We start from the raw sequence: 46267 nt of genomic DNA, 5'->3' as shown, positions 1-46267 counted from the left end.
AGAAGGGTGAGAAACCCTTCCGCCGGATGACCAAGGGTTCCAGGGCCAGGCTAATCCGCCCTGGGTGAGTCGGGACCTAAGGCGAGGCCGAGAGGCGTAGTCGATGGACAACGGGTTGATATTCCCGTACCCGCGAAAGAGCGACCCTGACGAACCTCGTTGTGCTAACCACCCAAACCGGCCAAGACCTTCGGGTTGAGGTTGGGGAGCGTGGGAACCTGGCGGGTAGTAGTCAAGCGATGGGGTGACGCAGGAAGGTAGCTGAGCCCGGCCGGTGGTTGTGCCGGGGTAAGCGTGTAGGCCGTGTCGTAGGCAAATCCGCGACACATGGGGCTGAGACGTGATGCCGAGCCGATTCAGGTGAAGTCAGTGATCCTATGCTGCCGAGAAAAGCCTCTAGCGAGTTCTTAGCGGCCCGTACCCCAAACCGACACAGGTGGTCAGGTAGAGAATACCGAGGCGATCGGGCGAACTGTGGTTAAGGAACTCGGCAAATTGCCCCCGTAACTTAGGGAGAAGGGGGGCCGGAGACGTGAAGCCCCGCGCGGGTGGAGCGTTGTATGGCCGCAGAGAGCAGGGGGAAGCGACTGTTTACTAAAAACACAGGTCCATGCGAAGAAGTAATTCGATGTATATGGACTGACGCCTGCCCGGTGCTGGAACGTTAAGGGGACCTGTTAGCTCTTCGGGGCGAAGCGGAGAACTTAAGCGCCAGTAAACGGCGGTGGTAACTATAACCATCCTAAGGTAGCGAAATTCCTTGTCGGGTAAGTTCCGACCTGCACGAATGGCGTAACGACTTCCCCACTGTCTCAACCACAGGCCCGGCGAAATTGCAGTACGAGTAAAGATGCTCGTTACGCGCGGCAGGACGGAAAGACCCCGGGACCTTTACTATAGCTTGACATTGGTATCTGAATTAGCTTGTGTAGGATAGGTGGGAGCCGGTGAAGCCTATACGCCAGTATGGGTGGAGGCAATCTTGAAATACCACTCTGGTTGATTTGGGTATCTAACTTCGGACCGTTATCCGGTTCAGGGACAGTGTCTGGTGGGTAGTTTAACTGGGGCGGTTGCCTCCTAAAGGGTAACGGAGGCGCCCAAAGGTTCCCTCAGCCTGGTTGGCAATCAGGTGTTGAGTGCAAGTGCACAAGGGAGCTTGACTGTGAGACTGACAGGTCGAGCAGGGACGAAAGTCGGGACTAGTGATCCGGCACTGGCATGTGGAAGCGGTGTCGCTCAACGGATAAAAGGTACCCCGGGGATAACAGGCTGATCTTCCCCAAGAGTCCATATCGACGGGATGGTTTGGCACCTCGATGTCGGCTCGTCGCATCCTGGGGCTGTAGCAGGTCCCAAGGGTTGGGCTGTTCGCCCATTAAAGCGGTACGCGAGCTGGGTTTAGAACGTCGTGAGACAGTTCGGTCCCTATCCGCCGTGCGCGTAGGATACTTGAGAAGGGCTGTCCCTAGTACGAGAGGACCGGGACGGACGAACCTCTGGTGTGCCAGTTGTCCCGCCAGGGGCACGGCTGGTTAGCTACGTTCGGAAGGGATAACCGCTGAAAGCATCTAAGCGGGAAGCTCGCTTCAAGATGAGGTATCCCACCCACTTTGTGGGGTAAGGCCCCCAGCTAGACGACTGGGTTGATAGGCCGGAAATGTAAGCCCGGTAACGGGTTCAGTTGACCGGTACTAATAGGCCGAGGACTTGACTACCAAGCTGCTACGCGTCCACTGTGCAACTCTGAACAAACGATCACCCGCAGGGTTGGTTGATATGTTCATAGAGTTACGGCGGTCATGGCGGAGGGGAAACGCCCGGTAACATTCCGAACCCGGAAGCTAAGCCCTCCAGCGCCGATGGTACTGCACTCGGGAGGGTGTGGGAGAGTAGGACACCGCCGGACAAACATTCGATTTCAGGGCCACCCTCTCAGGGGGTGGCCCTGAAACGCGTCCACCCCGAAAACCGGTCCTCATGCCGGCGCGTGAACGGTGGACCACCCACCACTTCCCCGAACCGCCGAACCGGCCACCACTACGCCGTAATGGCGATCCGGGGGGCCGTTACGCCGAGGTGGCGGCAACGGCGTGCCGGGAATGCAGCCACCTCCCCGTAATGGCGAACCGGGCGGCCGTTGCGGGGAGCGGTCACCAGGGCGGGGACAGGCACCCGTCACCACGGCGACGTGACGGGGCGGGTGCCTGTCCCCTCGCCGCACTGGCGTGGACGAGTGCCCGCCGAGGTCGCGGTCAGCGCGTCTGGACGGACTCTCGGATGTCCCGGAACAGGGCTGCGGCGGCGTCGACCGTCCGGCCCGGGAACATGCCCATCACCACGCTGCCGTGGTCGGCCCACCCGCAGACCGCGAAGTCACCGCCGTCGCCGCTCGTCGTACCGCACTTCATCACGCCACCCAAACGGCCGGCGTCCACCTCGCGCAGGCCCGCGACCCGGCCGGTCTCGTCGGCCATCAGCCCGAACAGGGTGTCCAGGTCGCGTTCGGGCTGCCAGAGCAGCGTGGTGCCGCCGAACAGCAGCACCGAGCGCTTGGCGTCGCCGCGGTCGGAGTAGACGGCACCGTAGCCGCGGTCCAGCTCGATGTCGGCGGCGAGCCCGTCGCGCAGGTAGTCGGCGGTGCTGCGGGCCCGCTCGCTGTCGTCGCGTACCAGCCCGGCGACCTCGGTGGGCTGGCCGAGAGTGGTGTCCTTCTGCTGGAGCACCCGCCATCCACCGAGGCCGAGCACGCCGGCGCCGGCCAGGCCGGCCGCCAGCAGGGCGGCGAGGACGATCTTCCGGCGCCGGGAGACGGGCCGGCGTTCGGGCTCCTGCGCGGGGTCGCGGCGGCTCAGCTCGATCGGCTCTTCGGTCAGCTCGACCGGATCGGAACCCCCGTCGACCGGGCGCTCGGTGAGATGCGCGTCGGACATGACCGCCACCGTACGCGAATCACCGGTGGCGCACGTCAGGTCCTCGAAAGCGCTCCGTAGACTTTCAGGGTGACCGAGAGACTGGATGCCCGACGCCCCGACGCCCCGACCCTCGCCGGCCAGTACCAGCCCGGCGAGGTAGAGCAGCGACGGTACGAGCAGTGGGTAGCCGGCGGACACTTCCGGGCGTCGGCGGACAGCGAGAAGCCACCGTTCACCATCGTCATCCCGCCGCCCAACGTCACCGGCTCGCTGCACATGGGCCACGCGTTCGAGCACACGCTCATGGACGCGCTCACCCGGCGCAAGAAGATGCAGGGGTACGAGGCGCTGTGGCTGCCGGGCATGGACCACGCCGGCATCGCCACCCAGAACCTGGTCGAGCGGCAGCTCGCCGGTGAGGGGCTGTCCCGCCACGACCTCGGCCGGGAGAAGTTCGTCGAGCGGGTCTGGCAGTGGAAGGCCGAGTCCGGCGGCGCGATCCTGGGCCAGATGCGCCGGCTCGGCGACGCCGTCGACTGGGACCGCGAGCGTTTCACCATGGACGAGGGCCTGTCCCGGGCCGTGCAGACCATGTTCAAGAAGCTCTTCGACGACGGGCTCATCTACCGGGCCAACCGGATCATCAACTGGTGCCCGCGTTGCCTCACCGCGCTGTCCGACATCGAGGTGGAGCACACCGACGACGAGGGCGAGCTGGTCTCGATCCGCTACGGCGACGAGGTGGTGGTGGCGACCACCCGTGCCGAGACGATGCTCGGTGACACCGCGGTGGCGGTGCACCCGGACGACGAGCGGTACCGGCACCTGATCGGCACCGAGGTGGAGCTTCCGCTCACCGACCGGCGGATCCCGATCGTCGCCGACGAGCACGTCGACCCGAGCTTCGGCACCGGCATGGTCAAGGTGACCCCGGCGCACGACCCGAACGACTTCGAGATCGGCCAGCGGCACGACCTGCCCTCGCTGACGATCATGGACGAGCGCGGGATCATCACCGCGCCCGGCCCGTTCGAGGGCCTGGACCGGTACGAGGCCCGCCCGGCGATCGTCGCGGCGCTGCGTGAGCAGGGCCGGATCGTGGCCGAGAAGCGGCCGTACCTGCACGCGGTGGGGCACTGCTCGCGCTGCAAGACGACTGTCGAGCCGCGGCTGTCGCTGCAGTGGTTCGTCAACACCGGGCCGCTCGCGAAGGCCGCCGGCGACGCGGTGCGCGACGGCCGGGTGGCGATCGAGCCGGCCGAGCTGGCCAAGCGCTACTTCGCCTGGGTCGACAACATGCACGACTGGTGCATCTCCCGCCAGCTGTGGTGGGGTCACCGCATCCCCGTCTGGTACGGCCCGGACGGCGAGATCGTCTGCGTCGGCCCGGACGAGGAACCGCCGTCCGGCGAGGGCTGGCGGCAGGACGAGGACGTGCTGGACACCTGGTTCTCCAGCGGCCTGTGGCCGTTCTCCACGCTCGGCTGGCCCGAGCGCACCCCGGACCTGGCGAAGTTCTACCCGACCAGCGTGCTGGTCACCGGCTACGACATCCTGTTCTTCTGGGTCGCCCGGATGATGATGTTCGGCCTGTACGCGATGGACGGCGTGCAGCCGTTCGACGTGGTGGCGCTGCACGGCATGGTCCGCGACGAGCACGGCAAGAAGATGTCGAAGTCGTTCGGCAACGTGGTGGACCCGCTGGACTGGATCGACCGGTTCGGCGCCGACGCCACCCGGTTCACGCTGGCCCGGGGCGCGAACCCCGGTCAGGACGTGCCGGTCAGCGAGGAGTGGTGCCAGGGCTCCCGCAACTTCTGCAACAAGCTCTGGAACGCCACCCGGTTCGCGCTGCTCAACGGCGCGCACACCGGCGGCCCGCTGCCGGACGCCGCCGACCTCTCCACCGTCGACAGGTGGATCCTGTCCCGGCTGGCGCACGTCACCGCCGAGGTCGACGAGCAGTTCGAGGCGTACGAGTTCGCGAAGGTCTGCGACCTGCTCTACCACTTCGCGTGGGACGACGTCTGCGACTGGTACGTGGAGCTGAGCAAGCCGGTGCTCGCCGAGGGCGGCCCCGCCGCCGACGCCACCCGGCGGGTGCTCGGGCACGTGCTGGACCAGCTCCTGCGGCTGCTGCACCCGGTCATCCCGTTCGTCACCGACGAGCTGTGGTCCGCGCTGAGCGGCGGCGAGACCGTGCTGACGGCGTCCTGGCCGGTCGCCGACCGTACCCTCGTCGACGACGCCGCGGAAGGCGAAGTCGCCACCCTCCAGCGGGTGGTGACCGAGGTCCGGCGGTTCCGGTCGGACCAGGGGCTGCGGCCGACCCAGCGGGTCGCCGCGCGGCTCGACGGCCTGACCGGCGCGGGCATCGCGGCGCACGAGCCGCTGGTGCGCTCGCTGGCCCGGCTCGACGCGCCCGGCGACGACTTCCAGGCCAGCGCCACGCTGGCCATGCCCGGCGCGGTCAGCGTCGCGCTGGACACCCGCGGCTCGATCGACGTGGCCGCCGAGCGCGCCCGGCTCACCAAGGACCGGGCGGCGGCCGAGAAGGAGGCCACCCAGGCGCGGGCGAAGCTGGACAATCCGGCGTTCGTCGGCAAGGCGCCCGAGCCGGTGGTGGCGAAGATCCGCGAACGGCTGGCGGTGGCCGAGGCGGACCTGGTCCGGATCGACGCCGCCCTGGAGGCGCTGCCCTCGTGAGCGACCGCACCGACCGCACCGACCGCAGCGCGTTCGCCGAGGTGGAGGCCGCGCTCAACGCGCGCGGCTTCACCCGGATGCACTTCGAGCTGGAGAAGATCGAAACCCTGCTCGACCTGCTGGGCAGCCCGCAGCGGGCGTACCCGTCGATTCACCTGACCGGCACCAACGGCAAGACCTCGACGGCCCGGATGATCGACTCGCTGCTGCGGGCGTTCGGGCTGCACACCGGCCGCTACACCAGCCCGCACCTGGAGACCGTCCGGGAGCGGATCAGCCTGGACGGCGAGGCGGTGAGCGAGGAGCGGTTCGTGTCCACGTACCGGGAGATCGCGCCGCTGGCCGAGCTGGTCGACCAGCGGTTCGCCGAGCCGCTGACGTACTTCGACATGACCACGGCGCTGGCGTTCGCCACGTTCGCCGACGCCCCGGTCGACGTGGCCGTGGTGGAGGTCGGGCTCGGCGGCGCGGAGGACGCGACGAACGTCATCCAGGCCGGCGTCGCCGTGATCACCCCGATCGGGCTGGACCACACCGAGTGGCTCGGCGACACGATCGAGGACATCGCGCTGCACAAGGCCGGCATCATCCACCCCGGCGCCACGGTGATCGCGGCGGCGCAGGAGGAGGAGGCGGCCCGCCCGATCCTGGAACGCTGCGCCGAGGTCAACGCCACAGTCGCCCGGGAGGGCGCCGAGTTCGGCGTGCTGCGCCGCGCGGTCGCCGTCGGCGGCCAGGTGCTGACCATCCAGGGCCTGGGCGGCGTGTACGAGGAGATCTTCATCCCGCTGCACGGCGCGCACCAGGCGCAGAACGCGGCGGTGGCGCTGGCCGCGGTGGAGGCGTTCCTCGGCGCCGGGGCCCGGCGGCAGCTCGACATCGAGGCGGTCCGGGAGGGCTTCGCCGCGACCAGCTCGCCGGGCCGGCTGGAGCGGGTACGGACCGCGCCGACGGTGCTGCTCGACGGCGCGCACAACCCGCACGGCATGGCCGCCACGGTGGCCGCGCTGCAGGAGGAGTTCGCGTTCAGCAAGCTGGTCGGCGTGCTGGCGGTGCTCGGCGACAAGGACGCGGCGAGCCTGCTGGAACTGCTCGAACCGGTGCTCGACTCGATCGTGGTGGCGGAGAACAGCTCGCCCCGGGCGATGCCGGTGGACGAGCTGGCCGCGCTGGCGCGGGAGATCTTCGGGCCGGAGCGCGTGCAGGTGACCCGAGAGATGCCCGACGCGATCGAGGCGGCGGTGGCGGAGGCCGAGTCGGACGTGCCGGGTGAGCTGGCCGGGGTGGGCGTGCTGGTCACCGGATCGGTGGTGACAGTGGCCGACGCCCGCCGGCTGCTGAAGCGATGACCGGCCCGCAGCAGGGTCCGGGCCCTGAACCGGCGGCCGGCGACACGCCGGAGGACCAGGCCGGTCCGGAGCAGGCGGGCGGCGAGCGGCGGTCCGGGCTCCGGAACCCGGACAAGGCGGTACGTGGACTGGGCGCCGGCACGATGGCGCTGGAGGCGCTGGTGCTGCTGCTGGCCATCCAGCCGATCCGGGTGGTCGGCGGTGACCTGAGCGGCGCGGCGATCGGCGCGATCGTGGCGCTGGCGGTCGCCTGCGTGGTGCTGGCCGGCCTGATGCGCCAACCGTGGGCGTGGCACGCCGGCACCGTGCTTCAGGGTCTGCTGCTGCTCTCCGGGCTGCTGCACTGGTCGCTGTTCGCGCTCGGGGTGATGTTCGCGCTGGTGTGGGCGTACGCGCTGCACGTGCGGCGGGTCATCCTCGGCTGAGCGCCGTCGCGCGCGGCGCGGTGCCGCGCGGTGTTGTGTTAAGAAGGGCCCCTTCCTCTACCTGAGGCGTTAAGAAGGGGCCCTTCCTTACACCTCGGCGAGGGTGCGCCACTGGGTCAGGGCGACGCCGTGACCGTCGGGGTCGCGGAAGGCCGCCGCCCACACCTCCAGCTTGGTGCCCCGGTTGACCACGCGCGGCGCGTACGTGAACCGGACGCCCGATTCGCGCAGCCGCTCGTACGCGCCCTGGATGTCGTCCACCTCGAGGTTGACGTGCACCAGCCGGCGGCTGATCGGGGCGGCGCCGGTGACCCGGCGCAGCACCAGCCGGGTCGGCCCGGAGGCGAGCACGGCGTTGCCCTCGCCCCGGTCCAGCTCGTCGAAGCCCAGCTCGCGGTAGAAGTCGAGGGACCGGTCCAGGTCGGTGACGAGCAGGGTGATGCCGACGCCGCTGATCGGGCTGCCCAGCCCGTCCGGCTCGGCCGCGTCCGCCGGGCCGGACGAGCCGGACGGGCCGAAGATGGCCTCGTCCAGCTCCTCGGCGGTGGGCGGGGTGTCGGAGCGCCGGGGCGCGTCCGCCGGGTCGTCCAGCGGCACGTCGATCGGGTCGGGCACGGTCTCGACGGGAATGGTGTCGGCCGCCTCGGCGCGCGTGCTGTCGGGTGCCGGGGCGCCGATCGGCTCCTCGGCCGGGACGCGGGGCGCCGGGGCGCGGCGGGGGAGCGGGCCGGCGGCTGCCGGTTCGACGAGCTGCCCCTCCAGCACCATCCGGCCGCTGGGGCTCTGGTGCAGCACCACCGGCTCGCGCTCCTCGGCCCGGGGCGGCACGTCGTCCAGGTACTCCTCCGGCGCGGGCGGGTAGTCGTCGCGGAAGTCGTCCTCGGGCGCGCGCCCGGCCCACGGCGGCGCCTCCTGCGCGATCAGCGGCTCGTCCAGCGGGTCCGGGGTGTCGTACTCGGGCGGCAGGTCGGCCACCGCGGCGGCGGTCTCCGCGTGGGTGGGCACCTCGTCCCAGAGGACGCGCACGTGCCGCTGGTCGTCCAGCGCCACCCGGACCGGCAGCGCCTGGCCGAGTGAGGGCCACTTGGCGACCGGCACCCGCGGCTCGATGATCTTCTTGGACCGGGGCGGCAATCCGGGCGCGTCGATCACCAGTTGCAGCTCGCAGCGGCCGAACGCGTACTGGGTGGGTGGTTCGGAGGCGCTGTGCACGTGCCCCAGCCCGATCACCCAGGTGCGACCGCCGCCGCGTACCGTGGCCAGCGCGATCGCCAGCACCAGCAGCGCGACGCCGAGCGCCACGATGGCCCAGCTGGTCATGCCCAGCCCGAACACCGTCACGAAGGTGGCGACGGTGCCCAGCACCGTGCCGATCAGTTTGCGTACCGGCGCGATCGTGCGGTTCCCGCCATTCGCCACAGTGGACCTCCCAGGGGTTCCAGGGCCAGGCTAGGCCGCCACGGCGGGCCAGGGAAGACGCAGCCGCCGCGCCGGCGCCGGGACCGGGTCGCTACGCTGACCGTACCCAGCCGACCCCGTTTGAGTGCGCAGGAGGAAACCAGCGTGTCCAGCAGCAGCCCGGACGAGCGGACGCTCGTACTGATCAAGCCCGACGCGGTGCGCCGCGGTCTGGTGGGCGAGATCCTGTCCCGTTTCGAGCGCAAGGGCCTGCGGATCGACGCGATGGTGACCCGGACCATGGACGGCGACTTCGCCGACCAGCACTACGCCGAGCACGTCGACAAGCCCTTCTACCCGCCGCTGAAGACGTTCATGACCAGCGGCCCGCTCGTGGCGCTGGTGCTCTCCGGCGACCAGGTGATCGAGGTGGTGCGCGCCATGATCGGCAGCACCGACGGCCGCAAGGCCGCCGCCGGCACGATCCGGGGCGACCTGTCGCTGTCGAACCGGGAGAACCTGGTGCACGCCTCCGACTCGGCGGACAGCGCCAAGCGCGAGATCGCGCTCTGGTTCCCCGAGCTGGCCTGACCGACGCGCCGACGGCCCCGGCCCGCTCCTGGCGGGACCGGGGCCGTCGTGTGTCAGCGATCAGACCTGCGCCGGCGGCTGCGTCCGGCAGGTCACCGCGACCCGGTTCCACACGTTGATGGTGGCGATCGCCACCACCAGGTCGGCCAGTTCCTTCTCCGACCACACCTTCGCCGCGCCGTCCCAGACGTCGTCCGGCACGCCGTGCTCGCCGAGCCGGGTCACCGCGTCGGTGAGGGCCAGCGCGGCCCGCTCCCGCTCGTCGAAGAACGGCGCCTCCCGCCACGCCGCGACCGCGAACAGCCGGCGGCTGTCCTCCCCGGCCCCCAGCGCCTCCCGGCTGTGCATGTCCACGCAGAACGCACAGCCGTTGAGCATCGACGCCCGCAGCTTCACCAGCTCCAGCACGGTGTGGTCCACGTTCGTCCGGACGTACTTCTCCAGGCCCAGCACGGCCTGGTACGCCTCCGGCGCCACCGCCGCCATGTCCATCCGGCTCATCGCCGCCTCCTCGTTGGTTGGGGTACGCGCACAGGACGGGGCACGGCGGGCGCGGCGTGACGCGCCTGCGGTGTGACGGTGGTCATGGCCGGGCCGACAACAGTCGTTGACGTTCCGGTCACCTCGACCGGAGTTCCCGGCCACCTGCGGCCGGTAGACCGGACTGGCGACACTGCCGAGACCGGGAGAACCCATGACGCACATCGATCGACGTACCCTGCTCCGCGCCGGCCTGGTCGCCGGCGCCGGAGTCGCCGGCGGCGCGCTGCTCGGCGCGCCCGGCGCGCCCGCCGCACCCGGCCTGCGGCCCGGCGGCCGGCCGCTGCTCACCCACGGCGTGCAGAGCGGCGACGTGACCGCCGACTCGGCGCTGGTCTGGACCCGCGCGGACCGGCCCGGCCGGATGCTGGTCGAGGTGAGCCGCCGGCCCGACCTGCGCGGCGCCCGCCTGGTGCGCGGCCCGGTGGTCGACCCCACCGGCGACCTCACCGGCAAGGTCCGCCTGCGCGGCCTGCCCGCGGGCCAGCGGCTGCACTACCGGGTACGGGTGGAGAGCCTGGACCGGCACGGCCTGTGCAGCGAGCCGCTGACCGGCTCGTTCGCCACCGCCCCCGGCCGGCAGCAGCGGCGTGACGTGCGGTTCGTGTGGACCGGCGACATCGTCGGGCAGGGCTGGGGGATCAGCCCCGACTTCGACGGGCTGGCGATCTTCCGGGCCATGCGGGAGCGCCGCCCGGACTTCTTCCTGTGCAGCGGCGACACCGTGTACGCCGACGGCCCGCTGACCGAGAGCGTGGTGTTGCCGGACGGGCGCACCTGGCGCAACCTGGTGACGCCGGAGAAGAGCAAGGTGGCCGAGACACTCGCCGAGTACCGGGGGCAGTTCGCGTACAACCTGCTCGACGAGCACCTGCGGGCGTTCGCCGCCGAGGTGCCGCAGATCAACCAGTGGGACGACCACGAGGTGGTGAACAACTGGTACCCGGGGGAGATCCTGACCGACGAGCGGTACGGCGAGAAGCGGGTGGACGTGCTCGCCGCCCGGGCCCGGCAGGCGTTCCACGAGTGGCTGCCGGTGCCGGCCGGCGGGCCGATGTACCGCAAGCTGTCGTACGGGCCGCTGCTGGACGTGTTCGTGCTGGACATGCGCACCTACAAGGACCCGAACGACGGCAACACGTACGCCGACCGCAACCGGGGGCTGCTCGGCAGGGCGCAGCGGGAGTGGCTGATCCGGGAGCTGCGCGCGTCCCGGGCCACCTGGAAGGTGATCGCCAACGACCTGCCGATCGGCGTGGTGGTGCCGGACGGGGCAGACGCCCAGGAGGGCGTGGCGCAGGGCGACCACGGCGCGCCGGCCGGCCGGGAGCTGGAGTTCGCCGAGGTGCTGCGCGCCTCGCACCGGGCCGGGGTGACCGGGCTGGTGTTCCTCACCGCCGACGTGCACTACACCGCCGCCCACCACTACGACCCGGCCCGTGCGGCGGTGCGGGACTTCAGCCCGTTCTGGGAGTTTGTCTCCGGCCCGGCGCACGCGGGCGCATTCGGCCCGAACGCGCTGGACGGCACGTTCGGCCCGAAGGCGGTGTTCGTGCACGCCCCGCCGCGCGCCAACACCTCCCCGGCCGAGGGCTTCCAGCACTTCGGCGAGGTCACGATCGACGGCCCGTCGGCGGCTCTGACGGTCCACCTGCGGGACCGCTCCGGCGCCTCGCTCTGGACCACCACCCTCCCGGCCCCGTGGCGCCGCTGACACCTCGCCGGGCAGTGGAATACCCGGCGGCGCGGCACGGCGGGCAGGGGGTCGAGTACGCTTGAACGCACAGGCGACGACCCGGCCATCACCGGTGAGCCTCCGGAGGAACAGCCGGGTGACCGGCCCAGTAGAACCGGACGGGACGGCCCGTCACAGCCGGCCAACGAGCGGGCGGTCGCACCTCGGCCGCCAAGCGGGGTGGTACCGCGGGCCACGCCCGGGACGCCGGTCACGGCGTACCGGATCCGGCTCGTCCTCGCAGAGCACAGACGAGTGAGCTGCTGAGGAGCGACAGGCGATGGCCTATCCGTTGCACGACCCGTCCGGCGCCGGTGTCCCGGCGAGCCCGGACCTGCCCGCGGTCGAGCGCCGGGTCCTGGAGCACTGGACGGCCGACAAGACCTTCGAGGCGTCCGTCGAGGCCCGCGACGCCGGCCGCGACGGCGAGAACGAGTACGTCTTCTACGACGGCCCCCCGTTCGCCAACGGCCTGCCGCACTACGGCCACCTGTTCACCGGCTACGTCAAGGACGTGGTGCCGCGCTACCAGACCATGCGCGGCCGGCGCGTCGAGCGCCGGTTCGGCTGGGACTGCCACGGCCTGCCCGCCGAGGTGGTGGCCGAGAAGCAGCTCGGCATCACCACCAAGGCGGAGATCCTCGACCTCGGCGTGGCCCGGTTCAACGACGCCTGCCGCACCTCCGTGCTGGAGTTCACGCACGACTGGGAGCGGTACGTCACCCGGCAGGCCCGCTGGGTCGACTTCGCCAACGACTACAAGACGCTCGACCTGGACTACATGGAAAGCGTCATGTGGGCCTTCAAGACCCTGCACGACAAGGGCCTGGTCTACGAGGGCTTCCGGGTGCTGGCGTACTGCTGGCGGTGCGAGACCCCGCTGTCGAACACCGAGACCCGGATGGACGACGTCTACCGGGACCGGCACGACCCGACGCTGACGGTGTGGTTCGAGCTGGCCGCCGACGACGCCGCCCCCGAGCTGCTGCGCGGGCCGGTGAAGCTGGGCGTGTGGACCACCACGCCGTGGACGCTGCCGTCGAACCTGGCGCTCGCCGTCGGCCCCGACATCGAGTACGCGGTGCTGGAGCACCGGGGTTCCCCCGACAGCGAGCGCAGTGGTGAGCGCTACGTCGTCGGCGCCGCGCGCCTCGGCGCGTACGCCAAGGAGCTGGAGGGGTACGAGCAGGTCGGCACGGTGTACGGCCGGGACCTGGTCGGGCGTCGCTACACGCCGCTGTTCGACTTCCTGGTCGAGCCGGCCGGGGAGAACGCCTACCAGGTGCTCGCCGCGGACTTCGTCACCACCGAGGACGGCACCGGGATCGTCCACCTCGCCCCCGCGTTCGGTGAGGACGACCAGAACGTCTGCAACGCCGCCGGCATCCCCACCGTCGTGACCGTGGACGACCACACCCGGTTCACCGCGCTGGTGCCGCCGTACCAGGGCGAGCAGGTCTTCGACGTGAACAAGCCGGTGATCCGGGAACTCAAGGAGCGGGGGGTGGTGCTGCGGCAGGACACCTACACCCACTCCTACCCACACTGCTGGCGCTGCGACACCCCGCTGGTCTACAAGGCGGTGTCGTCCTGGTTCGTCGCGGTGACGAAGTTCAAGGACCGGATGGTCGAGCTGAACCAGCAGATCAACTGGACGCCCGGGCACATCAAGGACGGCTCGTTCGGCAAGTGGCTGGCCAACGCCCGCGACTGGTCGATCAGCCGGAACCGGTTCTGGGGCTCGCCGATCCCGGTGTGGCGCTCCGACGACCCGAACTACCCGCGGGTGGACGTGTACGGGTCGCTGGCCGACATCGAGCGTGACTTCGGCGTACGCCTGACCGACCTGCACCGGCCGGCGGTGGACGACCTGGTCCGTCCCAACCCGGACGACCCGACGGGCAAGTCGATGATGCGCCGGGTGCCGGAGGTGCTGGACTGCTGGTTCGAGTCCGGCTCGATGCCGTTCGCCCAGGTGCACTACCCGTTCTCCAACCGCGAGTGGTTCGAGCACCACTACCCGGGTGACTTCATCGTCGAGTACATCGGGCAGACCCGCGGCTGGTTCTACACCATGCACGTGCTGGCCACCGCGCTGTTCGACAGGCCTGCGTTCCGCAACTGCATCAGCCACGGCATCCTGCTCGGCTCGGACGGCCGCAAGATGTCCAAGAGCCTGCGCAACTACCCGGACGTCTACCACGTGTTCGACTCCTACGGGTCGGACGCGATGCGGTGGATGCTGATGTCCTCGCCGGTGCTGCGCGGCGGCGACATGGCGGTCACCGAGTCGCTGATCCGGGACGCGGTGCGCCAGGTGCTGCTGCCGCTGTGGAACGTCTGGTACTTCTTCTCGCTCTACGCCAACGCCGACGGCTACACCGCGCGTCGCCGTACCGACTCCACGCACGTGCTCGACCGGTACGTGCTGGCGAAGACGAACGAGCTGGTGGCGACCGTCGGCGCGCAGATGGACGCGTACGACATCTCCGGCGCGTGCGCCACCGTGCGGTCCTACCTGGACGCGCTGACCAACTGGTACGTGCGCCGGTCCCGGGACCGGTTCTGGGCCGGCGACGCTGACGCGTTCGACACGCTCTCGACGGTGCTGGAGACGCTGTGCCGGGTGGTGGCGCCGCTGGCGCCGCTGACCGCCGAGGAGATCTGGCGCGGGCTGACCGGCGAGCGGTCGGTGCACCTGACCGACTGGCCGCGGGCGGACGAGTTCCCGGCCGACCACGAGCTGGTCTCCGCGATGGACAACGTGCGGTCGGTCGCCTCGGCGGCGCTGTCCCTGCGCAAGGCCAAGGGCCTGCGGGTACGGCTGCCGCTGGCGAAGCTGACAGTGGCCTCGCCCGTCGCCGCCCAGCTGCGGCCCTTCGCCGACCTGGTCGCCGACGAGGTCAACGTGAAGGAGGTAGTGCTCACCGACGAGGTGTCCGCGTACTGCCAGCAGGTCCTCACCGTGGTGCCGCGGGCGCTCGGCCCGCGCGTCGGCAAGGCCGTCCAGCAGGTGATCAAGGCGGTCAAGGCGGGGGAGTGGGAGCTGCGCGACGGCGCCCCGGTCGCCGCCGGGGTTACGCTCGCCGAGGGCGAGTACGAGCTGCGCCTGGTCGCCGCCGACGCCGAGCACTCCGCGCCGCTACCAGGCGGTGAGGGCGTGGTCGTGCTGGACACCGAGGTCACGCCGGAGCTGGCCGCCGAAGGGCTGGCCCGGGACGTGGTCCGGGTCGTGCAGCAGGCACGCCGCGACGCCGACCTGGACGTGTCGGACCGGATCACGGTGGCCGTCTCCGCCTCCGAGGAGGTACGCGCGGCGGTCGCCGCGTACACCGAGTTCGTGGCCCGGGAGGTGCTGGCCGACAGCATCGACTTCGCCGAGGGGCTCGACGGCTTCGCCGGCGAGGCCGGCGACGGCGAGCGGGTCACAGTGACGGTCCGGAAGGTCTGAGCCGGACCGGGTGCCCTCCCCCGCCCCCGTGGTGGGGGAGGGCCCAGCCCCAGCGAGTGGACTGCGGGCCACCCGCTCGGTGACGGACGGCCGCGTCGGCTACCGTGACAGCGCCTGTTTCACGTACGACCGCCGGAGGACCCGTGCCCCTGCTCTACACCATCGGCAAGCTCACCGTGGCGCCCGCGCTCCGGTTGGCCTTCCGTCCGCACGTGGAGGGTTTGGAGCACATCCCGGCGACCGGCGGCGCGATCTTCGCCAGCAACCACCTCTCCGTCGCCGACGAGCTGCTGCTCGGCACCGTGGTGCCCCGCCACCTGGCGTTCTGGGCAAAGTCGGAGTACTTCAAGGGCACCGGCCTCAAGGGCGGCTTCTCCAAGTTCGTGCTCACCGGGCTGGGCGCGATCCCGGTCGAGCGGGCCGGCGGGCGGGCCGCGCTCACCGCGTTCGACGCGGCGATCCCGGTGCTCAAGGCCGGTGACCTGGTCGCCGTCTACCCGGAGGGCACCCGCTCGCCGGACGGGCGGCTCTACCGCGGGCGTACCGGCACGGTCCGGCTGGCCATCGCCGCCGGCGTGCCGATCATCCCGGTCGGCGTGACCGGCACCGACAAGGCCCAGCCGATCGGTACGCGGATCCCGCGACCGGGCCGGGCCAAGATCACCATCAAGTTCGGCAAGCCGCTGGACTTCACCGGCCGTCCCGACGACCGCACGTCGCTGCGCGCGATGACCGACGAGATGATGGCCGAGATCCAGAAGCTCAGCGGCCAGGAGTACGTCCCGCGCTACGCGCCGAAGCGCACCGACCAGGCCGCCGGTGAGCAGACCGCCTGAGCGGTCAGGACTTCGGCACCACCACGCGCTGACGCAGATCGTTCAGTAGCCGCCCGCTGTCGTCCACGGACAACCGGGTGAACACGCCTGTGGTCAGACTGCCGTGGTCGGCCGAGGCGCAGACCACCACCGAGTCGCCGTCCGCCCGGCCGACCGCGCAGCGCGCGTACCGGCCCCGGACGCCGGTCTCCACGTTCACCGACTCCTTCAGGCCGTACTCCCCGGCGAGGCGGTCGATCTCCGCCTTGGCGTCCGACTCCGGGCTGAACCGCAGGCCGGTGCTGCCGAACAACGTCACCCGCTTGCCGTCGCTCGTCGTGTAGATACCGGCGAACGTGTCCTCGGCGAGCAGGTTCGACTCGCGTACCCGGCTCTTCAGCTCCTCGGCGGCGGCCTGGCTGCGCTCGTCCTGGCGCAGCCGCATCGAGTCGATCTGGTCCGGGAGGCTGGCGCGGGCCGGGTACTGGCTGGAGATCGGCTGGAACCACCACAGCGGCAGGCCGCAGCAGCACGCGACGCTGAGCAGCAGCACCCAGGGCCAGCGACGCCGTCGGCGGGTCCGCTTGGGCGGCTGCTGCCAGCCCGGCGGCGGCGCTACCGGCGGCCCGGCCTTGCCCCGGCGCTGCTTCGGCGGCCGCGCCGGCTTGGCCGGGGCGGGAGCCGCCGGTGGTGGCAGGGGACGGGCGGCCGGCGCGGCGGGGTACTGCGGCGCGTGCGGCGGCGGCGACACCGGCCGGGCCGGGTGATGCGACGGCGGTGAGAACGGCCGGGCGGCCGGTGCGGCGGGGTGTGCCGGGTGGTGCGGCGGCGTGGAGACCGGCCGGGCGGCGGGCGGCTGCGGGTGGGGTGGCTGCGGCGGCGCCGGGTGGGCCGGGTGGGGGTTCGGCGTCGACCAGGGCGCGGTGTACGGCAGCGTCGGCGTCAGGGGCGGCAGCTCCGGCGCGTGCAGCTCCCAGCCGGTGGTGTCCACCCCCTCCCACGGGTCGACCGGCGTGGCGTGCTCGGGCGAGTCCAGCGGCGGCACCGGCGTGGGCTCGGCGGACGCGCCCCAGCGGGGTCGGCTCGGCGGCGGTGGCGGGACGGCGGCGGAGCCGCTCCAGCGGGGCGCCTCAACGCGGGTGGCGTTCGGTGCGTTCCCAGTCGGGTTCGGGGCGTTGTCCACCCGGGTGGGGTCCGGCGTGGTGGCCGAGGGTGGCTGCGGCGCGGCGTCGATCCGGGTCGGGTCCGGCGTGGTGGTGGCCGCCGGCGGCTGCGGGGCCGCGTCGATCCGGGTCGGGTCCGGCTGGCGGCCCGTGCGGGGAGTGGGGGCGGGTGTGGTCCGGCCCGGCACCGGGGCCGACCCGCGGGCCCGTGGGACCGGCACCTGCGGGACGGTGTCGGTCCCGCCGGCGGCTGTCGCGGTGTTGTCGGCCGGTGTTCCGGCGGTCTCGGCGGGTGTTTCGGCGTCGGTTGCCGGGGCGTCAGCGCTGTCGGCGGGCGTCTCGGTGCCGGCGGCGAGGGCCTCAGCGCTGTCCGTGGCCGTCTCGGTCGCGGCGGACTGGACCTTGTCGGTGGGTGTCTCGGTTCCGGTGGGCTGGACCTTGTCGGTGGGTGTCTCGGTTCCGGTGGGCTGGACCTTCTCGGTGGGCTTCTCGGTTCCGGTGGGCTCGACCCTGTCCGTGGGCGTCTCGGGCGCGGTGGCGTCGACCTCGTTCGTGGGCGTCTCGGCCTCGGTGGTCCCCGGCTGCGGGGCCGCGTCGTGCGAAGGCGCGGCGGTGTCCGGCGTGGTGGACGGCCGGCCCTCGGGTGCGGCGGCTCCCGGCGCGGCGGACGGCGACGCCGGAGCGGAGGCGCCGGTGGCGTCCTCGGTGTCGACGGCGGTGGCCGGCTCGATGACGGTCGGCTCCTCGGCCCCGTCGGCCGGCCGGCCCGCCCCCGGCTGCGGCTGCGGCTGCGGCATCGCGGCTATCTCCTCTCGCGCCCGTTGCGAGGTTAGTACCGCCCCGCCACCCAGGACTAATCCCGCCCGCTCACCGGCCCCACTCCGGTGATCAAGGAGTTCGTGTCCGGTGGGAGCGCGGGACAGCCCGCAAACTCCTTGATCAACGCGGCGGACACGGGCGCGGGTGTGGCGGCTGGGGACGGCGGGGCGGGGGCACCGCGTACGCTTGGGCATCATGAGTGCCCCGTCCACCACCCCGCGTCCCGCCGCCGCCAACTCGGTCTGGCCTCGGCTGGAGCCGTTGCTGCCGCAGGTGACCAAGCCCATCCAGTACGTGGGTGGAGAGCTGGGCGCGGTGGTCAAGGACTGGGACGCCGCCACCGTCCGGTGGGCGCTGATGTATCCGGACGCGTACGAGGTGGGCCTGCCCAACCAGGGCGTGCAGATCCTGTACGAGGTGCTCAACGAGCTGCCCGACGTGCTGGCCGAGCGGACGTACGCGGTCTGGCCGGACCTGGAGAAGCTGATGCGCGCCCACGGCGTGCCGCAGTTCACCGTCGACGCCCACCGCCCGGTGCGTGACTTCGACGTGTTCGGCGTCTCGTTCTCCACCGAGCTGGGCTACACCAACCTGCTCACCGCGATCGACCTGGCCGGCATCCCGCTGCTCGCGGCCGACCGCACCGACGCCGACCCGGTGATCGTGGCCGGCGGGCACGCCGCGTTCAACCCGGAGCCGATCGCCGACTTCGTCGACGCCGCGGTGCTCGGCGACGGCGAGGAGGCGGTGCTGGAGATCACCGCCATCGTGCGGGAGTGGAAGGCCGAGGGCTCCCCGGGCGGCCGGGACGAGCTGCTGCTGCGGCTGGCCCGGACCGAGAGCGTCTACGTGCCGCGCTTCTACGACGTCGACTACCTGCCCGACGGCCGCATCCAGCGGGTCGTGCCGAACCGCCCGGACGTGCCGTTCCGGGTGCACAAGCGCACGACGATGGACCTGGACGCCTGGCCGTACCCGAAGAAGCCCCTGGTCCCGCTCGCCGAGACGGTCCACGAGCGGTACGCGGTGGAGATCTTCCGGGGCTGCACCCGGGGCTGCCGGTTCTGCCAGGCCGGCATGATCACCCGTCCGGTGCGGGAGCGCTCGATCACCACCGTCGGCCAGATGGTCAAGGAAGGGCTGGAGTTCTCCGGCTTCCACGAGGTCGGCCTGCTGTCGCTGTCGTCGGCCGACCACTCGGAGATCGGCGACATGTGTTCCGGCCTGGCCGAGCAGTACGCCGGCACGAACGTCTCGCTGTCGCTGCCCTCGACCCGGGTGGACGCGTTCAACATCGACCTGGCCCAGGAACTGTCCCGCAACGGGCGGCGGACCGGTCTGACGTTCGCCCCGGAGGGCGGGTCGGAGCGGATCCGCAAGGTGATCAACAAAATGGTGTCGAAGGAAGACCTCATCCGCACCGTGGTCACCGCGTACTCCAACGGCTGGCGGCAGGTGAAGCTCTACTTCATGTGCGGCCTGCCCACCGAGACCGACGAGGACGTCCTGGAGATCGCCGACATGGCGCACGAGGTGATCCGGGCCGGCCGCGCGGCCACCGGGTCCAAGGACATCCGCTGCACGGTCTCCATCGGCGGTTTCGTGCCCAAGCCGCACACCCCGTTCCAGTGGGCCTCGATGGAGCGGCCGGAGGTCATCGACGGCCGGCTCAAGCTGCTCAAGCAGGCGATCAACAGCGACCGGTCGCTGGGCCGGGCGATCGGCTTCCGCTACCACGACGGCGAGCCGTCGCTGATCGAGGGCCTGCTGTCCCGGGGCGACCGCCGGGTCGGCGCGGTGATCCGCAAGGTCTGGGAGAACGGCGGCCGGTTCGACGGCTGGAGCGAGCACTTCTCGTACCAGCGCTGGGTGGACGCCGCCGCCGAGGTGCTGCCGGCGTACGGCGTGGACCTCGACTGGTACACCACCCGCGAGCGCGAGGAGCTGGAGGTCCTGCCCTGGGACCACCTCGACTCCGGCCTGGACAAGGACTGGCTCTGGCAGGACTGGCAGGACTCGCTGTCGGAGTACGAGCAGGACGACTGCCGCTGGACGCCCTGCTTCGACTGCGGCGTGTGCCCGTCCATGGACACCGAGATCCAGATCGGCCCGACCGGCCGCAAGCTGCTGCCGCTCACCCCGGTCAATGGACTGAAGCTGCCCGCCGCCGCCCAGGGCTGAGGCGCGGACCGTACCGGAGCGCGGGAACCCGACCGGGTTCCCGCGCTCCGTCGTCCTTCCGGGCGACCGCGCGCGTGCGCGGGGTGGGGCTGCCCCGACTGGTGCATCCTCGATACGCTGCGTCCGTAATGGACCGGCCAGGGCCGGTAGCGGGGAGGACAGCAGACATGGGCATCAATCCGCCGGATACCGGCGATCTGCACGTCAGCGTCGAGGACCTGGACGCCGCGGCGGAGTACGTCGAGCGCCTCAAGCAGTACGTCGACGACACCATCGGCTACGAGATGGAACGCATCAAGGAGCGGATGAAGGGCGACAGCGGCAACGCGCAGACGGTGCCCAACGGCACCCCGTTCGGCGCGTACGAGGACGCCCGGATGCAGTGGGCGGCGCTGACCAGGTCCACGGCCAGCATGGAGGCCCACCTCAAGGCCATCTCCATGAAGCTGGCCGGCCTGAAGCAGGGCACGCAGGACATCGCCAAGGCGTTCCGCGACGCCGAGGCCCGCAACGCCGCGAACGGCAAGGACATCGAGCGGCTGCTGGAGACCGCGGCCCCGCCGCCGGACGCCGGGCAGCAGCCCACCTACCCGTACACGGCCTGAGGGGGAGACGGTCATGGCAGGAGGCACCTGGGAGCGCTGCGTCCGTGAGGTGACGCTCTCGGCGGATCCGGAGACCGTGGGCTCGGTCGGCGCGGGCTGGCGCAACCTGTCCACCGCGCTCGGCCATCTGCGTGACTCGCTGGTCGGCCGCTCGTTCGTCGGCCCGATCGCGCCCGGCCAGGAGCGCCCGCACACCGGCGGTCTCCCCGGGCTGCTCGCCGGCTGGCAGGGCAGCGGCGGCGACGCGTACCGCGAGCACCTGGGCGAGATCGGCAAGGAGATCGAGGAGCTCATCACGCACGCCAGCAACGTCAGTGGCGCGCTGTCGCGGATCGAGGGCGACATCCGTACGGCGGTGGCGAGCATCCCGATCCCGCTGATGGACAACTTCGGCTGGAACGAGTGGAGCCTGCCCGGCGGCACCGAGCTGGACGACGCGCGCGACGGCGAGAGCCAGTCCGGCTTCCTCGCCGCCCTGCGCAGCGACTACCAGTCCAACCAGGCGCTCTACGCCGACGGCGCGTTCCGCGACAAGGCCGACGATCTCGAAGCCACCATGAAGATCGACGGCAACGCCAACGACCAGAAGCGCGGCGGCTGGTGGGACACCAAGTCCCACCTGGACAACTGGTACCGCGACAACCAGCAGGCGGCCAACAAGGCGATGTCGCCGCTGCCGGCCGCGGTCGAGGCCGAGCGTCCCAAGCTGGTCGTACCCCAGCCCGACGGCCGGCTCGACGACGGCTACCGCCCGGACACCCGCGTACCCCCGTCCGGAGTGCCCGGTGGTGGGCTGCCCGGCGGCGGTGGTGGCGGTGCCGGCGGTGGTGGCGGGATGCCCTCGCTGGGCAGCACCGGCATCGGCGGCGGCGGTGGCGGTGTCGGCGGTGGCGGCTCGTTCACGCCCCCGCCGACCACCGGCGTGCCCGAGTTCGGTGGCGGCGGCTCGTACACCCCGCCCGGCACCGGCCTGCCCGGCGCCGGCGCCCCGGGTTCCGGCAGTCCCGACTACGGCACCGGCCTGGCCGGCGCGGGTGGGCCGGGCACGATCACCCCGGGCGGTCCGGGCAGCACCCTCGGCGGTGGCGGCGCCGGACTGAGCACCGGCGCCGGCTTCGGTGGCGGTGGCGGTGGTGCCGGGCTGGGTTCGGCGGGCGGCATCGGCGGCGGTGGCCTCGGCGCGGCCGGTGGCATGGGCGTGGGCGCGCTGCCCGGCATGGTCGGCGGCGGCAACGGCAAGGTGCCCCCGCTGACCAGCGCGGCCGGCGCGCTGCGGGCGGCGGCGGGCGCGGGGCCGGGAGGCGCGGGCGCGGGCGCGGCGGGCGCGCGTGGTGGCCTGGCCGGCGCGGGCATGATGGGCGGCGGGATGATGGGCGGCCACGGCGGCGCCGGGCATGGCGGCGGCGGTGGCGACCACTCGTCGTGGTTGACTGAGGACGACGATCCGTGGGGCGCCGGTGACGGTGCGTCCCCGGGCATCCTGCGATGAGGACGGACGGATGACGGTGCACGTCGGCGCGTTCCGGCCGGTGGTGGCCGCGCTGGCGGCCGGGCTGATGGTGCTGGGGGCCGCGCAGCCCGCCGTCGGCGCTCCCCGCCGGGCCGAGCAGTGGTACCTCGACGAGCTGCGGATCGACCGGGCACACCAGATCTCCACCGGGCGTGGTGTCGTGGTCGGAGTGGTCGACAGCGGCGCCGACGCCGACCACCCGGACCTGCGCGGCCGGCTCCTGGCCGGGCGCAGCACGTTCGACTCCGGCGACGGCCGGCGCGACCCGGACGGCCACGGCACCCACATGGCCGGGATCATCGCGGCGAACGGGACCGGGGTGGTCGGCGTCGCGCCGGACGCCCGGATCCTGCCCATCCGCACTCCGTCCGGCGACAAGGGCGCCGACGCGGGCAACTCCGCGACCGGCATCCGGATGGCGGTGGACGGCGGCGCGAAGGTGCTCAACCTGTCCTACGGGCACGCCGGGGCCGTCGACGAGGGCGAAGAGGCGGCGATCCGGTACGCGCTGGAACGCGACGTGGTCGTGGTGGCCGCCGCCGGCAACGTCCGCAAGCTCGGCCCGGACATCGCCTCACCCGCGAAGATCCCCGGCGTGATCGCGGTGACCGGCACGACCCGGGGCGGCGGCTTCTGGCCCGGCTCGGCCCAGGGCCCGGAGGCGGTGGTCGCCGCTCCGGGGGACGAGGTCTACAACATCGGACCCGACCGGGGGTACGGCTGGGGCGACGGCACGTCCGACTCCACGGCCATCGTCGCCGGTGTGGCGGCGCTGATCAGGTCGAAGTTCCCCCGGCTCTCCGCACCCGACGTGATCAACCGGATCATCCGTACCGCCCGGGACGCCGGCCCGCCCGGCCGCGACCCGCAGTTCGGCTTCGGCCGGATCGACCCGGTGGCGGCGCTCACCGCCGACGTGCCGTCGGTGTCGGCGAACCCGCTGCTCGGCGCCGCTCCGGCCAGCGCGTCCGCGCCACCGGCCGCGGCCGAGGACGAAGACTTCGACGTGACCGACTACGGCGACCGGGGCGGCCCCACCGACCAGCAGGTCATGGTGATCGGCATCGGCATCGCCGTGGCGCTGGTGGTGCTGTTGGCGCTCGTGGTGTTCCTGATCTGGAACCGCCGCCGGCACCGGCGCGAGCTGGCGCGCGCCGCCGACATCCCGGACGAGGCGCTCGACCGGATGACCGAGCAGGGCCCGCCGGTCCCGGCCGGCCACCCCGCCGGCTACGGCCCGCCGCCCGGCTACGGCCCGCCGCCCGGCTACGGCCCACCCGGCGGCCCTTCGTCGCCCGGCGCCTACGCCCGCCCGGGCACCTCACCGCACCCTGGCGCCCCGTCCCAGCCGGACGGATACCCGCCCAAGGGCACCCACCCCCAGCCCGACCCCGGCGCCTACCCACCCCCGGCCCAGCCCACCCCGCCCCACGACAACCGCTCCTGACCCCGCCCAACCTCTCCCGGCCCTCCGGCCCACCCCGTCGATCATGAGGTTGGCGGCGATGTCGATCTCCAATTCCGCCGCCAACTTCATGATCGTCGGCCCTTGTCGGCCCGGCCCGGCAGGCCGGGTGGGGTGATCAAGGGGTTGGGGTCTCGGGGGCGTGGGAGCTGGACGTGAACTCCTTGATCACGGCGGGAGCGGGCGGGGGTTTGGGGCGGTTTGGGGTGGGTGGGGTGGCCCCGGGTGTGGGGCACCGTGGGTGCTGCGCCAGGATGGGACCGATACGCAGGCACAGCCGAGGAGCTCACGATCGCCAGAAAGCCTCAACCCGAGGGCGGCCAGGCCCCCGTCGTCCAGCGGGTCCGTATCCGGTACGCCAAGCGGGGACCGCTGCGTTTCACCTCGCACCGGGACTTCGCCCGGGCCTTCGAGCGCGCGCTGCGCCGGGCCGGCGTGCCGATCGCCTTCTCCCAGGGCTTCACCCCACACCCCAAGATCTCGTACGCCTCGGCGGCGCCCACAGGTGTGGCCAGCGAGGCGGAGTACCTGGAGATCGGGCTGCGTGAGCCGGTCGACCCGGCGCGGCTGCGCGAGGCCCTCGACGCCGCGCTCTCGCCCGGACTCGACGTGCTCGACGCGGTGGAGGCCACCGGCGGCAGCCTCGCCGACCGGATCGAGGCGTCGTACTGGCGGATCGAGCTGCCCGAGGTCGACCCGAATGTGCTGGCGGGGGCCGTGGCGGCCTTCACCGCCGCCGAGGAGGTCCTGGTCGAGCGGATGACCAAGCAGGGGCGGCGTACGTTCGACGCCCGTGCGGCAGTGGTGTCCATCGATGTGGTGTCTCCGTCTGAGACGCCTTCCGAAGCGGCGGCCGTACCGTGTGCGATACTCGAACTGGTCGTGCGGCAGGTCACCCCGTCCGTTCGGCCCGATGACGTCCTGTCCGGCCTCCGTGCGGTGGCCGCCCTGGAGCCGCCGGTCACCCCGAAGGTGATTCGGCTGGCGCAGGGCACGCTGACCGCGCAGGGCGAGATCGTCGATCCGTTGGAAGCGGATCGCGACGGGGCAACCATCGGAGAGCGCTGACCGTCGGTCAACGCTCTGGCAGGCAGACTTCGGCGGTCGCGCGTTTGCGCGCCCGGCGGAAACACCTTTGCGGCAACCCTGCGTGGCAGCGCTCACCCGCGCCCGGGGCAGCCAGAACTGGAGAACGTCCATGCTCGAGAACGAGCCCGAGGGCGGCGAACGGACCGGCGCAGAGCCGACCGGGACGCCCGCCGACAACGCCGCCACCGCCTCTGGCAGCGCCGCGAGCGCGGCCTCCGCCAGCGCCCAGGGTGCCGCCTCCGGCAGCGCCGACGACGGCACCGCCCAGGGCGTCACCAGTGCGGAAGGCGCCACCGCTGAAGGCGTCGCCGCCCTGGAGGGCGTCGCCGAGACCAAGCCGCCGGCCCGTAAGCGGGCCAGCCGTCGCAAGGCCGCCCCGCTGAACCAGGCGGAGCAGACCGACGCGCCGGTCGAGGCGTCCACCGCGGCGACCGGCAGCGGCGAGTCGCCGCAGGCCGAGGTGCTCGCACCGATCGCCGGAGAGCTGGACACCGCGCCCAAGACCACCCGGCGGCGTCGTAAGGCGACCCCGGCGAAGGCGGTCGAGGAACCGGTGGCCGCGGCGGGTGTGGAGGCCGCCTCGGAGGAGGTCGTGCCGCCGGTCAAGGTGACCCGGACCCGTCGTCGCAAGGCCACGCCGCCGGCTGCCGAGACCGTCGCGCCGGACGAGACCGCCACCGGCGGGCAGACGGCCACGGACGGGGTGATCGACGGGCCGGTCTCCGCGCCCGGGGGCGATCTGATCGCCGAGGGCCGCGCCGACATCGACGGTGCCGAGGCCACCGCGCCGGGCCAGGCCGGCGTCGCGGAGAGCACGGGTACCGCCGGGCGGTCCCGCACCCGCCGCCGCGCCGCCACCGCCGACAAGGCCGCCTCCGGGGACACGGCCACCGCCACCGGCGACAAGGCCGCCACCGGCGACAAGGCCGCCACCGGGGATGCTGCCACCACCGGCGGGAGCGGGGCCACCGCCGGTGACAAGGCGATCGCCGGCCTCGGCGAGGACGTCGAGGACGAGGACGCCGAGGCCGGGACCGTCGAGGACGCGAGCGCCGCGGGTGCGCGTACCCACGAGGTCGACCTGGCCCGCAGCGGCGGCCCGGCGGACGCGACGGGCGTCGTGTCGACGGGCGCCGCCGTGCCGCGCGTGGACGAGGAGCCGGCCGAGCCGACGCCGCCCACCACCCGGCGGCGTCGTGCCGCGCTCTCCGCGCCGACCGTCCTGTTCATGGCGCCGCAGCCCGACGAGGCGCCCGCCGTCCAGGTCACGTACCCGGCGGCGGAGGAGCCGATCGAGGAAGCGGTCGAGACCGGCCGGCGCCGCCGTCGCGCCCGCCGTGAGGTCGAGCCGGTCGAGGCCGAGGCCGAGCCGGAGGTCGTCGAGGAGGAGCCGGCCGCCGAGGCCGAGGAGTCCGCCGAGATCGACGAGGACGACGAGACGGCCGCCGGCCGGCGGCGGCGTCGCCGGGGTCGCCGGGGCCGGGGCCGGGGCAAGGGTGGCGCCGACGAGGCCGACGACGAGGACGTCGAGGAGCCCGCCGCGGCCGAGACCGCCGAGGACGAGACCGAGGAGTCCGCCGAGGACGAGGAGCCCGACGGCGAGGGGATGACCCGCCGCCGTCGCCGCCGTCGCCGCCGCGGCGCGGGGGAGGCGGACACCGCCGCCGAGGACGGCGTGCCCACCGTCGTCAAGATCCGTGAGCCGCGCAAGCCGGTCGACGAGGTGCAGGGCGTCTCCGGCTCGACCCGGCTGGAGGCCAAGCGGCAGCGCCGCCGGGACGGCCGCGAGCAGCGGCGTACCCGGCCGCCGATCCTGAGCGAGTCGGAGTTCCTGGCCCGCCGTGAGGCGGTCGACCGGGTGATGGTGGTCCGCCAGCGCGGCGACCGCACCCAGATCGCCGTGCTCGAGGACGGCGTGCTGGTCGAGCACTACGTGACCCGCAACTCGTCCGCCACCATGGCCGGCAACGTCTACCTGGGCAAGGTCCAGAACGTGCTGCCGAGCATGGAGGCCGCCTTCGTCGACATCGGGCGCGGGCGCAACGCGGTGCTGTACGCCGGCGAGGTCAACTGGGACGCCACCGGCCTGGAGGGCCGGGCGCGCTCGATCGAGCAGGCGCTGCGCTCCGGCGACTCGGTGCTCGTGCAGGTGACCAAGGACCCGATCGGGCACAAGGGCGCGCGGCTGACCAGTCACATCGCGCTCTCCGGCCGGCACCTGGTCTACGTGCCGAACGGCAACGCCTCCGGCATCAGCCGCAAGCTGCCCGACACCGAGCGTAAGCGGCTGCGGGACGCGCTGAAGAAGCTGGTGCCGGACGGCGCCGGGGTGATCGTCCGGACCGCGGCCGAGGGCGCCAGCGAGGACGAGCTGGCGCGTGACGTCAAGCGGCTGCAGGCGCAGTGGGAGGACATCCAGGCCAAGGCGACCGAGGGCGGCGCCCCGGTGCTGCTCTACGAGGAGCCGGACCTGGTCATCCGCGTGGTCCGGGACCTCTTCAACGAGGACTTCCGCGAGCTGGTCATCGAGGGCGAGTCCGCGTACGACCTGGTCGAGTCGTACCTGTCGCACGTCTCGCCGGACCTGGTGGCGCGGCTGCGCCGGCACGCCGGGGTGGCGGACGTGTTCGCCGAGTACCGGATCGACGAGCAGATCCTCAAGGGGCTGGACCGGAAGGTCTTCCTCCCCTCCGGCGGCTCGCTGGTGATCGACCGCACCGAGGCGATGACCGTCATCGACGTCAACACCGGCAAGTACACCGGCTCCGGCGGCAACCTGGAGGAGACGGTCACCCGCAACAACCTGGAGGCGGCCGAGGAGATCGTGCGTCAGCTGCGGCTGCGCGACCTCGGCGGCATCGTGGTGATCGACTTCATCGACATGGTGCTGGAGTCGAACCGGGAGCTGGTGCTGCGCCGGCTCACCGAGTGCCTGGGCCGGGACCGCACCAAGCACCAGGTCACCGAGATCACCTCGCTCGGCCTGGTGCAGATGACCCGTAAGCGCATCGGCGCGGGCCTGCTGGAGGCGTTCAGCGAGACCTGCGAGTGCTGCAAGGGCCGGGGCGTGATCATTCACACCGAGCCGGTGCCGGAGAAGCCGCGCGGCGGCGCGGGCGAGAAGGTCAAGGCGGTCGCCTCGGCGGTCGCCGCGCCGGCCGAGGAGAAGAGCGGCCGACGCCGGGGCCGCAAGGCCGCCGCGGAGAAGCCGGCCGTGGAGGCCGTACCGGAGCAACCGGCCGCGCAGCCGCAGGCCGCCACCGAGCCGCCCGCTGCGGTCGCGCCGCCGGAGCGGACCGTCGCCGAGGTGGTCGAGACCGACGACGACTACTACGACACCCAGGGCTACGACCTGTCCCGGTTCGAGACGGACACGCCCGCCGCCCCGGCGGTCGCGGACAGCCAGGAGGGCGACTCGGCCCGGCTGGCCGCCGCCGACGACCCGGACGCGATCGGTGACGGCGACAGCGACGACGACAGCGGCGCCCCGCGCCGGCGGACCCGCCGTGGCGGCGCCCGGCGGCGTACCCGGCCGTAGGGCACTGACCTGCGCGAACAGGGCCCCCGATCCACGCCTGGCGTGTGGCGCGGGGGCCCTGTCGTGCCGGTGGGCCGCGCGGAAGAGCCGCCTACCGGCAGCCCGGTTTGGGGAGCGGGCCGGGTATGGCGTAGGCTTGCCTGCGGCGCACTTTGGTGTGCCGAGTTCCCGCGTGCCCGCGCCGCCGGTGTCACGGCTCCCGGCGAGACGCCGTGGGAACGACCGCCGACGGTGTGACAACCGGCAGCGGTGGAACAGACGCCAGCAGCCTCAACGACAGGGAGTCCGCCTCCGATGTACGCGATCGTCAAGACCGGCGGCAAGCAGTACAAGGTCGCCGAGGGCGACGTGATCGAGGTCGAGAAGCTCGCCGGTGCCCCCGGCGACGCGGTGAAGCTCACCGCGGTGCTCCTCGTCGACGGTGACGACCTGGTGACCGACGCGGCGAAGCTCGCCAAGGTCGCGGTGTCCGGCGAGATCGCCGCGCACACCAAGGGCCCGAAGATCCGGATCCACAAGTTCAAGAACAAGACCGGCTACCACAAGCGCCAGGGTCACCGCCAGCCGCTGACCCAGGTCAAGGTGACCGGCATCTCCAGCGGGAAGTAGGTCGTCCTCCAATGGCTCACAAAAAGGGTGCGTCCAGCTCGCGTAACGGCCGTGACTCCGCGGCCCAGCGGCTCGGCGTGAAGCGCTTCGGTGGTCAGGTCGTCAGCGCGGGTGAGATCCTCATCCGTCAGCGTGGCACCAAGTTCCACCCCGGTGACCTGGTCGGCCGTGGCGGCGACGACACGCTGTTCGCGCTGGCCGCCGGCTCGGTTCAGTTCGGCACCAAGCGCGGTCGCAAGACCGTCAGCATCGTGCCGCAGCAGTAGTTTTCTGGCCAAGCGGGCCGCGGACCTCTGGTCCCGGCCCGCTTCGCCTTTTCACGCGCGGGGCGGACCCCGCTGGAAGGATTGGCGTCGTGACGACGTTCGTTGACCGGGTCGTCCTGCACATGCAGGCCGGCGACGGCGGGCACGGCTGTGTCTCGATCCACCGGGAGAAGTTCAAGCCGTTCGGCGGGCCGGACGGCGGCAACGGCGGCCACGGCGGCAGCGTGTCCCTGGTGGTCGACGCGCAGGTCACCACGCTGCTCGACTTCCACTTCCGGCCCCACCTGAAGGCCGAGAACGGCAAGGGCGGGGCCGGCTCGAACCGGGACGGCGCGAACGGCCGCGACCTGGTCATCAAGGTGCCCAACGGCACCGTGGTGCAGAGCCTCGACGGCGAGGTCCTGGCCGACATGGTCGGCGTGGGCACCACGTTCGAGGCGGCCCGGGGCGGCCGGGGCGGGCGCGGCAACGCCTCGCTGGCGAACGCCCGCCGCAAGGCGCCCGGCTTCGCCGAGCTGGGTGAGCCCGGCGACCGGCTGGACGTGGTGCTGGAGCTGAAGAGCGTCGCCGACGTGGGCCTGGTCGGCTTCCCGTCGGCCGGCAAGTCGTCGCTGATCTCGGTGATCTCCGCGGCCAAGCCGAAGATCGCCGACTACCCGTTCACCACGCTGGTGCCGAACCTGGGCGTGGTCCGGGTGGACAACCACACCTTCACCGTCGCCGACGTGCCGGGCCTGATCCCGGGCGCGGCCAGCGGCAAGGGCCTGGGCCTGGAGTTCCTCCGCCACGTCGAGCGCTGCGCCGTGCTGGTGCACGTGGTCGACACCGCGACGCTGGAGCCCGGCCGCGACCCGCTCGCCGACATCGACGCCATCGAGTCGGAGCTGTCCCAGTACGGCGGGCTCGCCGACCGGCCCCGGCTGGTCGCGCTCAACAAGGTCGACGTGCCCGACGGCAAGGACCTCGCCGACATCGTCCGCCCCGACCTGGAGGCCCGTGGCCTGCGCGTCTTCGACGTCTCCACCGCCACCCGCGAGGGCCTGCGCGAGCTGACGTACGCGATGGCGGAGCTGGTCGAGCAGGGCCGCCGGGCCGCCCCGCCGGCCGAGCCGACCCGGATCGTGATCCGCCCGAAGGCGGTCGACGACGCCGGCTTCACCATCGAGGCCGAGCCGGACGGCTCGTACACGGTGCGCGGCAGCCGGCCGGAGCGCTGGGTCAAGCAGACCAACTTCGACAACGACGAGGCGGTGGGTTACCTGGCCGACCGGCTGGCCCGCCTCGGCGTCGAGGAGAAGCTCGCCAAGGCCGGCGCGCAGGCCGGTGACCTGGTGCGCATCGGCGAACGGGAGTTCGACTGGCAACCGACGCTCTACGCCGGTGTCGACTTCGTACCCGGTAACCGGGGCACCGACGTGCGGCTGGAGGAGAAGTCGAACCGTCCGTCGGCGTCCGACCGGCTGGCGGCCCGCAAGGCCCGCCGGGTCCGCCCGGAGGACGAGATCGAGGCCGCGGCCGCGGCGGAAGCGGACGTCGAGTAGCCGTCTGCGGGACGGTGGCGGGAAACCTGCGCGAAATCCGGCGGATCTAGCGTACGGGCATGTTGATCGAGTCCCGTCCCGCCACCGACCCGGAGATCGCCGCGCTCGTCGTCGCCCAGCAGCGTGAGCTGCGCGACGCGGACGGCGGGCTGGACGGGCAGGTGACGGTCGTGCACACCGACATCCACTACCTGGCCGCCGTGGTGGGCGGCCGGGCGGTCGGCTGCGGTGGGCTCCAGGCGCTCGACGCCGACACCGGTGAGCTGAAGCGGATGTACGTGCGACCGGCGTTCCGGGGGCGGGGCATCGCCCGGCAGTTGCTCGTCGCGCTGGAGGAGCTGGCGTTCCGGGCGGGGCACCGGACAGTGTGCCTGGAGACGGGCACCTACCTGCCGGCCGCGATCTCGCTCTACCGGTCCAGCGGCTACGAGCCGATCCCGGTGTACGGCGAGTACGTGGACAACCCGTACAGCGTCTGCTTCGCCAAGCGGCTGCCGGTGGCGGCCTGATCGGCCGGCCTGACGCTCAGGCGCTGGTCTGGGCGTGCGGCGCGGTGACCGGCTTCGACTCCGGGCTGGCGTGCTGGCGCAGCACGATGCTGAGCAGGATCAGCACGCCGACGGCGAGGAACTCGCTCTGCCAGTTCTGCATCGACTGGAACCAGAAGTCGCTGGTGCCGAGGAACTGCCAGGCGCTGATCGGGGCGGCACCGCTCTCCAGCGCCTGCTCCTGGTTGTAGGCGGCCACGCCGCCGAACAGATGCCCCAGGAACGAGCCGCCGAAGATCATCAGAAGCGCGATGGCGAGGCTGTTCCGGTAGACCACGAGCGGCAGCCCGCCGACCCGTACCGGCCAGGGCGAGTCGGGGCGGGCGTGGTCCCGGTTGTCCTCCGGCCGGTCCGTCTGGTCCTCCGGCTTCGACTCGGCCGAGCCCTTCTGCACCAGGTACGCGGTGAGCAGCACGTAGCCGCCCATCTGGAGGAACTCCGACTCCCAGTTCTCGAACACCGCCTCGGCGAAGTGCCCGGTGCCGAGATAGGCCCACCAGCTCAGCGGCTCGATGCCGTACCGGCTCAGCTCCTCGTTGTGCACCTGCCAGCCGAAGACGCTCTGCAGCAGCAGGAAGACCAGGAACGCGCCGAGCATGGCGACCGAGAGCATGTTGTCGCGCAACCACCGTGGCATCGCCGGACCTCCTCGACCCGCTCGCGCCTGCCCTCCTGCCCGGCATCGGGTCGGGACAAACGCCGCACCGGCGTGTCGCGCCTGGTCAGGGACGGTCGAACGGGGCCTCCACCCGGGTGCCGGTGCCGAGGTTGTTGTTGAGCAGCAGGCCGGCCGCGAGCATGCCGAAACCGAGGAACAGGTGCAGCCAGTTGTCGGCGTCGTTCACCGGCACGAAGTTCGCCGAGGCATCCCGGTCGATGGCGAAGCCGTACAGCCACAGCACCAGGTAGAGCGCGCCGCCGCCGGCCAGGAACACGCGCGCCCCGGCCAGCCGCCGCGCCATGACCAGACCGACCAGGCCGAACAGCAGGTGCACCAGGTTGTGCAGCACCGACACCTGGAACACCCCGAGCAGCTTCGCCTCGGAGTGGTGCCCGGCGAACGTCATCTCGCCGTAGTGCGTGGTGATGCCGGGTACGAAACCGAGCACGCCGATCAGCGCGAAGACGGCTGCCGCCGCGAGGGCGACCTTCTGCACCGTAGGCCGGGCGGGCGCGTGTTCGCGCACGTCACGTGCCATCCCTGTCACCCCCGTGGACTCGCCGCCGCCCGGGCGGGCAGGCATTCCATTCTCTGACCGGAGCGGGTCGCTCCCGCAGAGAAATCACGAATCAGGCATGGACCGGTCGACCGGGGGTAGGGCGATTGTCATGCGGAAACAAATCCGCGTACCCCCCGAGAACACCCGCTGGGAAACACACGAGCGGAAGGGACATCATGACTCAGGATCTTTCCCCGACTTCTGCCACGTACCAGTCGACGAACGGCGGCGGCGTGCGTGACCAGGCCCGCCAGGTGGGCTCCGACGCCGCGAGCGCCGGTGGCGCCGTGGCGCAGACCGCCAAGGAGCAGGGTCGGGAGGTGGTGGGCGAGGCCAAGCGACAGGCCCGCGACCTTTACGGCGAGACCCGCAGCCAGGTCACCGCCCAGGCCGGACAGCAGCAGCAGCGCGCCGCCAGCGGCCTGCGGTCGCTCGCCGACGAGATGCGCACCATGGCGCAGCAGGGTGGCGGCTCCGGCCCGGTCACCGAGCTGGCCCACCAGGCGGCCGAGCGGGTGCACGGCGTGGCCGGCTGGCTGGAGCAGCGCGAGCCGGGCGACCTGCTCAACGAGGTGAAGAACTATGCCCGCCGCAACCCCGGCACGTTCCTCGTCGGCGCCGCGCTGCTCGGCGTGGTCGCCGGGCGGCTCACCCGCAACATCACCGCGCTCGGCGACGACAACAGCGGCGCGCGGCCGGCGTACGACCCGGACCGCACGGCCGTCATCCCGACCGCGCGTGAGGTGCCGGACCAGGTGCCGCCGGGCGGCTACCTCGACCCGACGCCGGGCAGCTACGCCGAGCCGGACCCGGGCTACTCCGCGCCGGGCGCGACCTACCCGACCGGCGGCGCCCCGAACACCTGGGCCGACCCGGCGGGTGGCACCGGTCAGCCGCTGCCGCCGCCGGAGCGCACCGACCCGCTGCCGGGCGTCCCGTCCACCGGCGCTCCCCGCCCGTGACCGGCCGTACCGGCAGAAGGGAGGCGACGGCATGACCGTACCCACGCAGGACCCCGGCTATCAGGCGGCGGGCGCCCCGCCCCACGCCGACGAGGTGCGCGGCAGCTCGCTCGGCGACCTGATGCGCCAGGTCACCACTGACCTGTCCACGCTGATGCGGCAGGAGGTCGAACTGGCGAAGGCGGAGATCCGCCAGGAGGGCAAGAAGGCGGGCAAGGCCGCCGGACTGTTCGGCGGCGCCGGCTTCGGCGGCTACATGGTGGCGCTCTTCGTCTCGATCGCGATCTGGCAGTTCCTCGACAACGTCATGGACTCCGGGCTGGCCGCGCTGATCGTGGCCGTCATCTGGGCCGTTGTCGCGGCGGTCCTGTACTCGATGGGCAAGAAGAACGCCGAGCGGATCCGCGGCCTGAAGCAGACGAACGACAGCGTGCAGCGCATCCCCGACGCGCTCAAGCCGCACCCGGAGGGAGTCATCCGATGAGCACCGATCCCGAGCAGATCCGCCGCGAGATCGAAGCCACCCGCAACAACCTCAGCTCGGACGTGGACGCCCTGGCGTACAAGGTCAGCCCGGGCCGCATCGTCGACGACCGCAAGCAGCGCGTGCGTAGCGCGCTGACGAACGTGAAGGACAAGGTGATGGGAACCGCATCGGACCTCGGCCACGGCACCGGCCACGCCGCCCACTCGGTGGGCGACCACGCCTCCTCGATGGCGTCCACGGTGGGCGACAAGGCGCACTCGGCCGCCGCCACGGTGAGCGACGCCGCCCACCGGGCGCCGCAGGTGGTGCGGCGCAAGTCCGAGGGCAACCCGATCGCCGCCGGCGTGATCGCCTTCGGCGTCGGCATGCTGGTCTCCTCGCTGATCCCCGCCACCCGCCGCGAGCAGCAGGTCGCCGCGCAGGTCAAGGAGAAGGCCGCCGAGCACGGCGGCGTGGTCAAGGAGAAGCTGGGCGAGGTCGCCGGTGAGCTGAAGGAGGAGCTGCGCGAGCCCGCGCAGCACGCCGCCGAGTCGGTGAAGGCCACCGCGCAGGACGCCGCGTACGCGGTCAAGGACGACGGCCGCGCCGCCGCGCAGGACGTGCGGCACAGCGCCGAGCAGGCGCAGTCCTCCTGAAGGCCCGCGCTCTCGGTTAGGAAGGGCCCCTTCTTATCGCCTCGCGATAAGAAGGGGCCCTTCCTTTCACATCAGCGGGCATCGACCCGGTCTGCACCCAGAGCACCAGCTCGTCCGGGCGGTGCCGGGTCGTCCGCCGCCGCAGCGCACGTGTGGAGTTGGCCGCCACCCGCAGCCGGGCGCCCGCGTAGGGCACCCCGCCGCGCAGCCGCCGGCCCACCGCCAGCCACGCGCACAGCCCGCGTTCCAGCGCCCAGAGCGGCGCGGCCAGGCTGGTGTGCGCCGGGAACACGGTCGCGCCGCCGGCCCGTCGCCGGCCCAGCTCCGCCACCGCGACAGTCGCCAGCCCGGCCCGCAGCAGCAGCCCGGGCCGGCGGGTGGCGAGCGCAGCCGCCGTCGCGGGCAGCACCACCAGCGCGGCGAGCAGCCACGCCGGCCGGGCCGTCTCGTCGTACGCCTGGCGGACGCGCTGCCCGAGGAAGTGCGCCGCGGAGGGCGGGAGCCGCCGCACGTACAGCCACGCCGGGGTGGCGGTGCTGCCGCCGTACGCGCGCACGGTCCGGACCAGCTCCAGGTTCTCGAAGAGCACGTCCGGGTCGTAGCCGCCCATCGCCAGGAACGTGCCCCGCCGCACCCCGAGCGTGCCGGGCCAGTCCCCGCCGAACGCGCGGGCGAGCAGCGTCCGGCCGGTGTCCCACCAGGCGTGCCACGGCAGCGGGTCGAAGTGGTTCTGCGGGCGGACCAGGTCGACCCCGTCCAGCAGCTGGTGCACGGCGCGCAGGGCCGGCAGGTCGTACCGGATGTCGTCGTCGGCGATCACCACGTGCTCGTGCCGGGCCAGCGCGACGCCGGTGAGCACGCCGAGCACCTTGCCGTTGCGTCCGCGCAGCGCCGGGTCCGGCGGCACGTGCCGTACCAGCCCGTCCCATGCGGCGGCGTGCCGGGCGAACAGCTGCGGCGGCGAGGCGTCGACCACCACCACGTCGACCCAGCGGCTCAGCTCCCGCAGGTACGCGGTCAGCTCGTCCAGGCCGCCGTCGTCGTGGGCGCGCAGCGGCAGGACGTACGCCATCGGGAGCCGGACCGGCGCGGACGCGGCGGTCTCCTCGCCCGGGCGCGCGGCGATCGGTCGGGTCACGTCGTCTCCCCTCGTGTCGGGTCACGCGACTTGCCCGGAATGCGGCTGCTGAAACCGTTTCGGGCGGGCTGTGTCGGGTAGCGCACCCGGATACGGGACGGTCCGAGTCGGGAGGAGACGTGATGCCCAGCAACGCGACGAGATGGGCGCTGGCCGGCGCCGCCGCGGTGACCGCGCTCGGAGTCACCCGGACGGTCGCCGGGCGACGGCACCGGCACCAGCCCGACCGCGAGGACGGCTGGTACGTGGTGCGCCGCGGCATCACCGTGGACCGGCCGGTCGACGCGGTGATCGGGTTCTGGACCGACCGGGAACGGCTCGATCGAGGGCTGGCCGAGTGGGCCACGCTGGAGCAGCTCGACGCGAACCGGTGGCGCTGCGTGGCGGCCGACCCGGCCGGCGGCGGCACCGAGTGGCGGGCCGAGATCACCGTCGACGGCCCGGGCCGGTTGAGCTGGCGGGTCACCGACGGGCCGGTGGCCCAGCGCGGCCGGGTCGAGCTGGTGACCGCGCCGCAGAATCGGGGCACCGAGATCCGGGCCGAGCTGCGCTGGCGCTCCGGGCCGATCCGGCGCGCGGTCGGGCTGGTCGGTGGCACCGACCCGGACCTGGGGCTGCGCACCGCGCTGCGCCGGATCAAGTCGTTGATCGAGACCGGGCACGTGCTGGACACCCGGCACGACCCGTCCGGGCGCAGCCCGCGTCAGGAGCGGGCGACGGACAAGGTACGCGAGAAGCTGATGGTGGGAGGACGGCCGTGAGGGCGTTGTGCTGGGAGGGCGTAGGGAAGCTGGCCGTACGGGACGTGCCGGAGCCGACCATCAGGTCCGGCGGCGACATCATCGTCAAGGTGCGCGCGAGCAGCGTCTGCGGCTCCGACCTGCATCTGATCAACGGCTACCTGCCGGCGATGCGCGAGGGGGACATCCTCGGCCACGAGTTCATGGGTGAGGTGGTCGAGACCGGCCCCGACGTGCGGCGCATCTCCGTCGGTGACCGGGTGGTGGTCGGCTCGGTGGTGGCCTGCGGCTCGTGCTGGTACTGCCGCACCGAGCAGTTCTCGCTCTGCGACAACTCCAACCCGCAGCCGGTCTTCACCGAGAAGCTGTGGGGCCACTCGCCGGCCGGCATCCTCGGCTACTCGCACGCGGCCGGCGGCTACTCCGGCAGCCACGCCGAGTACATCCGGGTGCCGTTCGGCGACGTCGGCGCGTTCACCGTGCCGGACGGGGTGCCGGACGACTCGGTCGTGTTCGCCTCCGACGCCATGCCGACCGGCTGGATGGCCGCCGACTTCTGCAACCTCAAGGGCGGCGAGGTGGTGGCCGTCTGGGGCGCCGGCGGCGTCGGCCAGATGGCGGCCCGGTCCGCGCAGATCCTCGGCGCCGAGCGGGTGGTGGTCATCGACCGGCTGCCGGAACGGCTCGCCACCGCGTCGCAGCGCCTCGGCGTCGAGACGATCAACTACGCCGAGACCGACGTGCTGGAGGCGCTGCGGGAGATGACCGCCGGGCGCGGCCCGGACGCCTGCATCGAGGCCGTCGGCATGGAGTCGCACGACGTCGGCCCGGCGTACGCGTACGACAAGGCCAAGCAGACGGTACGCGCGCAGACCGACCGCCCCACCTCGGTCCGGCAGGCGATCATGGCGGCTCGCAAGGGCGGCACGGTGAGCATCGTCGGCGTGTACGGCGGCCTGGTGGACAAGTTCCCGCTCGGCGCGGCCATGAACAAGGCCCTGGTGCTGCGGATGGGGCAGATGCACGCCCAGCGCTACATCCCGATGCTGCTGGACCGGGTCGCGGCCGGCGAGATCGACCCCGGCTACCTGGCCACCCACCCGATGTCGCTGGAGCAGGGCGCCCGGGGTTACGAGATCTTCGAGAAGAAGGAGGACGGCTGCCTGCGTACCGTGCTGCACCCGCAGGCCGCCTGACCGCCCGACGAGGGGGCGCCCGTTCAGCGCAGCGGGCGCACCCCGCCGGCCCGATGTGCCCCGTCGACCGGGCGTACGCCGTCGAGCACCAGCCCGCTGGGCGGCAACGCCGGCATGGCGCCCAGGTCGAGCGCCAGGTCCTGCGGCGGTACGCGGTAGTCCATCGCGCCGGTCAGGTTCGTCACGGCCCGCTTCATCAGCTCGATGGTGATCCACTCGCCGGCGCAGCGGTGGCCGGTGAAGTGGTCGCCGCCGCCCTGCGGGACCAGGCCGAACGGGTCGTCGCGCCAGCCGGTGAAGCGCTCGGGGCGGAACTGCTCCGGCTCCGGCCAGATGCCGGGGTGGTGATTGGTGCCGTACAGGTCGAGCAGCACCCGCCGGCCCTGCGGGAACGTGTACCCCCGCCACTGGAACGAGCGGCGCACCCGGGCCGCGGTGACCGGGAAGAACGGGTAGTAGCGGCGTACCTCCTGCACGAACCGCTCGGTCGCGGCGTCGTCGCCGGGCAGCCGGTCCCGCCAGTGCGGGTGGTCGTGCAGCGCCAGCGCGGCGAAGACCACGTACCGGTCCACCGCGACGGTGGGGCGCAGCACGTTGAGCAGTTCCACGGCGGCGATCCGGCGGGGCAGCGGCAGTCCCCGCTCGTCCCGGTGCCCGGCCACGACCGCCAGCGCGCTGCCCTCCGGGGCGGGCACCGCGCCCGCGCGTACCCGTTCGATCAGGTCGCCGGCCCATCGTTGCGCGCGGTAGCGGCCGAGCCGGCCGCGCCAGTGCCGGGGGCCCAGCGCGGCCGGCGCCTCGATCATCGCGTGCATCTCGGCGGTGCGGCGCGGCACGTCGGCCTCGGCCAGCGGCACCCCGGCCCAGGCCCAGACCGTACGGGTCAGGATCTCGCCCACCTCGTCGTAGAGCACCACCGGGCCGTTGCGGGCCCAGACCGGGATCCGGGCCTGCCACTGTTCGTCGAAGATCTCCCCGAGGCGGCGGATCGCGGCCGACGTCATGATCGACATGAACATCGCCTTGCGGACCCGGTGCGCCTGCCCGTCCAGGCCCTGCACGCCGCCGACACCGGTGAGCGTGCGCTGCCCGCGCATCGGCATGGCGCCCCGCCGCACGAACCGCTCCTCGTCGTAGAACAGCTCGGCGGCCTCCCGGCCGCGCAGGCAGATCGTCGGCTCCAGCAGCAGCCGGGTCTGGAACACGTCGGTGCCGAGGCGGTCGCAGCGGGAGCCGACGAAACGGTAGCCCTCCCGGATGAAGGCGAGCGTGCTGTCCGGGCTCCGGTCGCTCGGCATGGTGCTCATGTCGGCTGCTCCTGACGCGGTTCGGCGGCGCTGCCTACCTACCCCGGGCGACGCCGCCGAACCCTTCATCTCAGCAGCTCGGGCCGCACGCGGGAGGGGCCAGCCGGTCGGGCGGACGCTGGCCCCTCCCCGGCGGCGGAAAAGCTGGTTCCCTCGAGGCACGCGGACCGGCGGCTACCGGTCCGGCGCCCGCCGGCGTGGTGTCCGGCGGCGGTCACCGGCGACGGGGGAGGGCACTGATGCGTGACGACAGCGCGGCACGGCGGCACCGCGAGGCGTGGGCCGGGCTGCGCGGGGACGGCCGCGACGGTCCGCTGATCGGCGGGCCCCGGCGCGCCGGGGCCCGCCCACCGCGGTACTTCACCGTGCACCTGGGCTTCGCCGCCACCGATCCCGCCGTCGCGCGGGAGCAGGCGGTGGCGTACGCCGAAGCGCTCGGCCTGCTCCGCCCGGAGCTGGCGCTCGGCGCGGCGGCCCTGTCCCCGGCGGACGCCTGGCACCGGGCCGAGCGGCTGTTCTGCGACGCGGTCGGGCCCGACGGCGAGCGCTGCGCCGACGTGTCCGGGCACCCGGGCTTCCACCACGCGCCCGGTCCGGGCGGCCTCGGCTGGGGCGACGGTGACTGAGGTGCGCTCAGTCCAGGTCGAACTCGCCGTCCTGGGCGCCGGCGACGAACGCGTCCCACTCGGCCTGGGTGAAGACCAGCACGGGCCCGTCCGGCTCGGCGGAGTTGCGCATACCGATCAGGTCGTCGACGAATGCCACCTCGACCGCTCCCTCGGAGGTGTCGCCCTCTGCCCGCTGCCAAACCGCCCGGGAGAGGTCGAAATCGCCCTTGGGGTGCTGACCCATCGCTGCTCCTCCATCGCCATGCGTAACGAGGCGGCCCGAGCGGACCACATCGGGCAGGATAAGCGGATGCCGAGCCTCACCCGTGCAGAGGCGACCGCGCGCCGCGCGTCGATCACCGTCGAGTCCTACGATGTGGACCTCGACCTGACCGGCGACGCCGAGCGGTTCCGCTCCGCCGTCACCATCCGGTTCCGGGCCACCCCCGGCGCCGAGACCTTCGTCGACGTCAAGCCGCGCCGACTCCTCGCCGCCCGCCTCAACGACAGCGACCTCGACCCGGCCCTGCTGGCGGACGGCCGGCTGCCGCTGACCGGCCTGGCCGCCGACAACACGCTCACCGTCGAGGCCGAGATGGCCTACTCCAACACCGGCGAAGGGCTGCACCGGTTCGTCGACCCGGCCGACGGCGAGACCTACCTGTATGCGATGTCCTTCCTGGACGACGGGCCGCGGATCTTCGCCGCGTTCGACCAGCCCGACCTGAAGGCGCCGGTGACGCTGACCGTCACCGCGCCACCGGAGTGGACGGTGGCCGCCAACGGGCCGCTCGCCGACCGGCCCGCACCCGGCCGCTGGGAGTTCGCCACCACCGAGCCGCTCGCGACCTACTTCGTCTCGCTGATCGCCGGGCCGTGGCACGTGCTGCGCGCCGAGCACGACGGCATCCCGCTCGGCCTCTACTGCCGGCGCTCGCTCGCCGAGCACCTGGATGCCGACGCCGACGAGATCTTCACAGTCACCCGCCAGTGCCTCGACCGCTTCCACGAGCTGTTCGCCGAACGCTATCCGTTCGGCAAGTACGACCAGGCGTTCGTGCCCGAGTTCAACGCCGGCGCGATGGAGAACCCGGGCCTGGTCACGATCCGCGACGACTACGTCTTCCGCTCGGCGGTGACCGACACCCAGCGGGAGCTGCGCGCCACCACGATCGCCCACGAGATGGCACACATGTGGTTCGGCGACCTGGTCACCATGAGCTGGTGGGACGACCTGTGGCTCAACGAGTCCTTCGCCGAATACCTGGGCACCCGGGTCACCGCCGAGGCGACCCGGTTCGACCGGGCGTGGACCACGTTCGCGAGCCGTCGCAAGGCCTGGGGCTACACCGCCGACCAGCGCCCCTCCACCCACCCGGTGGCGCCGGAGGAGGTGGCAGACGCCGCCCAGGCGCTGCTGAACTTCGACGGCATCTCGTACGCCAAGGGCGCCAGCGTGCTGCGCCAGCTCGTCGCCTGGCTCGGTGACGAGGCGTTCCTGGCCGGGCTGAACGCGCACTTCGCCGCGCACCGCTTCGGCAACGCGACACTCGCCGACCTGCTGGCCGCCCTGGGTACGGCGAGCGGCCGCGACCTGGCCGGCTGGGCGGAACGCTGGCTGCGCCGCGCGCAGGTGAACACGCTGCGGGTCGACACCGCCGTGGACGCCGACGGGCGGTGGACCGACGTGGCGATCGTGCAGACCGCCCCGGCGAGCCACCCGGTGCTGCGGCCGCACCGTATCGGCGTGGCCCACCACACCGCCGACGGCCCGGCGTACCGGTTCGACGTCGACCTCGACCCCGACGCCGACGGCGGCCGGACGCCGCTGCCCGAGCTGGTCGGACGGCCCGCCACCGGGCTCGTGCTGCCGAACGCCGGTGACCTGACGTTCGCCAAGATCCGCCTCGACCCGGCCTCGGCGGACGCGGTGCCGCTGCTGCTGCCGGGGCTCGACGATCCGCTGGCCCGGGCGCTGCTCTGGGGCGAGGCGCTGGACGCGGTCACCGACGGGGAACGGCCGGCCGGCGCGCTGGCCGCGCTGATCGCGGCGGCGCTGCCCGCCGAGACCGAGGTGACGATCGTCGAGGACGTGCTGCTGCTCAGTCGCCGGCTGATCGACCGCTACCTCGACCCGCTCGGCCGGGACGCGGCGCTGCTGCGGGTGGCGACCGCCTGCGCGGCGTTGCTCGACTCGGCCCCCGCGGGCGGTTCCCTGCAACTGGCGGCGGCGCGAGGCCTGATCGCCGCCACCACCGACACCGCGATGCTCGCCGGCTGGCTGGCCGGTAAGGACGTGCCGTCGGGGCTGGCCGTGGACACCGACCTGCGCTGGGCGGTGCTGCGCCGGCTGGTGGTGCTCGGCGCGGCCGGTACGCCGCAGATCGACGCCGAGGCCGACGCCGACCGCAGCGCCACCGGCGCCGAGCAGGCCGCCGCGTGCCGGGCCGCGCTGCCCGACGCCGACGCGAAGCGGGCCGCCTGGGAGATCGTCACCCGCAGCACCGAGCTGTCCAACCGCCTGGTCGAGGCGACCGCCGAGGGCTTCTGGCAGCCCGAGCAGGCCGAGCTGACCGCCGGGTACGTGCAGCGCTACTTCACCGACATGCCGGCGGCGGCGCGTCTGCGTACCGCGTGGGTGGCCGACGCGGTCACGGTGGCCGCCTACCCCCGCTACGCCGTGGCGCAGCCCACCCGGGAGATGGCCGCGGCGCTGCTGGCCCGCGACGACCTGACGCCGGGCCTGCGGCGGTGGGTGACCGACCTGGACGACGACATGCGCCGGGCGCTCGTGGCCCGGACGGCGGTGGCCGCCGCGTCGGCCTGAGCTGGGAGCGCGCCGGGTGGGGGACCGCCCGGCGCGCTCGACGGCGGACCCCGCCCGGGGCCGTCGGGCGGGCGGCCTACGATCGCTGGGTGGAGGAAGACATCCGGCGGGTCGGCATCATGGGCGGCACGTTCGACCCGATCCACCACGGGCACCTGGTGGCGGCGAGCGAGGTGGCCGACCGGTTCGGTCTGGACGAGGTGGTCTTCGTGCCCACCGGACAGCCGTGGCAGAAGGCGGAGGAAGCGGTCACCCCGGCCGAGGACCGTTATCTGATGACGGTGATCGCCACCGCCTCCAACCCGCGCTTCCAGGTGAGCCGGGTCGACATCGACCGCGGCGGCCCCACCTACACCGTCGACACGCTGCGCGACCTGCACGCCGAGTACGGCGCGAAGGCGCAGCTGTTCTTCATCACCGGCGCGGACGCGCTGGAGCGCATCCTCTCCTGGAAGGATCTGGACGAGGCGCTCGAACTGGCCCACTTCATCGGCGTGACCCGGCCCGGCTTCGAACTGACCGACAAGCACCTGCCGGCCGACTCGGTGAGCCTCGTGCAGGTGCCCGCGATGGCGATCTCCTCGACCGACTGCCGCGCGCGGGTCGCCCGGGGCGAACCGGTGTGGTACCTGGTGCCCGACGGTGTGGTGCAGTACATCGCGAAACGGCGTCTCTATCAGCGGTGATTCCGCGCTTTATGTCCCCGTTTGTGCCTGAAATCGACCAGAACTGACAAGTCGCCGCACCGCCGGGTGTGAGAGGCTTGGAGGGTCGCACGGTTGATCGAAGGAGAACGGTGACAGTTTCCGAGCGCGCGCACGAGCTGGCGATGGCCGCCGCCCAGGCCGCGGCCGACAAGAAGGCACAGGACATCGTCATCATCGACGTGGGCGACCAGCTCGCGATCACCGACGCGTTCCTGCTGGCCGCCGCTCCGAACGAGCGTCAGGTGCTCGCCATCGTCGACGCCATCGAGGAGCGCCTGCTGGAGCTGCCGGAGAAGGCCAAGCCGGTGCGCCGCGAAGGCGAGCGCGGCGGCCGCTGGGTGCTGCTCGACTACGTCGACATCGTGGTCCACGTCCAGCACACCGAGGAGCGCGAGTTCTACGCGCTCGACCGGCTCTGGAAGGACTGCCCGCAGATCCCGTTCACCGATCGCGACCTGGCCGACTCGGCCGCCGGCAGCGCCACCGCCGAATGACCCGCCTGATCATCTGGCGGCACGGCAACACCGACTGGAACGCCGCGAGCCGCGTCCAGGGCCAGACCGACGTGCCCCTCAACGACCTCGGCCGCGAGCAGGCCCACGCCGCCGCCCCGGTACTCGCCGCGCTGCGCCCCGACGCGATCGTCGCCAGCGACCTGCGCCGGGCCGCCGACACCGCCGCCGCGCTCGCGGCGCTGACCGGGCTGCCGGTCCGCACCGACGCGCGGCTGCGGGAACGGCACTTCGGCCAGTGGCAGGGCCTCACCCTGACCGAGGTGGCCGAACGGTTCCCCGACGAGTACGCCCGCTGGCGGGCCGGCGACCCGGACCCGGGCGCCGGCCTCGAACCCCTGGGTGACCTGGGCGCCCGGCTCGGCGCCGGGTTCCAGGACGCGGCCGACCTCGCCGTCGGCGGCACGGTCGTGGTGACCACCCACGGCGGCGGCGCCCGGCAGGGCGTCGGGCACCTGCTCGGCTGGGACCACACGGTGCTGCGCAGCCTCGGCTCGCTGGCGAACTGCCACTGGACCGAACTGCGCCACAACGACATCCGGGGCTGGCACCTGCGGGCACACAACGTCGGTCTGGTCACCCGGGCGGCGCTCACCGACGCGGTCTGACACCTCCGGCCCCGGCGCGTCACAGCGCCATCGGCTAGCGTGCCGGTCATGCCCGTCGCGGTCGTCACCGACTCCACCGCCTACCTGCCCTCCGACCTGGCCCGCGCACGCGGGCTCACCGTCGTCCCGCTCACAGTCGTGCTCAACGGCGCGGAAGGGCTGGAGGGCGTCGAGACCTCCCCGGCCGACGCCACCCGCGCGCTGAGCGGCCGGCGGGTCTCGGTGAGCACGTCCCGGCCCGCGCCCGAACAGTTCGCGCAGGTCTACCGCACGCTGCTCGCCGAGGGCGCCGACGGCGTGGTGTCGGTGCACCTGTCCGCCGAGCTGTCCGGCACCGTCGAGGCCGCCCGGCTCGCCGCCGCCGAGGTCGGCGACGACCGCGTCACCGTCGTCGACAGCCGATCCACAGGCATGGGCCTCGGCTTCCCGGCGCTCGCCGCCGCCGCGGCCGCCGCGGCGGGCGCCGACCTGACCGGGGTACGCGACGCGGCGCTGGACGCGGTCGCCCGCACCACCATCTACTTCTACGTCGACACGCTGGAGTTCCTGCGCCGGGGCGGCCGGATCAACGCGGCCGAGGCGCTGCTCGGCACCGCGCTCTCGGTAAAGCCGATCATGCACATGCCGGATGGCGCGATCGTGGTGAAGGACAAGGTCCGTACCGCCAGCCGGGGAGTCGCGCGGCTGGTCGACCTCGCCGTCGAGGCGGCAGACGACGCCCAGGTCGACGTCGCGGTGCACCACCTCGCCGCGCCACAGCGGGCCGAGCAGTTGCTGACGGCGCTGACCAAGCGGCTGGGCGACCGGCTGCACGACACGTACGTCACCGAGGCCGGAGCGGTGGTCGCCGCCCACGCCGGGCCGGGGCTGGCGTGCGTGGTGGTCCACCGCCGTACACCCTAGGGTGGCCGGATGAGCCCACTGTCGTATGTCGTCACCGGCGGCGGGCGCGGCGTCGGACGCGCCATCGTCGAACGGCTGGCCACCGACGGCGGCATCGTGGTCGTGGTCGAACGGGACACGAGCGCACTGGACTGGCTGGCCCGGCATTCGCTCGCCGACCGGCTGCACGCCGTGACCGGGGACGCCGGCGACGAGGCGGTCACCGGCCGGGCCGCCGACCGCGCCGAGGCGTACGCGCCGCTGGCCGGCTGGGTCAACAACGCCGCTGTCTTCCGCGACGCCGACCTGCACCGCGCGCCCGCGAGCGAGGTGGTCGACCTGATCACGCTCAACCTGCGGCCCGCCGTGGCCGGGGCCGGCACCGCCGTACGCCGGTTCCTGGCCGCCCGGACCGGCGGCGCGATCGTCAACGTCTCGTCCCACCAGGCCCGCCGGGCGGTGCCGGGCGCGCTGCCGTACGCCACCGCCAAGGCCGCGCTGGAAGGGCTGACCCGGGCGCTCGCCGTCGACTACGGCCGCCACGGGATCCGCGCCAACGCGGTGGCGCTCGGCTCCGTCCACACCGAACGGCACGCCGCCTACCTGGCCGGACTCGACCCGGCCGAGGTCGCGCACGTCGACGCGGAGATGGCCCGGCTGCACCCGCTCGGCCGAATCGGGCGTACCGACGAGGTGGCCGAGGTGGTCGCGTTCCTGCTCTCCGACCGCGCCTCGTTCGTCAACGGCGCGGTCGTGCCGGTCGACGGGGGACGGGCCGCGCTCGGCCTGGACCCGGAGGCGCGCTGACCGTAGTTTTCGGCCACCTAGCACGGCCAGGGCTTGATCGGGTGTGTGTCCACAGTCCCTTGGTTGTCCACAGGTGAGCGTTCATCGGCCGATGCGGGACGAGCTGTCTCCGTAGCGTCCCGAGCCGTGCCAGACGACGAGGAGACGACGGTACGGCGGCGGCTCGCCCGGCTGTTCGGGCCTGGGCCCGGCGAGGCCGAGCCGGGTCTCGGGCTGCGTCCCGGCTTCCCGGAGCGCGACGGCGGGCGGGAACCCTCGTCCGGGGCGAACCCCTGGTCCGCCGAGCCGGACGCCGACGAAGGCCCGTCCCACGATGCTCCGGTGGCCGCGCGCGGCCTGGCGTCCCGGCTGCCCGGACCCGGGGCGTTCGAT

Annotated in this window: 39 protein-coding genes and 2 rRNA genes (2 of these 41 only partly in view); 32 read left to right on the top strand and 9 right to left on the bottom strand. The window is 72.8% G+C overall.

Annotated features, from left to right (window positions below):
- Together PVK74_RS14800 and rrf are read left to right on the top strand one after the other, a co-directional pair.
- A 23S ribosomal RNA gene (locus PVK74_RS14800) occupies positions 1-1718 on the top strand; it begins 1391 nt to the left of the window's first position.
- 74 nt (positions 1719-1792) lie between these two features.
- Positions 1793-1909: ribosomal RNA gene (gene rrf, locus PVK74_RS14795) — 5S ribosomal RNA — on the top strand.
- Positions 1910-2255: 346 nt separating this feature from the next.
- Here rrf and PVK74_RS14790 read toward each other — a convergent pair.
- The gene (locus tag PVK74_RS14790; RefSeq protein WP_043331013.1) at positions 2256-2933 is read right to left on the bottom strand and encodes a hypothetical protein; all 678 of its coding nucleotides are present in this window, start codon (positions 2931-2933) and stop codon (positions 2256-2258) included.
- A gap of 69 nt (positions 2934-3002) precedes the next feature.
- Here PVK74_RS14790 and PVK74_RS14785 point away from each other — a divergent pair, with 69 nt between their 5' ends.
- The 3 genes from PVK74_RS14785 (at position 3003) to PVK74_RS14775 (ending at position 7395) form a co-directional block, all read left to right on the top strand.
- Complete coding sequence (locus PVK74_RS14785; protein ID WP_113972704.1) at positions 3003-5621, top strand: valine--tRNA ligase; 2619 nt, start codon at positions 3003-3005, stop codon at positions 5619-5621.
- A gap of 77 nt (positions 5622-5698) precedes the next feature.
- Entirely contained in the window at positions 5699-6970 is a 1272-nt protein-coding gene (locus tag PVK74_RS14780) for a bifunctional folylpolyglutamate synthase/dihydrofolate synthase (RefSeq protein ID WP_222949356.1), read from the top strand.
- On the top strand, positions 6967-7395 hold the full coding sequence (locus PVK74_RS14775; RefSeq protein ID WP_274479233.1) for a DUF4233 domain-containing protein: 429 nt from the start codon (positions 6967-6969) through the stop codon (positions 7393-7395). The genes PVK74_RS14780 and PVK74_RS14775 overlap by 4 nt, the downstream gene beginning before the upstream one ends.
- 87 nt (positions 7396-7482) lie before the next feature.
- On the opposite strand, the gene PVK74_RS14770 is transcribed toward PVK74_RS14775, so the two are convergent.
- Positions 7483-8814 carry a glyoxalase/bleomycin resistance/dioxygenase family protein gene (locus PVK74_RS14770; RefSeq protein ID WP_274479232.1) on the bottom strand — a complete coding sequence of 444 codons (1332 nt, stop codon included), beginning with the start codon at positions 8812-8814 and terminating at the stop codon, positions 7483-7485.
- A 144-nt stretch (positions 8815-8958) separates the two neighbouring features.
- On the opposite strand from PVK74_RS14770, the gene ndk reads away from it, so the two are divergent.
- The gene (gene ndk, locus PVK74_RS14765; protein ID WP_069087997.1) at positions 8959-9384 is read left to right on the top strand and encodes a nucleoside-diphosphate kinase; all 426 of its coding nucleotides are present in this window, start codon (positions 8959-8961) and stop codon (positions 9382-9384) included.
- A gap of 60 nt (positions 9385-9444) precedes the next feature.
- On the opposite strand, the gene PVK74_RS14760 is transcribed toward ndk, so the two are convergent.
- Positions 9445-9885: a carboxymuconolactone decarboxylase family protein gene (locus PVK74_RS14760; protein ID WP_043328964.1), complete on the bottom strand. Its 441-nt coding sequence runs from the start codon at positions 9883-9885 to the stop codon at positions 9445-9447.
- A gap of 193 nt (positions 9886-10078) precedes the next feature.
- Here PVK74_RS14760 and PVK74_RS14755 point away from each other — a divergent pair, with 193 nt between their 5' ends.
- From PVK74_RS14755 to PVK74_RS14745, 3 genes are all read left to right on the top strand, one after another.
- Positions 10079-11638: an alkaline phosphatase D family protein gene (locus PVK74_RS14755; protein ID WP_209962933.1), complete on the top strand. Its 1560-nt coding sequence runs from the start codon at positions 10079-10081 to the stop codon at positions 11636-11638.
- 301 nt (positions 11639-11939) lie between these two features.
- Positions 11940-15110, top strand: coding sequence for an isoleucine--tRNA ligase (ileS, locus tag PVK74_RS14750; protein ID WP_274479231.1), 3171 nt, complete (start codon positions 11940-11942; stop codon positions 15108-15110).
- A gap of 143 nt (positions 15111-15253) precedes the next feature.
- Positions 15254-15946 carry a lysophospholipid acyltransferase family protein gene (locus PVK74_RS14745; protein ID WP_043328967.1) on the top strand — a complete coding sequence of 231 codons (693 nt, stop codon included), beginning with the start codon at positions 15254-15256 and terminating at the stop codon, positions 15944-15946.
- Positions 15947-15950: 4 nt separating this feature from the next.
- Here PVK74_RS14745 and PVK74_RS14740 read toward each other — a convergent pair whose 3' ends face one another.
- Positions 15951-17885 carry a hypothetical protein gene (locus PVK74_RS14740; protein ID WP_274479230.1) on the bottom strand — a complete coding sequence of 645 codons (1935 nt, stop codon included), beginning with the start codon at positions 17883-17885 and terminating at the stop codon, positions 15951-15953.
- Between the two features lie 217 nt (positions 17886-18102).
- Here PVK74_RS14740 and PVK74_RS14735 point away from each other — a divergent pair, with 217 nt between their 5' ends.
- The 10 genes from PVK74_RS14735 to PVK74_RS14690 all read left to right on the top strand — a co-directional run bounded on the left by PVK74_RS14735 (position 18103) and on the right by PVK74_RS14690 (position 31220).
- Complete coding sequence (locus PVK74_RS14735) at positions 18103-20088, top strand: TIGR03960 family B12-binding radical SAM protein (protein WP_043328969.1); 1986 nt, start codon at positions 18103-18105, stop codon at positions 20086-20088.
- Between the two features lie 167 nt (positions 20089-20255).
- Complete coding sequence (locus PVK74_RS14730) at positions 20256-20693, top strand: hypothetical protein (RefSeq protein WP_030503083.1); 438 nt, start codon at positions 20256-20258, stop codon at positions 20691-20693.
- Positions 20694-20706: 13 nt separating this feature from the next.
- Positions 20707-22182, top strand: coding sequence for a hypothetical protein (locus tag PVK74_RS14725; RefSeq protein ID WP_274479229.1), 1476 nt, complete (start codon positions 20707-20709; stop codon positions 22180-22182).
- A gap of 10 nt (positions 22183-22192) precedes the next feature.
- The gene (gene mycP, locus PVK74_RS14720; RefSeq protein WP_274479228.1) at positions 22193-23650 is read left to right on the top strand and encodes a type VII secretion-associated serine protease mycosin; all 1458 of its coding nucleotides are present in this window, start codon (positions 22193-22195) and stop codon (positions 23648-23650) included.
- A gap of 390 nt (positions 23651-24040) precedes the next feature.
- Entirely contained in the window at positions 24041-24736 is a 696-nt protein-coding gene (locus PVK74_RS14715; RefSeq protein WP_274479280.1) for a TIGR03936 family radical SAM-associated protein, read from the top strand.
- Between the two features lie 130 nt (positions 24737-24866).
- Positions 24867-28295, top strand: a complete 3429-nt coding sequence (locus PVK74_RS14710) for a ribonuclease E/G (RefSeq protein WP_274479227.1) — start codon at positions 24867-24869, stop codon at positions 28293-28295.
- 294 nt (positions 28296-28589) lie between these two features.
- Complete coding sequence (rplU, locus tag PVK74_RS14705) at positions 28590-28904, top strand: 50S ribosomal protein L21 (protein ID WP_018787289.1); 315 nt, start codon at positions 28590-28592, stop codon at positions 28902-28904.
- 11 nt (positions 28905-28915) lie between these two features.
- A complete protein-coding gene (rpmA, locus tag PVK74_RS14700) occupies positions 28916-29170 on the top strand; it encodes a 50S ribosomal protein L27 (RefSeq protein WP_013288010.1) in 255 nt (84 codons plus the stop codon).
- An 89-nt stretch (positions 29171-29259) separates the two neighbouring features.
- A complete protein-coding gene (gene obgE / locus PVK74_RS14695; RefSeq protein WP_043328970.1) occupies positions 29260-30711 on the top strand; it encodes a GTPase ObgE in 1452 nt (483 codons plus the stop codon).
- A gap of 59 nt (positions 30712-30770) precedes the next feature.
- A complete protein-coding gene (locus tag PVK74_RS14690; protein WP_064448720.1) occupies positions 30771-31220 on the top strand; it encodes a GNAT family N-acetyltransferase in 450 nt (149 codons plus the stop codon).
- A gap of 16 nt (positions 31221-31236) precedes the next feature.
- Here PVK74_RS14690 and PVK74_RS14685 read toward each other — a convergent pair whose 3' ends face one another.
- A complete protein-coding gene (locus PVK74_RS14685; RefSeq protein WP_043328972.1) occupies positions 31237-31896 on the bottom strand; it encodes a DUF6766 family protein in 660 nt (219 codons plus the stop codon).
- A gap of 85 nt (positions 31897-31981) precedes the next feature.
- A complete protein-coding gene (locus PVK74_RS14680; RefSeq protein ID WP_197494991.1) occupies positions 31982-32446 on the bottom strand; it encodes a DUF4383 domain-containing protein in 465 nt (154 codons plus the stop codon).
- Positions 32447-32655: 209 nt separating this feature from the next.
- Between PVK74_RS14680 and PVK74_RS14675 the strand changes: the two genes are divergently transcribed.
- The 3 genes from PVK74_RS14675 to PVK74_RS14665 are packed head-to-tail and all read left to right on the top strand — an operon-like array spanning position 32656 to position 34563.
- Positions 32656-33441, top strand: coding sequence for a hypothetical protein (locus tag PVK74_RS14675; RefSeq protein ID WP_064448719.1), 786 nt, complete (start codon positions 32656-32658; stop codon positions 33439-33441).
- A 31-nt stretch (positions 33442-33472) separates the two neighbouring features.
- Positions 33473-33925, top strand: coding sequence for a phage holin family protein (locus PVK74_RS14670; protein WP_051611588.1), 453 nt, complete (start codon positions 33473-33475; stop codon positions 33923-33925).
- Positions 33922-34563 (top strand): DUF3618 domain-containing protein, encoded by a 642-nt coding sequence (locus PVK74_RS14665; protein WP_274479226.1) that lies wholly within the window; start codon positions 33922-33924, stop codon positions 34561-34563. Before PVK74_RS14670 ends, PVK74_RS14665 begins: the two co-directional genes overlap by 4 nt.
- A 16-nt stretch (positions 34564-34579) precedes the next feature.
- Here PVK74_RS14665 and PVK74_RS14660 read toward each other — a convergent pair whose 3' ends face one another.
- On the bottom strand, positions 34580-35701 hold the full coding sequence (locus tag PVK74_RS14660) for a glycosyltransferase family 2 protein (protein WP_274479225.1): 1122 nt from the start codon (positions 35699-35701) through the stop codon (positions 34580-34582).
- A gap of 122 nt (positions 35702-35823) precedes the next feature.
- Between PVK74_RS14660 and PVK74_RS14655 the strand changes: the two genes are divergently transcribed.
- Positions 35824-36462: an SRPBCC family protein gene (locus tag PVK74_RS14655; protein ID WP_210887433.1), complete on the top strand. Its 639-nt coding sequence runs from the start codon at positions 35824-35826 to the stop codon at positions 36460-36462.
- A complete protein-coding gene (locus PVK74_RS14650) occupies positions 36459-37637 on the top strand; it encodes a zinc-dependent alcohol dehydrogenase (protein WP_069087988.1) in 1179 nt (392 codons plus the stop codon). The genes PVK74_RS14655 and PVK74_RS14650 overlap by 4 nt, the downstream gene beginning before the upstream one ends.
- A gap of 23 nt (positions 37638-37660) precedes the next feature.
- Here PVK74_RS14650 and PVK74_RS14645 read toward each other — a convergent pair whose 3' ends face one another.
- Positions 37661-38944: a cytochrome P450 gene (locus PVK74_RS14645; RefSeq protein WP_274479224.1), complete on the bottom strand. Its 1284-nt coding sequence runs from the start codon at positions 38942-38944 to the stop codon at positions 37661-37663.
- A 239-nt stretch (positions 38945-39183) separates the two neighbouring features.
- Between PVK74_RS14645 and PVK74_RS14640 the strand changes: the two genes are divergently transcribed.
- The gene (locus tag PVK74_RS14640) at positions 39184-39570 is read left to right on the top strand and encodes a hypothetical protein (RefSeq protein WP_113972690.1); all 387 of its coding nucleotides are present in this window, start codon (positions 39184-39186) and stop codon (positions 39568-39570) included.
- 7 nt (positions 39571-39577) lie between these two features.
- Here PVK74_RS14640 and PVK74_RS14635 read toward each other — a convergent pair whose 3' ends face one another.
- Positions 39578-39796, bottom strand: a complete 219-nt coding sequence (locus PVK74_RS14635; protein ID WP_013287999.1) for a DUF397 domain-containing protein — start codon at positions 39794-39796, stop codon at positions 39578-39580.
- A 66-nt stretch (positions 39797-39862) separates the two neighbouring features.
- On the opposite strand from PVK74_RS14635, the gene pepN reads away from it, so the two are divergent.
- The 7 genes from pepN to PVK74_RS14600 all read left to right on the top strand — a co-directional run.
- The gene (pepN, locus tag PVK74_RS14630) at positions 39863-42379 is read left to right on the top strand and encodes an aminopeptidase N (protein WP_274479223.1); all 2517 of its coding nucleotides are present in this window, start codon (positions 39863-39865) and stop codon (positions 42377-42379) included.
- Between the two features lie 89 nt (positions 42380-42468).
- Entirely contained in the window at positions 42469-43065 is a 597-nt protein-coding gene (nadD, locus tag PVK74_RS14625; protein ID WP_030503098.1) for a nicotinate-nucleotide adenylyltransferase, read from the top strand.
- Between the two features lie 110 nt (positions 43066-43175).
- Positions 43176-43580 carry a ribosome silencing factor gene (gene rsfS / locus PVK74_RS14620; RefSeq protein WP_043328985.1) on the top strand — a complete coding sequence of 135 codons (405 nt, stop codon included), beginning with the start codon at positions 43176-43178 and terminating at the stop codon, positions 43578-43580.
- A complete protein-coding gene (locus PVK74_RS14615) occupies positions 43577-44206 on the top strand; it encodes a histidine phosphatase family protein (protein WP_043328986.1) in 630 nt (209 codons plus the stop codon). Before rsfS ends, PVK74_RS14615 begins: the two co-directional genes overlap by 4 nt.
- Before the next feature lie 48 nt (positions 44207-44254).
- Entirely contained in the window at positions 44255-45109 is an 855-nt protein-coding gene (locus tag PVK74_RS14610; RefSeq protein ID WP_274479222.1) for a DegV family protein, read from the top strand.
- A gap of 9 nt (positions 45110-45118) precedes the next feature.
- Positions 45119-45895 carry an SDR family NAD(P)-dependent oxidoreductase gene (locus PVK74_RS14605; protein WP_274479221.1) on the top strand — a complete coding sequence of 259 codons (777 nt, stop codon included), beginning with the start codon at positions 45119-45121 and terminating at the stop codon, positions 45893-45895.
- A gap of 126 nt (positions 45896-46021) precedes the next feature.
- Positions 46022-46267 carry the 5' end (the start) of a ComEA family DNA-binding protein gene (locus PVK74_RS14600; protein WP_210887421.1) on the top strand. 633 nt of this gene lie beyond the right edge of the window, so 246 of the gene's 879 nt are visible here — the first part of the coding sequence; it begins with the start codon at positions 46022-46024; its stop codon lies beyond the right edge, outside the window.

The sequence above is a fragment of the Micromonospora chalcea genome, assembly GCF_028768405.1.
In the GTDB taxonomy this organism is placed as follows: domain Bacteria; phylum Actinomycetota; class Actinomycetes; order Mycobacteriales; family Micromonosporaceae; genus Micromonospora; species Micromonospora chalcea.
This window is presented reverse-complemented; position numbering and strand designations above follow the sequence as displayed.

Bases quoted from the DNA above. Each gene is read 5' to 3' on its own strand.
- PVK74_RS14760 (WP_043328964.1), bottom strand. From the start codon at position 9,885: ATGAGCCGGATGGACATGGCGGCGGTGGCGCCGGAGGCGTACCAGGCC.
- PVK74_RS14655 (WP_210887433.1), top strand. From the start codon at position 35,824: ATGCCCAGCAACGCGACGAGATGGGCGCTGGCCGGCGCCGCCGCGGTG.
- PVK74_RS14740 (WP_274479230.1), bottom strand. From the start codon at position 17,885: ATGCCGCAGCCGCAGCCGCAGCCGGGGGCGGGCCGGCCGGCCGACGGG.
- PVK74_RS14665 (WP_274479226.1), top strand. From the start codon at position 33,922: ATGAGCACCGATCCCGAGCAGATCCGCCGCGAGATCGAAGCCACCCGC.
- PVK74_RS14710 (WP_274479227.1), top strand. From the start codon at position 24,867: ATGCTCGAGAACGAGCCCGAGGGCGGCGAACGGACCGGCGCAGAGCCG.
- PVK74_RS14790 (WP_043331013.1), bottom strand. From the start codon at position 2,933: ATGTCCGACGCGCATCTCACCGAGCGCCCGGTCGACGGGGGTTCCGAT.
- ileS (WP_274479231.1), top strand. From the start codon at position 11,940: ATGGCCTATCCGTTGCACGACCCGTCCGGCGCCGGTGTCCCGGCGAGC.
- PVK74_RS14780 (WP_222949356.1), top strand. From the start codon at position 5,699: ATGCACTTCGAGCTGGAGAAGATCGAAACCCTGCTCGACCTGCTGGGC.
- PVK74_RS14685 (WP_043328972.1), bottom strand. From the start codon at position 31,896: ATGCCACGGTGGTTGCGCGACAACATGCTCTCGGTCGCCATGCTCGGC.
- PVK74_RS14645 (WP_274479224.1), bottom strand. From the start codon at position 38,944: ATGAGCACCATGCCGAGCGACCGGAGCCCGGACAGCACGCTCGCCTTC.
- PVK74_RS14755 (WP_209962933.1), top strand. From the start codon at position 10,079: ATGACGCACATCGATCGACGTACCCTGCTCCGCGCCGGCCTGGTCGCC.
- PVK74_RS14735 (WP_043328969.1), top strand. From the start codon at position 18,103: ATGAGTGCCCCGTCCACCACCCCGCGTCCCGCCGCCGCCAACTCGGTC.
- PVK74_RS14640 (WP_113972690.1), top strand. From the start codon at position 39,184: ATGCGTGACGACAGCGCGGCACGGCGGCACCGCGAGGCGTGGGCCGGG.
- PVK74_RS14635 (WP_013287999.1), bottom strand. From the start codon at position 39,796: ATGGGTCAGCACCCCAAGGGCGATTTCGACCTCTCCCGGGCGGTTTGG.
- PVK74_RS14775 (WP_274479233.1), top strand. From the start codon at position 6,967: ATGACCGGCCCGCAGCAGGGTCCGGGCCCTGAACCGGCGGCCGGCGAC.
- PVK74_RS14675 (WP_064448719.1), top strand. From the start codon at position 32,656: ATGACTCAGGATCTTTCCCCGACTTCTGCCACGTACCAGTCGACGAAC.
- PVK74_RS14725 (WP_274479229.1), top strand. From the start codon at position 20,707: ATGGCAGGAGGCACCTGGGAGCGCTGCGTCCGTGAGGTGACGCTCTCG.
- PVK74_RS14605 (WP_274479221.1), top strand. From the start codon at position 45,119: ATGAGCCCACTGTCGTATGTCGTCACCGGCGGCGGGCGCGGCGTCGGA.
- PVK74_RS14690 (WP_064448720.1), top strand. From the start codon at position 30,771: ATGTTGATCGAGTCCCGTCCCGCCACCGACCCGGAGATCGCCGCGCTC.
- rplU (WP_018787289.1), top strand. From the start codon at position 28,590: ATGTACGCGATCGTCAAGACCGGCGGCAAGCAGTACAAGGTCGCCGAG.
- pepN (WP_274479223.1), top strand. From the start codon at position 39,863: ATGCCGAGCCTCACCCGTGCAGAGGCGACCGCGCGCCGCGCGTCGATC.
- mycP (WP_274479228.1), top strand. From the start codon at position 22,193: ATGACGGTGCACGTCGGCGCGTTCCGGCCGGTGGTGGCCGCGCTGGCG.
- PVK74_RS14610 (WP_274479222.1), top strand. From the start codon at position 44,255: ATGCCCGTCGCGGTCGTCACCGACTCCACCGCCTACCTGCCCTCCGAC.
- rpmA (WP_013288010.1), top strand. From the start codon at position 28,916: ATGGCTCACAAAAAGGGTGCGTCCAGCTCGCGTAACGGCCGTGACTCC.
- PVK74_RS14615 (WP_043328986.1), top strand. From the start codon at position 43,577: ATGACCCGCCTGATCATCTGGCGGCACGGCAACACCGACTGGAACGCC.
- PVK74_RS14670 (WP_051611588.1), top strand. From the start codon at position 33,473: ATGACCGTACCCACGCAGGACCCCGGCTATCAGGCGGCGGGCGCCCCG.
- PVK74_RS14730 (WP_030503083.1), top strand. From the start codon at position 20,256: ATGGGCATCAATCCGCCGGATACCGGCGATCTGCACGTCAGCGTCGAG.